This is a genomic window from Shewanella sp. CAL98-MNA-CIBAN-0140 (genome assembly GCF_040309905.1).
GTDB classification, from domain to species: Bacteria; Pseudomonadota; Gammaproteobacteria; order Enterobacterales; family Shewanellaceae; genus Shewanella; species Shewanella psychromarinicola.
This window is the reverse complement of record NZ_JBEOPI010000004.1, coordinates 1-57,671: the sequence shown is the minus strand read 5'-3', so window position 1 is coordinate 57,671 and position 57,671 is coordinate 1. Positions and strand designations below refer to the sequence as shown.

General features: G+C 41.9%; 47 protein-coding genes and 1 pseudogene (1 of these 48 running past the window's edge). 30 read left to right on the top strand and 18 right to left on the bottom strand.

Annotated elements, in window-relative coordinates:
- The 6 genes from AAEY93_RS03330 to AAEY93_RS03305 all read left to right on the top strand — a co-directional run.
- On the top strand, positions 1 to 145 hold the final stretch of the coding sequence (locus tag AAEY93_RS03330; protein ID WP_351074955.1) for an Rrf2 family transcriptional regulator. Its footprint begins 299 nt before the window's first position; only the last 145 of its 444 coding nucleotides appear in the window; its start codon lies off the left edge, out of view; the stop codon is at positions 143 to 145.
- Positions 146 to 147: 2 nt separating this feature from the next.
- Positions 148 to 1,110, top strand: coding sequence for a sensor domain-containing diguanylate cyclase (locus tag AAEY93_RS03325; protein WP_351074953.1), 963 nt, complete (start codon positions 148 to 150; stop codon positions 1,108 to 1,110).
- Positions 1,111 to 1,597: 487 nt separating this feature from the next.
- Entirely contained in the window at positions 1,598 to 2,191 is a 594-nt protein-coding gene (locus tag AAEY93_RS03320) for a DUF6448 family protein (protein WP_351074951.1), read from the top strand.
- A 117-nt stretch (positions 2,192 to 2,308) separates the two neighbouring features.
- Entirely contained in the window at positions 2,309 to 2,830 is a 522-nt protein-coding gene (locus AAEY93_RS03315) for an RNA polymerase sigma factor (protein ID WP_351074949.1), read from the top strand.
- A 4-nt stretch (positions 2,831 to 2,834) separates the two neighbouring features.
- Positions 2,835 to 3,359 carry a hypothetical protein gene (locus AAEY93_RS03310; RefSeq protein WP_351074947.1) on the top strand — a complete coding sequence of 175 codons (525 nt, stop codon included), beginning with the start codon at positions 2,835 to 2,837 and terminating at the stop codon, positions 3,357 to 3,359.
- A 241-nt stretch (positions 3,360 to 3,600) separates the two neighbouring features.
- Positions 3,601 to 5,178: an integrase catalytic domain-containing protein gene (locus tag AAEY93_RS03305; RefSeq protein ID WP_124011562.1), complete on the top strand. Its 1,578-nt coding sequence runs from the start codon at positions 3,601 to 3,603 to the stop codon at positions 5,176 to 5,178.
- A 701-nt stretch (positions 5,179 to 5,879) separates the two neighbouring features.
- On the opposite strand, the gene AAEY93_RS03300 is transcribed toward AAEY93_RS03305, so the two are convergent.
- The 7 genes from AAEY93_RS03300 to AAEY93_RS03270 all read right to left on the bottom strand — a co-directional run bounded on the left by AAEY93_RS03300 (position 5,880) and on the right by AAEY93_RS03270 (position 15,498).
- On the bottom strand, positions 5,880 to 6,197 hold the full coding sequence (locus AAEY93_RS03300; protein ID WP_101031308.1) for an HPF/RaiA family ribosome-associated protein: 318 nt from the start codon (positions 6,195 to 6,197) through the stop codon (positions 5,880 to 5,882).
- Between the two features lie 556 nt (positions 6,198 to 6,753).
- Positions 6,754 to 7,107 carry a YkgJ family cysteine cluster protein gene (locus AAEY93_RS03295; protein WP_101031310.1) on the bottom strand — a complete coding sequence of 118 codons (354 nt, stop codon included), beginning with the start codon at positions 7,105 to 7,107 and terminating at the stop codon, positions 6,754 to 6,756.
- Positions 7,108 to 7,258: 151 nt separating this feature from the next.
- A complete protein-coding gene (locus tag AAEY93_RS03290) occupies positions 7,259 to 9,499 on the bottom strand; it encodes a peptidase U32 family protein (protein WP_351074944.1) in 2,241 nt (746 codons plus the stop codon).
- A gap of 214 nt (positions 9,500 to 9,713) precedes the next feature.
- Positions 9,714 to 11,315: an ABC-F family ATPase gene (locus AAEY93_RS03285; protein WP_101031314.1), complete on the bottom strand. Its 1,602-nt coding sequence runs from the start codon at positions 11,313 to 11,315 to the stop codon at positions 9,714 to 9,716.
- A 352-nt stretch (positions 11,316 to 11,667) separates the two neighbouring features.
- Positions 11,668 to 13,071: an ethanolamine permease gene (eat, locus tag AAEY93_RS03280; RefSeq protein WP_351074942.1), complete on the bottom strand. Its 1,404-nt coding sequence runs from the start codon at positions 13,069 to 13,071 to the stop codon at positions 11,668 to 11,670.
- Between the two features lie 130 nt (positions 13,072 to 13,201).
- Positions 13,202 to 14,095, bottom strand: coding sequence for an ethanolamine ammonia-lyase subunit EutC (gene eutC / locus AAEY93_RS03275; RefSeq protein ID WP_351074940.1), 894 nt, complete (start codon positions 14,093 to 14,095; stop codon positions 13,202 to 13,204).
- The gene (locus AAEY93_RS03270; protein WP_351074938.1) at positions 14,095 to 15,498 is read right to left on the bottom strand and encodes an ethanolamine ammonia-lyase subunit EutB; all 1,404 of its coding nucleotides are present in this window, start codon (positions 15,496 to 15,498) and stop codon (positions 14,095 to 14,097) included. Before AAEY93_RS03270 ends, eutC begins: the two co-directional genes overlap by 1 nt.
- A gap of 222 nt (positions 15,499 to 15,720) precedes the next feature.
- On the opposite strand from AAEY93_RS03270, the gene AAEY93_RS03265 reads away from it, so the two are divergent.
- A complete protein-coding gene (locus AAEY93_RS03265; RefSeq protein WP_351074936.1) occupies positions 15,721 to 16,668 on the top strand; it encodes a helix-turn-helix domain-containing protein in 948 nt (315 codons plus the stop codon).
- Positions 16,669 to 16,772: 104 nt separating this feature from the next.
- The gene (locus AAEY93_RS03260) at positions 16,773 to 17,663 is read left to right on the top strand and encodes a dienelactone hydrolase family protein (protein ID WP_351074934.1); all 891 of its coding nucleotides are present in this window, start codon (positions 16,773 to 16,775) and stop codon (positions 17,661 to 17,663) included.
- A 145-nt stretch (positions 17,664 to 17,808) separates the two neighbouring features.
- Here AAEY93_RS03260 and AAEY93_RS03255 read toward each other — a convergent pair whose 3' ends face one another.
- Positions 17,809 to 18,723 carry a LysR family transcriptional regulator gene (locus AAEY93_RS03255; protein ID WP_101031324.1) on the bottom strand — a complete coding sequence of 305 codons (915 nt, stop codon included), beginning with the start codon at positions 18,721 to 18,723 and terminating at the stop codon, positions 17,809 to 17,811.
- A gap of 296 nt (positions 18,724 to 19,019) precedes the next feature.
- Here AAEY93_RS03255 and AAEY93_RS03250 point away from each other — a divergent pair, with 296 nt between their 5' ends.
- The 19 genes from AAEY93_RS03250 to AAEY93_RS03160 all read left to right on the top strand — a co-directional run bounded on the left by AAEY93_RS03250 (position 19,020) and on the right by AAEY93_RS03160 (position 40,803).
- The gene (locus AAEY93_RS03250) at positions 19,020 to 19,754 is read left to right on the top strand and encodes a histidine phosphatase family protein (RefSeq protein ID WP_351074931.1); all 735 of its coding nucleotides are present in this window, start codon (positions 19,020 to 19,022) and stop codon (positions 19,752 to 19,754) included.
- Positions 19,755 to 19,854: 100 nt separating this feature from the next.
- Positions 19,855 to 20,625, top strand: a complete 771-nt coding sequence (locus AAEY93_RS03245; RefSeq protein ID WP_101031328.1) for an SDR family oxidoreductase — start codon at positions 19,855 to 19,857, stop codon at positions 20,623 to 20,625.
- Positions 20,626 to 20,752: 127 nt separating this feature from the next.
- Positions 20,753 to 21,877, top strand: coding sequence for an NADH:flavin oxidoreductase (locus AAEY93_RS03240; protein WP_351074929.1), 1,125 nt, complete (start codon positions 20,753 to 20,755; stop codon positions 21,875 to 21,877).
- A gap of 88 nt (positions 21,878 to 21,965) precedes the next feature.
- Complete coding sequence (locus AAEY93_RS03235; RefSeq protein WP_101031332.1) at positions 21,966 to 23,177, top strand: acyl-CoA dehydrogenase family protein; 1,212 nt, start codon at positions 21,966 to 21,968, stop codon at positions 23,175 to 23,177.
- A 124-nt stretch (positions 23,178 to 23,301) separates the two neighbouring features.
- Positions 23,302 to 24,342 carry a phosphotransferase family protein gene (locus AAEY93_RS03230; RefSeq protein WP_351074926.1) on the top strand — a complete coding sequence of 347 codons (1,041 nt, stop codon included), beginning with the start codon at positions 23,302 to 23,304 and terminating at the stop codon, positions 24,340 to 24,342.
- 72 nt (positions 24,343 to 24,414) lie between these two features.
- Positions 24,415 to 25,176, top strand: coding sequence for an SDR family NAD(P)-dependent oxidoreductase (locus AAEY93_RS03225; RefSeq protein ID WP_101031336.1), 762 nt, complete (start codon positions 24,415 to 24,417; stop codon positions 25,174 to 25,176).
- Positions 25,177 to 25,276: 100 nt separating this feature from the next.
- The gene (locus AAEY93_RS03220; protein ID WP_351074924.1) at positions 25,277 to 27,082 is read left to right on the top strand and encodes an acyl-CoA dehydrogenase; all 1,806 of its coding nucleotides are present in this window, start codon (positions 25,277 to 25,279) and stop codon (positions 27,080 to 27,082) included.
- Between the two features lie 309 nt (positions 27,083 to 27,391).
- Positions 27,392 to 27,853, top strand: coding sequence for a MaoC family dehydratase (locus AAEY93_RS03215; RefSeq protein ID WP_101031340.1), 462 nt, complete (start codon positions 27,392 to 27,394; stop codon positions 27,851 to 27,853).
- Between the two features lie 106 nt (positions 27,854 to 27,959).
- Positions 27,960 to 28,889 (top strand): SDR family NAD(P)-dependent oxidoreductase, encoded by a 930-nt coding sequence (locus AAEY93_RS03210; RefSeq protein WP_351074922.1) that lies wholly within the window; start codon positions 27,960 to 27,962, stop codon positions 28,887 to 28,889.
- Between the two features lie 111 nt (positions 28,890 to 29,000).
- On the top strand, positions 29,001 to 30,182 hold the full coding sequence (locus AAEY93_RS03205; protein WP_124013139.1) for an acetyl-CoA C-acyltransferase: 1,182 nt from the start codon (positions 29,001 to 29,003) through the stop codon (positions 30,180 to 30,182).
- Positions 30,183 to 30,327: 145 nt separating this feature from the next.
- Positions 30,328 to 31,992 (top strand): AMP-binding protein, encoded by a 1,665-nt coding sequence (locus tag AAEY93_RS03200; RefSeq protein ID WP_101031345.1) that lies wholly within the window; start codon positions 30,328 to 30,330, stop codon positions 31,990 to 31,992.
- A 211-nt stretch (positions 31,993 to 32,203) separates the two neighbouring features.
- Positions 32,204 to 33,268, top strand: coding sequence for a patatin-like phospholipase family protein (locus tag AAEY93_RS03195; RefSeq protein WP_124013141.1), 1,065 nt, complete (start codon positions 32,204 to 32,206; stop codon positions 33,266 to 33,268).
- A gap of 137 nt (positions 33,269 to 33,405) precedes the next feature.
- Complete coding sequence (locus tag AAEY93_RS03190; protein WP_351074919.1) at positions 33,406 to 34,404, top strand: NADP-dependent oxidoreductase; 999 nt, start codon at positions 33,406 to 33,408, stop codon at positions 34,402 to 34,404.
- 114 nt (positions 34,405 to 34,518) lie between these two features.
- Positions 34,519 to 36,207, top strand: coding sequence for a molybdopterin-dependent oxidoreductase (locus AAEY93_RS03185; protein WP_351074917.1), 1,689 nt, complete (start codon positions 34,519 to 34,521; stop codon positions 36,205 to 36,207).
- Positions 36,208 to 36,216: 9 nt separating this feature from the next.
- Positions 36,217 to 36,633, top strand: a complete 417-nt coding sequence (locus tag AAEY93_RS03180) for a molybdopterin dinucleotide binding domain-containing protein (RefSeq protein WP_351074915.1) — start codon at positions 36,217 to 36,219, stop codon at positions 36,631 to 36,633.
- A gap of 176 nt (positions 36,634 to 36,809) precedes the next feature.
- Complete coding sequence (locus tag AAEY93_RS03175; RefSeq protein ID WP_101031353.1) at positions 36,810 to 37,643, top strand: AAA family ATPase; 834 nt, start codon at positions 36,810 to 36,812, stop codon at positions 37,641 to 37,643.
- 6 nt (positions 37,644 to 37,649) lie between these two features.
- The gene (locus tag AAEY93_RS03170) at positions 37,650 to 38,822 is read left to right on the top strand and encodes a vWA domain-containing protein (RefSeq protein ID WP_101031355.1); all 1,173 of its coding nucleotides are present in this window, start codon (positions 37,650 to 37,652) and stop codon (positions 38,820 to 38,822) included.
- Positions 38,823 to 38,947: 125 nt separating this feature from the next.
- Positions 38,948 to 39,856: a haloalkane dehalogenase gene (locus tag AAEY93_RS03165; RefSeq protein ID WP_101031357.1), complete on the top strand. Its 909-nt coding sequence runs from the start codon at positions 38,948 to 38,950 to the stop codon at positions 39,854 to 39,856.
- A gap of 164 nt (positions 39,857 to 40,020) precedes the next feature.
- Positions 40,021 to 40,803 carry an SGNH/GDSL hydrolase family protein gene (locus AAEY93_RS03160; RefSeq protein ID WP_351074913.1) on the top strand — a complete coding sequence of 261 codons (783 nt, stop codon included), beginning with the start codon at positions 40,021 to 40,023 and terminating at the stop codon, positions 40,801 to 40,803.
- 370 nt (positions 40,804 to 41,173) lie between these two features.
- On the opposite strand, the gene AAEY93_RS03155 is transcribed toward AAEY93_RS03160, so the two are convergent.
- The 9 genes from AAEY93_RS03155 to AAEY93_RS03115 all read right to left on the bottom strand — a co-directional run bounded on the left by AAEY93_RS03155 (position 41,174) and on the right by AAEY93_RS03115 (position 51,748).
- A complete protein-coding gene (locus tag AAEY93_RS03155) occupies positions 41,174 to 42,277 on the bottom strand; it encodes a PQQ-dependent sugar dehydrogenase (protein WP_124013146.1) in 1,104 nt (367 codons plus the stop codon).
- Positions 42,278 to 42,743: 466 nt separating this feature from the next.
- The gene (locus AAEY93_RS03150) at positions 42,744 to 43,529 is read right to left on the bottom strand and encodes an alpha/beta fold hydrolase (RefSeq protein WP_124013147.1); all 786 of its coding nucleotides are present in this window, start codon (positions 43,527 to 43,529) and stop codon (positions 42,744 to 42,746) included.
- A 103-nt stretch (positions 43,530 to 43,632) separates the two neighbouring features.
- Positions 43,633 to 44,487, bottom strand: coding sequence for a crotonase/enoyl-CoA hydratase family protein (locus AAEY93_RS03145; RefSeq protein ID WP_124013148.1), 855 nt, complete (start codon positions 44,485 to 44,487; stop codon positions 43,633 to 43,635).
- 10 nt (positions 44,488 to 44,497) lie between these two features.
- The gene (locus AAEY93_RS03140) at positions 44,498 to 45,190 is read right to left on the bottom strand and encodes a crotonase/enoyl-CoA hydratase family protein (protein ID WP_124013149.1); all 693 of its coding nucleotides are present in this window, start codon (positions 45,188 to 45,190) and stop codon (positions 44,498 to 44,500) included.
- Between the two features lie 7 nt (positions 45,191 to 45,197).
- Positions 45,198 to 46,121 (bottom strand): bile acid:sodium symporter family protein, encoded by a 924-nt coding sequence (locus AAEY93_RS03135; protein ID WP_101031372.1) that lies wholly within the window; start codon positions 46,119 to 46,121, stop codon positions 45,198 to 45,200.
- Between the two features lie 118 nt (positions 46,122 to 46,239).
- Positions 46,240 to 47,370 (bottom strand): DUF2855 family protein, encoded by a 1,131-nt coding sequence (locus AAEY93_RS03130; RefSeq protein WP_124013150.1) that lies wholly within the window; start codon positions 47,368 to 47,370, stop codon positions 46,240 to 46,242.
- Positions 47,371 to 47,455: 85 nt separating this feature from the next.
- Complete coding sequence (locus AAEY93_RS03125) at positions 47,456 to 48,421, bottom strand: alpha/beta fold hydrolase (RefSeq protein WP_351074909.1); 966 nt, start codon at positions 48,419 to 48,421, stop codon at positions 47,456 to 47,458.
- Between the two features lie 35 nt (positions 48,422 to 48,456).
- Positions 48,457 to 49,119: a nitroreductase gene (locus AAEY93_RS03120; protein ID WP_124013152.1), complete on the bottom strand. Its 663-nt coding sequence runs from the start codon at positions 49,117 to 49,119 to the stop codon at positions 48,457 to 48,459.
- 178 nt (positions 49,120 to 49,297) lie between these two features.
- The gene (locus AAEY93_RS03115; protein ID WP_351074906.1) at positions 49,298 to 51,748 is read right to left on the bottom strand and encodes a TonB-dependent receptor; all 2,451 of its coding nucleotides are present in this window, start codon (positions 51,746 to 51,748) and stop codon (positions 49,298 to 49,300) included.
- A 595-nt stretch (positions 51,749 to 52,343) separates the two neighbouring features.
- On the opposite strand from AAEY93_RS03115, the gene AAEY93_RS03110 reads away from it, so the two are divergent.
- Positions 52,344 to 54,140 carry an acyl-CoA dehydrogenase C-terminal domain-containing protein gene (locus AAEY93_RS03110; RefSeq protein ID WP_351074904.1) on the top strand — a complete coding sequence of 599 codons (1,797 nt, stop codon included), beginning with the start codon at positions 52,344 to 52,346 and terminating at the stop codon, positions 54,138 to 54,140.
- A gap of 336 nt (positions 54,141 to 54,476) precedes the next feature.
- On the top strand, positions 54,477 to 56,213 hold the full coding sequence (locus tag AAEY93_RS03105) for a DUF885 domain-containing protein (protein ID WP_351074902.1): 1,737 nt from the start codon (positions 54,477 to 54,479) through the stop codon (positions 56,211 to 56,213).
- A 226-nt stretch (positions 56,214 to 56,439) separates the two neighbouring features.
- On the opposite strand, the pseudogene tnpA reads toward AAEY93_RS03105, so the two are convergent.
- Positions 56,440 to 56,751, bottom strand: a pseudogene (tnpA, locus tag AAEY93_RS03100) (IS200/IS605 family transposase); the annotation flags it as partial.
- Positions 56,752 to 56,872: 121 nt separating this feature from the next.
- On the opposite strand from tnpA, the gene AAEY93_RS03095 reads away from it, so the two are divergent.
- A partial coding sequence (locus AAEY93_RS03095; protein ID WP_351074900.1) for an RNA-guided endonuclease InsQ/TnpB family protein occupies positions 56,873 to 57,671 on the top strand: 799 nt, incomplete at its 3' end.

Sequence of the window (57,671 nt, the reverse complement as noted above, 5' to 3'; positions counted from 1 at the left end):
GCCTGCGTGCAAACTAAAGCTGGCGATTATCAAAGCGATGGATAATTTTATCTGCACGTTAAATGAATTTACCTTGGCAGATATGGTCGTCAATAAGCAGGAAATATCTTATCTGTTGCAGCTAAAAACAGCCAAAACAGAATAAACGTGGAAGCGAGTAAACTAACCTTAGTGTTAACTCGTTGGAACATTCCTAGGTGGAAAAGTGTGCCGTTAAACGAAAGTACCTATAAAACGATTGTAAAACAATCAACGGATGCAGTGATTATTGCTGACGCAAATGGCAATATCCTTTCTTGGAATGACTGCGCGGAGCAGATCTTTGGATACACAGAGCAAGAGGTCCTTGGTAAACATGTCCATGATATTTTACCGACTAAAAAACTGAAGATACGCGCCGATGCATCCTTTGATAAATTCAAAAAAAATAATGACTTTGGGCCTCTTATTGGCAAAGGTATCCATGTTCAAGGGTTAACCAAAGCTGGCAAAGAGGTGCACGTTCATTTTAGTCCTAATGTCACCAAGATTGATGGCGAAACGATTATTTTTGCTTTTATTAGAGATATCTCTGACATCATCTCACTGCAAGAGAAGCTGAGACTGCAGTCGACCACGGATGAACTCACCGGCATTCTTAATCGGCGTGCCTTTCTCGAGCAGTTTAAAACTGCCTTTGGTCTGGCGCAGCGTCATCAAGAACACTTTTCATTGTTGCTGTTCGATATTGACTACTTTAAAAAAATTAATGATCAATATGGTCACCACGTTGGTGATCGGGTGATACAAGGATTTGCGCATCACATTCAACAAACTATTCGTGATGAGGATATTTTTGGTCGGGTAGGAGGTGAGGAGTTTTACCTTGCACTCCCCAGGATCGCGCAATCAGACGCTGAGGTGGTGGCTGAGCGTATTCGAGAGAGTATTGAAGCTATGGTTATCATCACGGAACAATATAGCTTATCAGTGACTACCAGTATCGGTATTGCTAGCTTGCTGGCTGACGATAGCTGTGACTTGATCCAACAGCGCAGTGACGTGGCGCTTTATCGCGCCAAAAATAGTGGTCGTAATTGCGTGAGTGTCTTTGATCGAGAAAAGTCGTAACCAGAGTTTAGGGGTAAACCCTATCTAAAGGCCCGTTAAGCGTTCCCATTTCTGGTTCGTTATCTTGAAGGTTCACTTCACTCACCGTTTCGCAGAAGTATCTACACGTAAGAGTACCGTAGGTGATCAACAATGAAGCTATATGCTTCAAACAAACTATCCAAAACCAACTCAGCCAGGAGCTACATCAGAAAATGTAATCTGTCTTCATTCGAAGGTTAGCCTACTTTGGGGCAATAGTGAGTCTGAAATAGTTCGCTGACTCGATACTGGACATACCCTTGATAGTGTAAATAGGCTAATTTTTTGTTTGGATAATTGCTTATATAGCAAGTCAGCAAAGACTGCTACTGGTCGTTATGTTCAAGTTGCATGGTTTTAGATTAAACAGTGAATGTATTTAGAAAAATTTTGTCACATTTTGCTCTTCACATACGTTTTATTAGATATCAACTTACCACCACAGAGATTATCTAAGGAAAATGATATGCAAAACAAACTAAAAAAACTATTCACTCACTCAGCTATTGCTGTAGCAATGCTCACGTCATCTCAGGCCGCTTTCGCTCATTGTGACACCACGGAAGGACCAGTCGTTAAAACTGCTCAGATGGCTCTAGCGAAAGGTGATGTCACACCATTATTAAAGTGGGTAACACCAGCGGAAGAACAAGATATTGTAACGGCATTTGAAAAAACATTAGCAGTCAGAGGGCAATCCCCACAGGCAAAAGAGCTTGCGGATATGTACTTTTATGAAACCCTTGTTCGTATTCATCGGGCTGGCGAAGGAGCACCATACACGGGGTTGAAGCCGGGTATAGAAATTGATCCCGCGATTGCTCTTGCAGATAAGGCTCTGGATTCTGGTTCAGTAGATAAACTGGTTAATAGTTTAACTAAAGCAATGGAAAATGGTATTCGTGAGCGTTTTTCTCATGCATCTCATAACATGAAGAACCAAGATGACAGTATTGATGAAGGTCGTAAATTTGTTGCTAGTTATGTTGATTTTACTCACTACGTAGAAGGACTGCATGGTCTCATTAAAGGTGGCGTAGCTCATCACCATGAAGAATAAGTTTAGAAATAGATTGAAGTAAATATTTTAGGCTGGCACAACCCACCTTGTTGCCAGCTTTCTATTGTTAACACAGGAGTAAATTTCTATTGATAGTTTGTTTGGAGGACCTAGAGCGTGACAGACGAGCAGCTAATGCTAGCTTATGCAAGTGGTGATTTATCAGCATTTCAGGCTTTGTATCAAAGGCATAAAAGTCACATATTTGGCTTTGTCCTGAAAAAGTTAGGCAATCAGCAAGAAGCAGAGGAAGTGTTTCAAATTGTTTTCATTAAGTTACATACATCTCGGGAAAAGTATTACGAGGAAATTCCCTTTCTACCCTGGATATTTACTATTGCAAGAAATGCTGTGATAGACCATGTAAGAAAACACCAAACGTATAAAAAACATGTTGATTCTTATATTGAGGACTTTGAGTTTAGCAAGGACAATGAGATCTCTAATCATAGCCATTTCGATGTAGACCCGCTTTCTAGTTTAACCGGTAGCCAACGGGACGTGCTGTCGCTTCGCTTCAATGAAGGCTTAACATTCAAAGAAATTGCAGAGCAGACACAGACTTCAGTGGTAAATTCTCGACAAATATTAAGCAGAGCAATCAAGAAATTACGCTCCCTTATTAAAGCTAAAGGGTAATAATATGAGCGATGATGATAAAAATGCGTTCAGGGACTTTGTAAGGTTCCTCAATACAAAGCCTGTTGCTCCAAACCCACGAGTCGATGATGCGATTCTTCAAGTGGTAAAAAAGGATCTTTGTATTCCGGTCTGGCAAATCTATGCCAAAATGCTTCTCATCAGTGTTAGCTCTGGCATGATGTCACTTATGGTTTGTCCTCAATTTGGCATCGGCCAAGAAACTTTATTTTTTCACAGTCTTCACGCCACAAGCTCTGATATTGTACCGCATCTTCTTTGTGGTCTATTTTTTGTAACTATTGGGGCATCACTTAATGCTGCGCTCTTGAAAAGAAGTGAAATTCAAGCAATCAGTAAGCAAAAATACACCTTCTTCATAGGCTATAGCTTTATCTGTTTTACACTATTTATTACTTTCGGAAAGGATGCCTTTGTTGTTAGCTCACTATTCTGGGTATTAGGAGCCATTTTGGGTAATGTATTAGGCTTTCTTTCAATCAATACATTAAGGTTTGCATTGAAGTGATCTGATCCAGTTACTTAGACAATGAGCTACGCTATTTTTTAAATTAGTAACCAAATTTGAGATTAAACATGGCTAATTGTTATTAGAAATTGATGGCCAAAATAGATGAACAACTTATGAATGTTAGGCGTCAACTAGCTTGTCCTATCGCATTGACTCACTTAAATCCATACTACTAATATGTCGTTGCCTCATCTAAAATAACACTAGTTGTGATTCTTTTAAGATGAGGTAACTAGATATGATTAAGTCTATGAGTCTAAATGCGAGAAAGGAATTGTTAGCTAGCATTAAACAAAAATATCATGACGCTAACTGGATAGATAAAGGGAAAATACTTGATGGAATAGTTGCTGCTACCGGCTATGAACGAAAATATACTATCGAATTGTTGAATACCATCAATCAGAATATCTTTCCAAAAAATCGCAAGACACCCCATCGCTACGACGAACAGCTACGACAAGCTCTACTTGCTGTTTGGTATGCGGCTAATCAAATATGCTCTAAACGTCTAGTGCCATTTTTACCCTACCTAGTCGAAGCAATGGAGCGTCATGGTCATCTACGCTTACCTATTGATGTACGAGAAAAATTGCTACAAATTAGCCCTTCTACTGTTGATAGGATCCTCAAACCTGAACGAGAAAAAATCAAACAATCTGTAAGCACTACTCGTAAAGGGAATTTATTAAAGCACCAAATTCAAGTCAGAACATTTGCTGATTGGGATGACGTTATTCCTGGATTTCTGGAAGCTGACCTCGTCGCTCATTGTGGGGGCAATACCAATGGCTCTTTTTTAAATACGCTCACATTAGTTGATATTGCCACTGGTTGGTTAGAGTGCATGCCTTTGTTACGAAAAAGCGCCAGCGACGTGATTGATGGCTTACAAGTAGCTAGTGACTTACTTCCATTCCCTATGCAGGGAGTAGACACAGATTGTGGCAGTGAGTTTATAAATTATGAATTATTAGAATACTGCGAAGAAAATAATATCACCTTTACAAGAGCAAGAACTCACCGAAAAAATGACCAGGCGCATGTGGAAGAAAAAAACGGTTCTGTTGTACGTCGATTGGTTGGTTATGATCGCTACGAAGGTTGGAAAGCCTGGGAAGCTTTGGCAAGGCTGTATCGCATAGTCAGGATGTACGTTAATTTCTATCAACCATCGCTGAAGTTACTTGAAAAAGAACGTGTTGGGGCTAAGGTATCAAAGAAATATGATGATGCAAAAACACCTTATCAACGCGTTTTACTTTCTGACCATGTTAATCAGTCTACAAAAGAGTCACTTAGGTTAGAGTATGAAAGATTAGACCCGGTTTATTTGTTAGCTCAATTAGAATCACTACAAGATGAATTGTGGAAATACTCATGGGATAAAAGAGGTCATGCTCAAGATGATTATATCGTAACTGATGACGTTGTTAAAAAACAATTATCTAAAATACCGCCTGTTATCATTACAGATAGAGTGAATCGTCATTACCATAGAAATGATAAAGTTGACTTCAGAAAATCTCCTCGGACATGGCTAACTCGAAAAGATCCGTTCGAGGATGTTTGGGATGAAATACGATTAAGAATGGAGTTAGCACCTGAAAATAATGCTAGAAAAATAATTTTGTGGCTCATGGATAAATATCCTGATAAATTTTTAATAGGGCAAACCCGAACACTTCAACGAAGACTTGCTCTATGGCGTCAAAACCAAGCGAGTCAGGAAGAAAAACTACGTGATTTGATGATTAATGAATTAGTGCCCGTTTTAAATTTTAATATCCCAGAGGAAAGTGAAATCAATCAGTAGGAAACACTATACTGCTGAAGGAGCGCTAGCCTGTTATGTCATTTGATTCTTACTTACATATGCGGTAACAAATCTTTAAATGTAGTATGTTTTTTTAATGAGGCAATACGACCGGCCAAGTTAATTGTCGTCTAATATATGAATGAGCTTTTGCCCTAACATGATGTATGGGATCTACCCCTCGGCGGTTAAACTGAGAAGGCGTCGCCTAATTTAAGCATTCTATTATGTTAACTCAGTATTTTATCGCTATCGACTTAGCTAAAATGCACTCCAAGTTGCCACATTAGTATTGTCAGCGTCGGCCAAAGCACACCTGTTGTTAAATGCTATAACCGAGTTAAGTAATGCAAAGTCTGAAACAGCAGTTGAGAAACCGAGATTGTATTGACTGAGAAAGGGACGGATGACCGTTCACTCTTGAAGCAAAGAACCTGACGAGAACGTGTGGGTTCGGATATTTCATTACTGAGAGCTAATAAACCACACTCGGCAACCAGCTTCTGCGTTGCTCTACTTCATGAATCTGACCTCCATGAAAGGAGGAAATGTCTTATTTTGTATGGAACAAAATAGACCATTCGGTCGTGTACGGATTCATTAAGTCACAATATTGACCACATCAGCCACATGCGAGGTGGGCTGGAGGCTGGAGGTCTCCGGCACCTAGACCTAAGCATGGTTTTTCAACGGGATCGCTGTTACTTCTTGCCGCGTTTACCCAACTCAGTCTCTAGCAAATGAACCATTTGTTCGGTCGCGCTTGTAACCGCTTCCCCAATCGTTTCCGCATGCTGGCTGGTTGCAATTGGACGTTCTCCGGCAAGCCTAACCTCCAGTAAACAGCGCTTGTCCTTACTACCGGACTTGGCCGAGCTGTTCTCGTCGCTTAAATGGACTTCAATGCGCGTGATCTGATCACTAAAACGGTTTAGATCTGATCTTAAAATGTCTTCGACACTTTGAGCAAGTGCATGTTGTCCGGATATGTTGTTATCTGTATTGATCTGGATTTGCATGACAATGTTTTCCTGTAATGTGAATTTACGCTAGGCCTAACATCTGTATAGCGCGCATGTGCGGTTTTCAATCCGAAGATGTCAATTCGCACAATGCTAAACACTTGACATTATAGAACGTTTTTATGACACGCAAGTATAAACCCAGGTAATTTAACCCTTATTTACCAAAAATAAGCATAAAATGAGAAAAACGGCCTAGATTACAAATAGACAAGATTTACCAATGCACACTTTACCGCTGTTAAATACAATAGAAGGGGGGATGTCGGTCAGTGTCATCGAACGGAGGCAGAAGCCTTTAGCCATTGGTTTCGTTATAAAAAATTCAAAACGATGCGTTAGGGGTAACCCAAAATACCCATTTGCAAGGGGCATTAAATGAGTTAGCTCGTAGGCGTGAATTCAAGCCATATTGATATCAAGAGATAGGCTAGCGGGGGATACGATATTGCCTGCAGCAATCAGCCAGCTTTAAGCTGGGGCTGTGTGGCAGCGATGTTGTTAACAAGCTAAACCCATCTCTTAATCGGAGCCGAGGTGAGTAATGGATCTCTTACACTAACACTTGGCGCGTGTTGGCAATATAGTGATGGATCTGAGCCTCTGTTTTTGTGTCAATCATCACTTCTGGTCGACGGTGTTCTGGGCAAGGCATGCGTGGTGTGGTGCCAAATACTCGGCATATCAATGGTCGCTCCTCATACACCTCGCATCCATTAGGGCCCAAGTACACACAGTTCCACTCTTTTAATGCGGCTTCATGCTGGGCATTGGTTTTAAAGGGTAGGCGAGCCATTTCTTCTGAAGAGGTTGTGACTGGGCCGCAACAATCGTGACAACCAGGCTTGCATTCAAATGACGGAATGCGCTCGCGCAGCAGATCGACTATCTCTATGTTATTTTTCATTAATACCTAACTTTTGTGTATACATAGCATGGGGTTGAAATCATGAGCTGACACTCCTTTGCAGTAAGGTCAGCGCTCATCATTTGCTGTTATCAAAGATTAACGGACTGAGTATGTTAAGCCTCAGCTCGATTAACATCTGCCAAGCAGGTTACAAACCTTGCTGATACTGGGCGTTAGTCGAGATGGTCACCAGTTGATTAAGCTCAACTTTAGCATCTACGACGCCTTTAAGGACGTTTTCAAAGTGACTGACCAGTTGTACTTTATCGATTTCAGCTTTTGAACCTGATCCAATATTGGTGAGGTCGATAAAGAACTCATCAAATAAGTGCGATAAGTCTTCAACGGCTTCGATGTTTAAAAACTGTTCGTGGTTATAGATGCTCGGATAGCCGCCTTTTTGTTTGTCTACCGCAAATGAAATGCCTTTGACGTTAGTGATGGTGGTGGCTTTTTCACATTTAAGCATGCAGCCATCTTCAATGCTGGGCTTATTACAGCCTACGGTTTGTTGGAAAAAGCATTGTCTGCTGGTCATCATCAAAATGGGGTGATAAATGCTGTAAAGCAGTTTAAAGTTTTCTGGCCTGGCGATGTTTTTAATTTGGTTACGATTAATCTCGTTCGATATAAACGCGCCAGCACAATTAAGCTGTTCTTGTAGCGTTAGCAAGGCATAAGAGTTAGTGGTGTTTAAAAACGGCCCCGCAATCCATTCGATGTCCATTTCATAGGCTTTAAACGCGACGCCGGTGTTGTTTGTCACAATACGCTTAGGCTTTACTACTTCTAATACTCTAACTGCTTCAAGGTAATCTTTGCCAATAAGTACTGCTGGAAACCACGGAATAAGCCTTGGGTTACGCAAGAATATGTCGATATACTTGTTGTCGTTTTTCTTAAAGCTTTCTGGCAACTTGAAATAAATATCGGCGTCAGTGACATCGCACAAGTTAACGTCTTTTTCGTCACTGATCAGCAAAGACAGTGTCGGGATCTCGGTCACTTTTGGGTGTTTAGTCAACTTAGGTAAGGTTACTGCGCCAATGTATTCTCTTTGAGTTAGTTGCAATAACAGTTGGTTTTTAAGCTGAGTTAATTGGCTAAACGGCAGGTTTAAATCGGCGTCTAAGTCGTCAAAATTGAACGTTTGTAACAAATAGCCGCTGCTTTTAAGGCTTTTAAAGCGTTTTTCGATAGCCGCTTCATCAATGCGAGACTCTGTTGCTTTAGTTAACGAGATAGCTGAGTTAATTACAAAATGTTGTTCTGGGGTGCTAACGGTTATCGACAACGGTTGATCCACTTGGCCGGAAAATGCCAGTTCTAGCGTTGGTTTGGCAATGCTTAAGTGATTAATTTTTTCAGCGACCAGTTCAACAATGGCGTTTTTATCTGACGACAGTGTGTGTTGTGCGGCTTCAATTTGCACTACAGATATCGCGTTACTCTTATCGTTAGCATGCTTAAAGCTGTTATCGCGCGGGTTGTCGATAAACATGTCTTTGGTGAGATTACCCTTTAAAAATGAGTTGGTAAAATCACGGTTAAACACTTTATGTAAGTTCGAGTCATCGGCTAATAATTTACCGGTATCGATAAATTTATCAATCTGCTTGCGCCAGCTATCGACCACGGTATGCACATATTGAGCACCTTTAATGCGGCCTTCAATTTTAAGTGAGTCAACACCAGCATCGACTAATTCTGGTAAATCAAAGTAGGCTGAGTTGTCTTTTAAGTTAAGCGGGAACTTGTTGCCAGTGGCGGTAATTTCATATTCATCACGACACGCTTGGCTACAACGACCACGGTTACCTGAATTGCCGACACTGACTGAACTTGAATAACATTGGCCAGAAAAGGCAATACATAATGCGCCGTGAACAAAGACTTCAGTGAGAACATCATGATCGTGGGCCAAGGTGGTGAGACTTTTAATTTCGCCAAGGTTTAGCTCACGCGATAAGTTAACCCGAGTGGCGCCTATTTTAGCTAAAAAGCCAATTTGGCCTTCGTTATGGGTTGTTAGCTGAGTCGATGCATGAATTGCTAAGCTCGGGAAATGTTTGCTGAACAAATTAAACAAACCTAAGTCTTGTACAATAATGCCATCTATACCGGTATTAACCAGTTGATTGAGTAATTTAACCAATGTAGGAATTTCGTTTTCAAGAATAACGATATTCATGGTGAGAAACACTTCACACTGGTATTGGTGAGCAAGTGCGATAACACCAATTAAGTCATCGAAGGAGAGGTTGGCTGCACGGTTGCGGGCGTTAAAGGTATCTAAGCCACAATAAACGGCGTTTGCACCGGCAATAATCGCAGCTTTGATCGCATCGACATCTCCACCGGGTGCCAATAATTCGATTTTTCTATTCATGATATTTTCGCTATTTTAGGACGTTAATTATTAATTTAGACAGTAATTTTACGGGTATTTTATGCTGATTGCTATTTATTAGCTTATCCGATTATATCAGCCATCACCAAGGTGAACTAAACGTAAAAAGCCTTCATTTATGCTTAACTACGCCACAAATGAAGGCCTTATATTACTAATCTAGTACCCATTACCTAATGCGCAAATTTTGATATTAACTTCTTGCTTCTGCTTCAGCTTGACTTGTAAGGTACTCGTTAAAAGTGCCATGGAAGTTAATCAATTTTTTGTCTTTTACATCAATAATACGTGTTGCCAGTGATGACACGAATTCACGGTCATGGCTGACAAATATCAATGTACCTTCAAATAATTTCAACGCTTGGTTTAGCGCTTCAATTGCTTCCATATCCATGTGGTTGGTTGGCTCATCCATTACCAGTACGTTAATATCCATCATCATTAACTTACCGAATAATAAGCGATTTTTTTCACCACCAGAACAGTTGCGTACTTTTTTGTTGGCATCATCATCAGTAAATAATAACCGACCTAACATGCCTCGAACCATTAAATCATTGTGCTTTGGTGTGCGCCACAATGACATCCAATCAAATAAAGTCATGTCATTATCGAAGTCGGCAGTGCTGTCTTGTGGGCAATAACCAATCGCAGCATTTTCAGACCATTTAATCCGGCCATGATTATGATCTAATTCATTAACCAAACAGCGTAGCAGGGTGGTTTTACCCACGCCGTTTTCACCAATAATCGCCAGTTTTGAACCGGCATCTAAAATAAGGTCGCCGTGTTCAAATAATACTTCATCAAAACCGTGGGACAGTTCCTCAAGCACTAATGCTTGGCGATGCAGTTTTTTGCATTCGGGAAAACGGATTGATGGGGTAATACGACTAGATGATTTAACATCATCTAATTTAATTTTATCCATCTTTTTAGCACGAGAGCTGGCTTGTTTCGCTTTGGATGCGTTGGCACCAAAGCGGTTAACGAAGTCTTGCAGTTCGGCCACTTCAGCCGTTTTCTTGGCGTTACCGGCTAAAAGTTGCTCACGGATTAAACCTGATTGAGCAATGAAATATTCGTAGTTACCTGGATAAACTCGTAATTCGCCGTAATCGATATCTGCCATATGGGTACAAACAGAGTTTAAAAAATGTCTGTCATGGGAGATGATGATCATTGTGCATTTACGTTTGTTTAACTCGGTTGCTAACCAACTAATGGTATGAATATCCAAGTTGTTGGTGGGTTCGTCGAGTAACAAGATGTCTGGGTTAGCGAATAAAGCCTGCGCTAATAGCACGCGCAATTTCCAACCAGGGGCAACCTGTTGCATTAAACCAAAATGAAATGATTCATCGATGCCGGCTTCTAATAAGATTTCACCTGCACGACTTTCGGCGCTGTAACCATCCATTTCGGCGAACTGGCTTTCTAAATCACCGACGCGCATACCATCTTCATCGGTCATTTCAGCTTTAGCATAAATGTTGTCACGTTCTTGCTTAACTTTCCAAAGCCCTACATCGCCCATGATCACCGCATCAACTACGCTATATTGCTCAAATGCGAATTGATCTTGACTAAGGGTACCGACTTTAAAGCCTGGCGTAATCGACACATTTCCTGACGTTGGGGTAAGCTCGCCACTCAAGATTTTCATGAACGTGGACTTGCCACAGCCATTTGCGCCGATTAAACCGTAACGGTTACCGTGACCAAATTGAGCCGAGATGTTTTCAAATAATGGCTCAGGGCCAAACTGCATGGTGATATTAGCGGTAGAAATCAAAGCAATGTTCCAACTGTGTACTAACTGAATATTTATCAACAAAAGGCAAGTAAACAGCCGTGTGAGAATAAGACAGACGTGAGTATATTAAGTAAATAGGCCGCGGATTATACAGGTTAGGGTTAATTTGTCGATTTATAATCTGCTAATATTATCCACTATAGTGTTAGTTACTCCGATTACCTTAACCTAGCGTTAAAAAGTGATGACGAACATGACTCTTTTGACGATTGAGGGATAACACTTGACCGCGGTCTGGCGCGCGTTTATAGCATGGTGCTGTATATAAAAAGCGATGTTAATTAGAGATTAACATCGCTTTTTCATTTATCTACCAAGTAACCGTGGCTAATTAATTTGCTATTGATAAGTCTGATTCTGCCGCAGCCAACAGGGCAAATTCTTCATTAGCACTTTTAGCAACTAAGTGCTTGGCGCTATAGCCAAAGTAATAGGCTGCACCAATTGCAAATAACACCATAGTGAATAGAAACGCCCGTGGATCGAATGCGTATACGCCAGTGAGTGCAATTAACGACAACACTAAAGCAATGCCCGAAGTAAAAATACCGCCTGGGGTTTTGTATGGACGAGGCATATCGGGTTGCTTGATCCGCAGTAAAATGTGGCTAAGCGCCATTAATGCATACGATACAGTGGCACCGACAACGGCCATGGCAAGCATTAAATCACCTTCGCCACTCAGTGAGGCAATAAAACCAAATATTGCTGGGACGATTAATGCGCGCGCAGGTACCTTGCGTGAAGTCGTAATGGATAATGAACGAGGTAAATATCCGGCACGTGATAACGCAAATACTAAGCGGCTATAACCATAAATAATTGAGAAAAATGAAGCAACTAGACCTGCCAAACCTAAAATATTTACTATGGTAGCCAAGCTGTGATTACCAGTAGCATTCAGTGCATCAACTAATGGTACCGCACTGGCACCCATGGCTGCAGCACCGCCAGCACCAGGGACTAGTACCACAACCAAGAGTGCAGTAAAGAGTAAAAATATCATTGCCCCAATAATGCCTTTTGGCACATCTTTGGCTGGATCTTTCGCTTCTTCTGCTGCTAATGGTACACCTTCAACGGCTAAAAATAACCACATTGCAAACGGCAATGCAGCCCAAACGCCGTACCATCCTAGAGGTAAAAACTCACTTGCCCCTGCCGCTTCTGTCACTGCAACATCATATAAGCGTGATGCATCAAAGTTACCGATCAGCACGACTGCAGTCGCAATGATAGCCAATACTGCTAACCCGCTGATCACCATCATTACTTTAAGTGCTTCACCGACACCGGCTAGATGAATACCCACAAAAACGATATAGAATAATGCATAGACCCAAGGACCATTAAACACCAATAATTCTTGCACTGCAGAGCCAATAAAAATCACAATGGCAGCAGGCGCCAGCGCATATTCAATTAACACCGCAAGTCCGGTTAAATAACCGCCGGCTGGGCCCATGGCTTGACGAGCAAAACTATAACCGCCGCCTGCAGCAGGTATTGCCGCTGACATTTCAGCTAAAGACAGTACTAAGGCTAAATACATGATGGCCATTAAGACAGCTGCAATGGCAAATCCACCCCAGCCAGCTTCGGCTATACCAAAGTTCCACCCGGCGAAGTCTCCAGATATAACGTACGACACTCCTAAACCGGCGAGTAAAACCCACCCTGCAGTGCCGCTTTTTAATTGCCTTTTGGCAAGATACTCTTTGTTGTTCTCAGACATGATTGTTTTCTCCGTTGGTAGTTAACCTCAGCACGGGTAGTAAACGGTTATCGAACAGGTAAAATATTCTGATTAGGTTTACTTATCCCATCTCTTAAACCGAGTTGAGGTTATTTAGTTTTAATATTTGTTATTCCGCGATTAAAAAGTTTTTGGTTTGTTGATGGTGTTCAATCACATCGTCTTGAGTGCGATCCTTTAAATTTACTCCCGTTAGCTTGATTTTTTGGGCTTGTGTTAATAGATAAACCGCACGTTTGGCTGCTTCGCTATAAAGCAAACCAGCAGGGCGGATGTTCGAAATACAATTTCGACTCGCATCGTTGAGTCCTGTTTTAGGTGCCCAAGTAAGATATAACCCAAGGCTGTCAGGTGAACTTAGCCCCGGCCGCTCGCCTATTAGCACCATCACAATTTGGGCATTTAGCAGCTGACCAATATCATCGCCTATGGCGACACGTCCTTGTTCAACCAAGGTTATTGGGGCTATTTTCCATGGTGTGTCTTGCTGGTTAAGCAGCGTTAATAACTCGGTTATAAATGGTTGGGCATTATTCTGTACCGCCAGTGATGACAAACCATCCACCACCACAATGGCGAGATCGTATTGGCTGTGGGTCGCTTGACCTTGGTTATCCATGTGGGTTAACAACGTTTTGCGACCACTGTCGGCGAGTTTTCTGCCAAGATCTGGGCGTTGTAAATAGGTAATGCGGTCTTTTGCCTGACTGCTGACCTTTATGGGCGTGGCAAGGTTAATCAGTGCTGGGATACTGGCTAGTTGCTCAACCAGTGCATCAATGTCGAGCGGAAAGTTTACCGCGTCGCGTGCTTGCGCATGAGACAATTGAAACGCTAACAACTCAGATGTGGGTAGACTAATGCCCGCTCTGCCAAGGCCTATGCGGGCATCGGTAAAACGGCGAAGATCGCGCCATGGATTGGACACCACAGTGCCATTAGCGAGATGTGATAGGGCTGTACCGACGGCATTATTGGTCTGTTTTACACAAGGTGTGCTCATTAGCGGCCTCCTTGCAGTGCATACAATGGCTTAGAAAATGCGCTCGGTAGCGTGCTTGATAACACACAGTCGGTGCTATTTTTCATGATGTTCATTTTTGTTAGCCACTGCTCAAACTCGGGAGCCGGGCGGGAACCCAATACTCGGCGGACATATAAAGCATCATGAAATGATGTGGTTTGATAATTAAGCATGATGTCATCTGAGCCGGGGATCCCCATTACAAACGAACATCCTGCAACGCCTAAGAAGGTGAGTAGATTGTCCATGTCGTTTTGGTCGGCTTCGGCATGGTTGGTGTAGCAAACATCACAGCCCATTGGCACACCGAGTAACTTGGCGCAGAAATGATCTTCAAGTCCTGCCCGGGTAATTTCTTTACCATCAAATAAATATTCAGGACCAATAAAGCCAACAACTGTGTTGACCAGTAATGGATTAAACTTGCGTGCGACGGCATAGGCTCTGGCTTCACAGGTTTGTTGATCTAATCCATGATGTGCATTGGCCGACAACGAGCTGCCTTGGCCCGTTTCAAAATACATCACGTTATTGCCAACGGAGCCTCTATTTAGGCTTAATGCCGCATCTTGGGCCTCTGCTAAGGTATTTAAATTAAAACCGAAACTGCTATTGGTGGCTTCTGTTCCACCAATAGATTGAAACACCAAATCGACCGGTGCACCTGCTTCAATACATTCAATGGTGTTGGTCACATGAGTTAGCACGCAGCTTTGGGTTGGTATTTGATATTTTTGGATCACGTCATCCATTAATTTCATCAGTTTAATGGCTTGTGCAACGTTGTCTGTAGCAGGGTTGATTCCAATAACGGCGTCGCCATTGCCATACAACAAACCGTCAAGTATCGAAGCTGCGATACCGTTAACATCGTCGGTAGGGTGGTTAGGTTGTAATCGGGTCGATAAGTGGCCGGGTAAGCCAATGGTATTTCTGAACGCGGTGGTAACATGGCATTTTTTAGCCACAAGAATAAGATCTTGATTGCGCATTATTTTACTGACAGCGGCAGCCATTTCTGGGGTTATGCCCATTTTTACTGCGGCTAATACCTGTGGTGTTGCGTAGTCACTTAACAGCCAATTACGAAAATCCCCTACGGTTAAATGGCTAATATAAGCAAATGCCTGAGTATCATGTTCGTCGAAAATTAACCGAGTCACTTCATCTGTTTCATAGGGAATAAGCGCTTCATTGAGGAAGGTTTTCAATGGCACATCAGCAAGTGTCATTTGAGCTACGGCCCGCTCGCGCGCTGATTGTGCAATGACTCCCGCTAAGCGATCGCCCGAACGTTGTGGTGTCGCTTTCGCCATTAACTCGGCCAGACTTTTAAATTGGTATGTTTGGCTACCTAAAATGTAGCGATACGATTGACTCATGAATTGACCTCATACATCACCGAAGTAAAAACCTTGGTACAGGTTTTGCTGTTTGCTAAGTGATAAATTAATTTCATATATCGTTAACAAAGCTTAATTTGTACCAAGTGACTATCAAGTTTTGGCAAAGTCATTTTTTACTAACTATATCAGCAAGGTAAAATATTTTTTATTGCAGATCTTGTGTGGGAATAGCGAATTCATTGCGAAAAGGGGCGACCGATGAAGCACCATATTAATCAGCGCGCACCACAAAAGAGCGTTGTGTACACTAATGACATCGATGAGCAAGCGCATAATTTACCCCAATGGCAGCAAGTATATGATCAGGTCAGTAATGGCAGTTTTTACGGTTGTATTGAGGGCCTTGATTATCCAGACGCGCATTTATTCAAAGAATTTACTCAGCGGGCATTAAGGCAGCAGTGTCATATAGCCCCCAATTCTATTTGGTTGGGCATTCCGCGTAGTTCAGCACAAAGTAAAATAAATGGCTTACAAGTAGAGACTCATCAGTTGATGTGTCGAAATAGTGATTGTGATTTTGAGCTCATCACCCCAGAGCAGTTTACGATTTATGGCGTGGTGATTAATCAACACACCTTATACACCATGGCGGATATACAAGGGCTGTCGTTGAAAAACATGTCGACGCGTGGGGCAGAACGAATTGCTTGTAACCCAATATTACTTAATCAAACTCGTTTGATGATTGAAAAAATTATGAATTACAGCGAACTAGGTTTACCCATTGAGTTACAGCAAGACATGTTAAGCACATTAACTCTTAACTTATTAAGCCAACAATCGTCAACACAAACCGTGGCGCCGAGTTATCAACATCGTCTGGCCGTGGTTGAAAAAGTCAAAGCCTTTATTGATGACCATCCGCAACAAGCGGTGACCATAACCCAGCTCTGTGAGCTCACTTTTGTCAGCCGCCGCACCTTACAGTACAGTTTTGAGAGTATTTTAGGCATTAATCCATTGCGTTTTTTACGCTTAACCCGTTTAAATAATGTGCGCCGAGAGCTGAAACAACCAGGGCAAGAGACTCCCATTGCGGTGATTGCGGCTAATTGGGGCTTTTGGCACCCAGGGCAATTCACCAAAGATTACACCCAACTATTTGGTGAAAATCCGTCGCATACCCTTAAACGTTGCATATGAACCTAATCGGTTAGTGAGGCGTATAGCGCTTACTAAGGTGATGAATGGATCATCATCGACTAAGATACATTATTGACAAAACATTAACCGAAGAGGGAACTCACATGCAGCAAAAATTAAACAATGCCATTCCACAACAAGCCTTTGATTGGTATGACTCATATGCTCATGGCGGAATGGATCGTCGCACGTTTATCACTAAGTTGGGGTCACTTGTCGCACTGGGTTATTCGATGACGGTGCTGACATCTGCTTTACTGCCCAATTACGCTCAAGCTGAACAAATTTCATTTAACGATGCCGACATTAAAGCCACTTACGCCCAATTTGACTCACCATTAGGGCATGGCAAAGGCCAAGGGTATTTAGTCGAACCAACACATAAAAGCGGTTTATTGCCGGTTGTGTTAGTGATCCATGAAAACCGCGGCTTAAACCCATACATTAAAGATGTTGCCAGACGTTTAGCAAAAGCGGGCTTTATCGCTTTTGCGCCCGATGCTTTGTTTTCACTGGGTGGATACCCTGGTAACGATGATGAAGGGCGTCAGATGCAAAGCTCGTTAGACAGAAGTAAGATCGAGCAAGACTTTGTTGCCGCGGGACAATTTTTAAAGGCGCATAAACAAAGTAATGGCAAGCTCGGTGCGGTTGGGTTTTGCTTTGGCGGTTATATCGTAAATTTTTTAGCAGCGGTTGACGCTAACTTGATCCAAGCTGGGGTTCCTTTTTACGGCACGCCAGCGGCGAAAGCATTAAGACACAATATTAAGGCACCCTTGTTAATTCAACTTGCTGAGTTAGATGAAAGAGTCAACAATACTTGGCCTGAATATGAACAAGATTTAATAGCGTTTAATGTGCCGTATCAAATGCACATGTATAAAAATGCTAATCATGGATTTCATAATGATTCTACTGGCCGATATGATGAAGTTAACGCTGAGCTTGCGTGGCAACGGACGTTAGCTTTTTTTAATCAACACATCAGTTAATGCCTCATTGCAGATAAGGTCATAAAGGTCAAAAGACTATTATTGTTTTATTGACCTTTATGATAGATATTTCTTATCTGTATATAATAAATAACTTTTAATTATCAAGGCTTTAGTGATAAATTTGAACATTTATTATTGTCTATTATGTAATGGTAATTTTGGTATTTGATGCTGCAATAATCATTTTGTTTCTAAGCCATTTATTCGCGGGTTCTTTGTCGACATTAACATGCCAATATAAATGGACCCCAATATCGGGTAATGCCACCGGCATTGGGTGAATGGCAATATCGAGCATCTGACTGTACATTGCGGCGGCTGTTTTCGGCAACGTCAGTAACATATCGTTATTTAAGATCACTCTACACGCAGATAGGGCATGCTGACAGCGTAATGATATTTTACGGTGTAAGCCTATGCGAGAGAGCTCAAAGTCTTCCAATCCCGGGCCGATCGATCTAGACGATACTAATATATGTTCGAGGTGCAAGTACGTTTTTAAATCGAGTTTTTCAGCAATAGCGGGGTGGTTCTTACGTGAAATAACAACCAGTTGGTCTACTTCTAATTGCGTATGTAAAATATTATTGCTGACAGGGATCAAGGTATCAATGGCCAAATCAATGTCACCACTGGCTAATTTATTTTCCAGTTCCGTTCGTCTTACCCTTTTATTACTGCGTAAATTTATTGCCGGTGATTCTAGCGATAAGCTTTGTTGCAGTATCGGTAAATAGTAGGGTTCTAAAGAACCATGTAATGACAGTGAAAAGCTTTTTCGTGAGGTTAATGGTTCAAATTGTCTTGATTGTACTAAGCAAACTTGCAATTGATGTAATGCTTCTCGAACATCATCAATGACGTTTTTAGCCACAGGGGTTGGCCTCATTTCATTGCCTTGTCTGATGAACAATGCATCGTCAAAATGGGTACGCAATTTTCCTAATGAATGGCTCACCGCAGGTTGCGATAAATTTAATACCGAAGCCGCTTTAGTGATATTTCCTTCGCAATATATTGCATCGAAAACCACAAACAAATTCAAATCAATTTTCATGCTCACTCCTGTGATCTCATGATGAATGTTGAGACCACCTCAATCCATTCGCACTATTAAAATTATAAATAGTAGGGTATTAGAACTATTCATTTGTTCAATTTAGATGTTGGCATTAGCATAGTCAAGTAGATTCGACATAGGGCAAAATTATGTTGAGAAGAGAGTTATATGCATTCAATACATGTGCGGATGTGGCTACTTAGCTTGTAAGTGTTAAATTTAAAACTCATTTAAACAGTGAGTTATCTTTATTTAGAATTGAATCATCATTTTTATTACGTTAGAGGCGCCATATGGCAGCAATTTATTTGATTCGACACGGGCAAGCCTCTTTTGGTAGTACTGATTACGATCAATTATCAGACAAAGGTAGCCAACAAGCGACCTTACTAGGTGAATATTGGCGTTCAAGAGTGGCCCCCAGCAAGTTTTATTGTGGCGATTTATTGCGACACGGCCAAACATTAACCAACTTTGTCAATGGCTATCAAGGGCCAACAACACCAATGGTTATCCACTCGGGTTTCAACGAATTTGATCATGTCGACATTTTGCAGAAATACAATGTTCAGTGGCAAAACTTCGCCCAAATGAGTCAAGAAATTAATCAACAAAACCAGCCAAACAAAGCGCTGCAAAAAGAGTTTTATCAAGCACTCCATCGCTGGATATCGGGCGACAAAGATGATGAATATAAAGAAAGTTGGCCACAGTTTCAGGCGCGCTGTATCCGAGCACTGCAAAATATCATTGAACAAGAACTCGCCAGAAAACGTGAGTTTAGTGCCGTAGTAAGTGGCACTAAAAAATCAAAAGACATTTTAGTGTTTACTTCAGGCGGTACGATTTCAGTCATCATTCAACACATATTGAAATTAACCGATCAACAAACATTGGCGATTAATCAACAGACCAGAAATACCAGTGTGACTAAACTGCTGTTTTCAGAAAACATGTTGAGTGTGGATTATTTCAATAACTATAGTCATTTAGAGCAGGCGGGCGATGATTGGATAACCTTTAAGTAATGTTGAATACAGATTAGGGTCATATCCAGTTGCGGTCTGAAAATAAGCGACTTAACTAATTAACTAAGTACAACAATTAACCCAATAATAAGGAAATAACATGAACAATGGCAATCTATTTGATTTAACAGGGAAAGTCGCTTTAGTCACTGGGGCAAGTCGTGGTATTGGGGAAAGTGTTGCCAAAGTATTAGCTCAGTATGGTGCGCATGTGATTGTATCAAGTCGAAAAGTTGAAGCCTGCCAAGCTGTCGTTGATGAAATTGTAAAAGCAGGCGGCAGTGCACAGGCCATAGCGTGTCATATTGGCGAATTAGAACAAATTGATGCCATTTTTGATGCCATAACTGAACAACATGGCAAGCTGGATATTTTAGTTAATAACGCCGCCGCCAATCCGTATTTTGGTCATATCATTGATACCGATTTAATCGCCTTTCAAAAAACCGTCGACGTTAATATTCGTGGTTATTTCTTCATGTCGACCAGAGGCGCAAAATTAATGAAAGATAGTGGCGGCGGCTCAATCATTAATGTGGCTTCTGTTAATGGTGTTATCCCTGGCGATTTTCAAGGTATTTATTCCATCACTAAAGCTGCTGTGATTTCGATGACTCAAGCTTTTGCTAAAGAATGTGCCCAATTTAACATCCGTGTAAATGCATTATTGCCCGGTGGAACAGACACCAAGTTTGCATCAGCCTTAGTTGATAACCCGGCAATTCTTAAACAAATGATGTACCACGTGCCAATGAAACGTGTTGCACAACCTGATGAAATGGCCGGCACCGTATTATATTTAGCGTCAAATGCATCCAGCTATACCACGGGTACCGCCATTAATGTTGATGGTGGTTATTTGATTGGTTAATCGGTCAACGGATAAAGCTAATTAAAGCTAACTAAATCTAGTTAAATCAATAGTTAATCAACAGAATAAAATAATAGCTAATCTAATAACAACAACAAAATAATGAATCAAAAGCTAGGGAAGCATCATGAATAGCGATAAAAACACCAGTGTTAATAAATTATTTGAACCCTTTATCACTAAATCATTGTCATTAAAAAATAAAACCGTAATGGCACCGATGACGCGGGCATTTTCGCCAAATTATATCCCCAATGATGAGGTTGCGGCCTATTACCGCCGACGCGCTGAAGGTGATGTTGGATTAATTATCACTGAAGGGACCTTTATTTCCCATAAAGGTGCTAATGGTTACGAGAATGTGCCTGCTATTTATGGTGACCAAGCCTTAGCAGGTTGGAAACATGTTGTTGATGAAGTGCATGCTGCCGGTGGCAAAATTGCACCACAACTTTGGCATGTGGGTTCAGTGAGGAAAGTCGGCATCGGCCCAGACAAAGAAGCGCCAGCGTATAGCCCTTCAGGTTTGTACAAGCCTGGTGCTAAAAATGGTGTCGCGATGACGCAAGACGATATTAATGAGGTTGTCGCTTCATTTGCCCAAGCTGCACTTGATGCCAAAAATATAGGTTTTGACGCCATTGAAGTTCACGGCGCCCATGGTTATTTGGTCGATCAGTTTTTTTGGGAAGGGACAAATCAACGAGAAGATCACTATGGTGGCTCGTTAGAAAATCGTACCCGCTTTGGGGTTGAAATTGTCAAAGCAATCCGCGCAGCCGTGGGTGACGACTTTACCATTATCTTCCGTTTTTCACAGTGGAAACAACAAGATTACAGCGCCAAGCTTTGTCAAACACCTGCAGAGTTATGTACTTTCTTAGGCTTATTAAGTGATGCTGGCGTTGACATTTTTCACGCCAGCACGCGTCGTTTTTGGATAGCCGAATTTGAAGGTTCTGACCTTGGTCTTGCCGGTTGGACTAAAAAACTCACCAACAAGCCGGTGATCACTGTCGGTAATGTGGGCTTAGATGCTGATTTTATTGGAGAGGGTAATGCTGATTTATCAGGCACGTCGAATCCTACCGGTATTGACGAGTTATTAGTCCGTTTAAACAATGACGAATTTGATTTAGTGGGTATTGGCCGTGCGTTATTAGTTGATCCGCAGTGGGTTAATAAAATTAAGAACCATGCCATTAATGAGATCAAACCTTTTAATAAAAAGTCATTAATGTCTCTTAGTTAGAGTCAGTTGACTTAATGTCTTAAACACAAAGTGTCAGTCAAACTCCAGCACGAGTTAACGCCGTAATGACATCTTATAAGGATAGAAAATGAATTTTGAATACAGTGAAAAAGTTCAAGCGTTAATCAAACGAGTCAACGACTTTATGGATTTGCATGTATTTCCTGTAGAGGAAGAAATGCATAAACAAGTACAACTCGAGCCATGGTCAACGCCACCGTTAATGGAACAACTTAAAGCCAAAGCGAAAGCAGAAGGCTTATGGAATTTATTTTTACCGGTCGCGTACGGCAAATACAGTGCTGGTTTAACTAATTTAGAATATGCACCCCTTGCTGAAATTATGGGTAAAGTGATGTGGGCGCCAGAAGTGTTTAACTGCGCGGCACCTGATACGGGCAATATGGAAGTATTAGCTAAATACGGTAACGAGGCGCAGAAAAAGCAATGGTTAGAGCCGTTGCTTGACGGCAAAATACGTTCAGCGTTTGCAATGACCGAACCTGACGTCGCCTCAAGTGATGCCACTAATATCGAATTACGCATTGAACGTGATGGTGATGAATATGTCATTAATGGTCGCAAATTTTACATTAGTGGTGCGTGTCGCAAACAATGCGAAATCATGATTGTGATGGGCAAAACGGATCCTGGAAACAGCAACCGTTATATACAGCAATCACAAGTGCTTGTGCCGATGAACGCCCCTGGTGTGACCTTGGTTAGACCGATGAAAGTGTTCGGTTATGACGATTCTCCAGAAGGGCACGGCGATGTCATTTTTGACAATGTGCGGGTACCTGTTGAAAACATTATTGCGGGTGAAGGTAAAGGCTTTGAAATTGCTCAAGGTCGTCTTGGGCCTGGGCGTATACATCACTGCATGCGTTCAGTCGGAGTCGCGCAACGTGCGCTAGATTTAATGTGCCAACGGGTTAGCCAGCGCATTGTGTTTGGTCAGCCGATGATCAAACAACAATCGGTACGTGAAGATATTGCTAAGTCGGCTTGCCAAATTGAACAAGCGCGTTTAATGACATTAAAAGCGGCGCAAAAAATGGACACCGAAGGTAATAAAGCCGCCAAAGAGTTAATTGCGATGATTAAAATTGTCGCCCCAAGTATGTCACTTGATGTGATAGACCGCGCCATTCAATGCCATGGCGCAGTGGGCGTGAGTCAAGATACCTTCTTAGCGCATGCATGGGCTGGGCAGCGTACTTTGCGTTTAGCCGATGGTCCTGATCAAGTGCATATGATGCAACTTGGGCGTGATTTAGTTAAAAAAATAGCTAACTAGTATTAAGGCCTGTTGATCTTTCAGGATCAGTTTTGCAGCAGGTTGGAACTTATTTCAACCTGCTGTTTATAATGTTGATAGCTCATACTGGCCACTTAAATTACACAAAAAAGAGTATTGCTAAATGGCACAAGAATCTCCCGTTAATAATGAACAGCTTACTGCTTATCTAGAAGCCCATGTTGATGGCTTTAGAGGGCCAATCACCCTTGAGAAATTTGCCGGTGGTCAATCAAACCCAACGTTTAAAGTCACCTCAGCATCGGGTGTGTATGTGCTTCGCCGCCAACCGTCGGGGAAATTATTAAAGTCAGCTCATGCTGTAGATCGTGAATATCGTGTATTAAATGCCTTAAAAGACAGCGACGTGCCGGTTGCAAAAGTATTTCACCTGTGTGAAGACAGCAGCATTATCGGTTCAATGTTTTATCTGATGCAATTTTGTGATGGCACAGTTTATTGGAGCGCATCATTAGCTGAGATTGACACCAATGAGCAACGCTCAGCCATGTATGACGCAATGAATAAAGTACTGGTTGCTTTGCACAGTGTTGATGTAGATGCGGTTGGATTATCAGATTACGGCAAAGCAGGTAACTACTTTGAGCGTCAACTCACGCGCTGGACATCACAATACCGTGTGACAGAACTGAAAAAAATTGCCGCGATGGATGAACTGAGCCAATGGCTTGAACAACATGTACCGGAAGATGATGGCCGTGTTTGTTTAGTCCATGGCGATTTTCGCTTAGACAATATGATGTTTGCTAAAGATAGCCCCGATATTATCGCCTTACTTGACTGGGAACTATCGACACTAGGTCATCCATTTGCTGATTTAGCGTATCAATGTATGCAACTGCGCATGCCAGCAGGTATGGGCAGTATTGACGGTTTACAAGATATTGACCGCGCCAGCTTAGGCATCCCAACAGAAGCGGAATATGTCGCTCTGTATTGCCAACGAATGGGAATAGGGCACATTGAAAACTGGGTGTTTTATTTGGCTTTTAGTTTCTTCCGTTTAGCGGCCATCGCCCAAGGAGTCGCTAAACGTGCCACCGAAGGCAACGCGTCTAATGAACATGCCAATAAAGTGGGCTCGTTTGTCGAACCACTGGCAAAAATGGCCTTAGAGGTCATTGCTAAAGAGATAAAGAGATAAAGAGAGTTAATCAATAAACTAACAAAACAAAACTCAACATAGAAAAGACCATCAATTACAGGAGTTACTCGCATGGATCCATTATTAGACTTTACCGGTAAGGTTGCCGTTATTACTGGCGCGGCTCAAGGTTTTGGTAAGTTACTGGCTGAAGAGTTAGCCAAACGTGGCGCTAAATTAGTGATTAGCGACATTAACGAAGCGGGTGTAAACAAGGTAGCGGACGATATTGCCTCTAGTGGTGCCGACGTGATCGCGATGAAATGTGATGTGTCTAAAGATGCGTCATGCAAAGCCATGGTTGAGACTGCGATTAAACATTTTGGTCGAGTTGATATTGGGGTTAACAATGCCGGTATTGCCCATGAGTTTAAGCCGTTTCATGAGATTGATGAATCTATTATGGACAGCCAGTTTGCTGTCAATGTGAAAGGTGTCCAATTTGGCATGCGTCATCAAATACAGCAAATGCTCAAACAAGGCCAGGGAGCCATTCTCAATGTTAGTTCGATGGCGGGTCTAGGTGGCGCAGCTCGAGGCAGCGCTTATTCTATGGCTAAACACGCTGTGATTGGCTTAACCAAAACCGGCGCTGTGGAGTACGGTCGCGACAATATTCGTATTAATGCAATTTGCCCATTTTTTACTCTTACCCCTATGGTCACCAATTTTGCTGACGAAGAAAAACAAAAGAAAATGGCCCGTGGAGCTCCAATGAACCGCCTAGGTGAACCTAAAGAAATCGTTGCTGTGATGCTGATGATGTTGTCACCTGCAAATACCTATATGACGGGCCAATGTATTGCGGTAGATGGTGGCGTGTCAGCGTTTTAAACTTGCCTGCGGGCATCATACTGCCATCAAAGTAACCAGCTCAGTGATTTGCTCAGTTACTCAGTTACTTAGTTATAAAACAAGATAAGAAGAGAATATTATGCCTGCAACGTTAATGAACCAACGTGATCTTGAATTTATGCTTTACGAACTGTTTGATAGTGAAGCATTAACCAGCAGAGAGCGTTATCAAGATCATGACCGCCAAACCTTTAATGAAGTGGTTAATACCGCCAAAACGATTGCAGAAAAATATTTTCTTCCGATCCGTCGCAAATTGGATATTGAACAACCCACTTTTGATGGCAAAAAAGTGCATATCATCCCTGAGCTTAAAACAGCCATCGACGCGGTAAACGAGTCTGGGATTGGTGCTGCAACTGCAGATTATGATTTAGGAGGCATGCAACTGCCACCAATTATTGCCAGTGCCGCGGGTTCGTATCTTAGCGTCGCCGGTGGCGTAGGCATGGGCTATAACATGTTGACCACGGCTAATGCCAATTTACTCCAAGCCCACGGCAGTGCTGAGCTGATTGAAACCTGGGTGAAACCGATGCGAGAAGGTCGGTTTATGGGCACCATGGCCATGACTGAACCTGGCAGCGGTTCCGCTTTAGGCGATTTAACCACAAAAGCGGTAAAAGCTGAGGATGGCACCTATCGCATTAGCGGCAGTAAAATCTATATTTCAGGCGGCGATCATGATTTAAGCGAGAACATTGTCCATTTAGTCCTTGCCAGAATTCAGGGTGCTCCCAAAGGTGTTAAAGGGATTTCGTTATTTGTTGTGCCTAAGTTTTTGCTTAATGATGATGGGTCGCTGGGCGATGACAATGAAGTGGCGCTGGCAGGCTTGTTTCATAAAATGGGTGGCCGAGCACAAACATCTACAGCACTGAGTTTTGGTGAGAAAAAGGGATCAATTGGCTATTTAGTCGGTGAAGAACACTGTGGTTTAAAATACATGTTCCACATGATGAACGAAGCCCGCATTATGGTCGGCACCAGTGGCGCAGTGCTCGCGGTTGCCGGATATCAATATTCAGTGGACTACGCTAAAAACCGTCCTCAAGGTCGATTACCATCGTGTAAAGATCCACAATCTCCTATGGTGAATATCATTGAACATGCGGATGTAAAACGTATGCTATTAGCCCAAAAATCCTATGCAGAAGGGGCAATGGCTCTAGTGCTGTACGGTACTCAATTAAGTGATGATTCACATACCTCAGCCACAGCCGAGCAACGCCAATATGCACATACATTGTTGGACTTTTTAACGCCCATCATTAAAACATGGCCATCAGAATATGGCCCCAAAGCGAACTCCCTTGCGATTCAAGTCATGGGCGGCCATGGTTATATAAACGAGCATCCGGTTGAAATGTTCTATCGTGATAATCGCTTAAACCCTATTCATGAAGGCACTACCGGGATCCAATCATTAGATTTGATCACTCGTAAAGTGCCGATGAATAACATGCAAGGCTATAAGGCTACGTTAGCTGAAATGGTTAAAACGATTGAATACGCAAAACAATACCCAAGCTTAAACGAGTTTTCTTCACAATTAAGCCAAGCGCTTGATACGTTAAGTGTGACAACGCAAGCGGTGTTAAGCGCGATGTCGACTAAAAATATTGATTTAGCCTTAGCAAATTCAGTCAAATACTTAGAGTTATTTGGTCACGTGATTATTGCTTGGTTATGGCTTAAGCAAAGTATTGTTGCGACTAAAGCGATAGCCGAACAACCGCACCAAGCCGATATGCATTTTTATCAAGGCAAATTGCAGGCTTGTCAGTATTTTTATCGATTTGAATTGCCTGAAATTAGCGTATGGTCAAATTTACTGATCAATACTGACAGCACCAGCTTTGATATGCAGCCTGACTGGTTTTAATTTAGGTTTTAATTTGATGTCTAATTAATGCGATACGACTGCAGATTTATGCCATTAATGCGCAGTGGCGTTTTATAAAATCGAGTTTACAAAAAACATTACCGCGCCATGGGTAATGTTTTTTTGTTTGTGACTTGCTCATTTTATTTTGTCACGTTTGCATCCTCTACATCACCAAGCTATTCATCCTGTGAATAGCTTGGTATTAAAACTATTCATTTGTTTAATTTACCTACCCCAACTAGCATGAGATATCGCTTAAATTTTATTCATGGATTGTACCGCGAAAGTACAAAAGGAAAGGGAATAATGCCGACAGTAATTAATCGAAATGACATTGCCAACTATATTGGCTATCAAGCTGAGCCAACAGGTTGGCACCAAATTACCCAAGAGCAAATTAATCAATTTGCTGACTGCACTCTGGATCATCAATTTATTCACGTAGATGTTGAGAAAGCCAAAGCAACCCCTTTTGGTTCAACCATCGCCCACGGTTTTTTATCGTTATCTATGCTGTCGCATTTTGCTGAAAATTTTAGCGTCATTATCGATGGCTTCTATATGGGGCTAAATGCCGGTTTCGATAAAGTACGATTTTTGCAACCTGTTACCGTCAATAGCCGCATTAGAGCGCATGCTAAAACCCTTTCAATAGCAGAAAAAAAACCAGGGCAATTTAGACTATCGACCGAAGTGACCATTGAAATAGAAGGCTGCGATACACCGGCATTGGTTGCCGAGTGGATATCGGTGCAAATGGTTAAATAGTGATGCTTTAGAAGTGATGCTTTAAAAATGATGCTTCTAAAATGATGGTTAAGTAAAAGTCTGACGCATAAAATAAACAATAATAATAAACAGTTAAGGTAAAAAAATGACAATTAGTTTTGCAGGAAAAGTGGCTATTGTAACGGGTGCCGGTAACGGTTTAGGCCGCTCACATGCATTGGAATTGGCCAGACGCGGTGCCAAAGTAGTGGTTAACGACTTAGGCGGTGCTCGTGATGGCAGCGGCGCATCTTCAGCGGCGTCACAAGAAGTGGTGCAGTTAATTGAAGAGATGGGCGGCGAAGCGATTAGCCATGGTGCTAACGTAGCCAATTTTGACGAAGTACAAGACATGGTGCAACAAACCATGGATAAATGGGGTCGAGTCGACATTCTGATTAACAACGCCGGTATTTTGCGGGATAAGTCTTTTTCAAAAATGACTTTAGATGACTTTAAATTGGTCATGGACGTGCATGTTATGGGGTCTGTTAACTGCACCAAAGCGGTGTGGGAAATCATGAAACAACAAAACTACGGCCGTATCGTGATGACAACGTCATCGAGTGGCATGTACGGTAACTTTGGTCAGGCAAATTACGGAGCCGCTAAAATGGCCGTCATTGGGCTCATGAATACCTTAGTGCTTGAAGGTGCAAAAAATAATATCAACATCAATGCACTTGCGCCAACGGCTGGTACACGGATGACTGAAGATTTAATGCCAGAAGAAATAGTTAAGGCGTTTTCCCCCGAAGCGGTAACGGCAGGCATGCTGACCTTGTGCGATGAAGACGCGCCAAATCGGTTTATTTTATGTGCCGGAGCCGGTGGCTATTCAAGTGCCTCTATCTTTGAAACAGAAGGCTGTTTTATTCCTAAAACATCGCAAAACCCAGAAACCGTGCGTCAAAACTGGGCGTTACTCACGGCTCAAGAGAATCAACAATCGTTACTGTCGGGTGCCAAGCAAGGTGAGAAGTTTGTAATGAAGGCAATGGCGTTCATGAAGTCTCAACAGCAGTCTCAACAGTAATAGCCTAGTGCGGCAATCATTACGCGAGTCATGACTTGAATAATCATGGCTAATAACAGCACCAAGTCCGATCGAACGATAAACAACAACTATAAAAAGACAGGAATTATCATGAGAGAAGCCGTCATTGTATCAGCCGCCCGAACACCTATAGGTAAAGCCTATCGCGGTGCATTTAACGATTTATCCGCCCCGACGTTAGCGGCCGTTGCGGTAAACGCCGCAATAGAGAGAGCGGGTATTGACCCTCATGACATTGAAGATTGTATTTTTGGTGCTGCGTTAACTCAAGGCAACCAAGGAATGAACTTTGGTCGTCAAGTGGCCATGGCGGCACAATTACCGGTATCTGTGCCGGGCATGACTGTCGATCGTCAATGTTCTTCAGGATTAATGTCTATTGCTATCGCTGCCAACCATATCGTTGTTGATGGTGCCCAAATTGTTGTCGCCGGGGGTTGTGACTCAATCAGCTTAGTACAAAACGATAAAATGAATATGCATCGTGCGGTTGATCCCAGCATAAAAGCTTACCAACCAGCCATTTATATGCCGATGCTTGATACTGCCGAAGTGGTTGCTGAACGATATGGTATTTCTCGTGAAGCACAAGATGCCTACGCTTTAACATCTCAACTACGCACCGCAGCGGCGCAAACTGAAGGCCGATTTGATGATGAAATTGTGCCTGTTACTTGCACTAAGCTGGTAATGGACAAAGCCAGCGGTGAAATGAGTAAGCAACAAGTCACCTTAACCAAGGATGAAGGTAATCGCCCGTCTACCGATCTACAAGGTTTGGCAAGCTTAAAAGCGGTCAAAGAATCCGGCTCGATTACCGGCGGTAATGCGTCGCAACTCTCTGATGGTGCTGCGGCTGTGGTAGTCATGGAGCGTGAATTAGCAGAGCAACGTGGGTTGAGTCCTTTAGGGGCGTATCGGGGCATGGTAGTTGTGGGCTGTGAACCTGATGAAATGGGCATAGGCCCAATTTATGCGATTCCAAAATTACTTGAGCGCCATGGTCTCACAATTGACGATATTGGTTTATGGGAAATCAATGAAGCGTTTGCTGTTCAAGTGATTTATTGTGCTGAAAAGCTCGGTATTCCAGCCGATCGTTTAAATGTTGATGGCGGCGCAATCTCCATTGGCCATCCTTATGGCATGAGCGGCACTCGCATGGTAATGCATGCGCTAATTGAAGGTAAACGTCGTGGGGTTAAATACGTGGTGATCAGTATGTGTATTGGCGGTGGTCAGGGAGCCGCGGGCTTATTTGAAGTGTTATAAGTCTGGCTCAATGTTAGGTTGATAAAAAGTTAATGAAACGTTAATGTCTGGTTAAGTTAATTTTTGCATCATACAAAATAATAATAAACATAGCAGCTAGAGTATTTGCTAGCCGCTAATAACGTAACATTTGGGGAAAAATATTATGGAAAAGATTTGGCTTGAGAAGAGTTATCCGCCAGGGGTTGAGTTTGAAATAGATCCTGATAAATATAATTCTTTGGCAGATTTATTCTTAATTTATACCAAGTTGTATGCCAATAATACTGCGTTCATTAATATGGATGTCAGCATTACTTATCAGCAACTTGAACAACAAGCGACGGATTTTGCTGCTTACTTACAGCAAGATTTAGGCTTAGTTAAGGGTGATAAATTTGCCATCATGATCCCCAATACACTGCAATATCCCATTGCACTATTTGGCGCACTGATTGCGGGTCTGACGGTGGTTAACGTTAATCCACTGTATACCGCCCGCGAGTTAGAACATCAATTAAAAGACTCTGGCACTAAAGGGATCCTTATTCTTGAAAACTTTGCTCATGTATTACAGTCTGTTATTAATAAAACCGATGTAAAGCATGTGATCCTCACAGGCGTAGGTGACAGGTTAGGTATGATTAAAGGCGCACTCGTCAACGGCGCAATTAAGCATGTAAAAAAACTAGTCCCAGCGTTTGATTTGCCCAATGCCATTAAATTTAATGACGCAATGGCCAAAGGCAGTAAACTTAATTTGACGCCAGTTGAGGTTGTGGGTGCTGATTTGGCCTTTTTACAATATACCGGTGGTACCACAGGCCCATCAAAAGGCGCCATGCTGACTCATCGCAACATGGTGGCCAACATAGAACAGTCCAATGCGGTTACAAAAAATGTCTTCGAAATAAACAAAGAAATTATGATAACCGCTTTGCCGCTTTATCATATCTATGCGTTAACTTCTAATTGTTTGGCCTTTTTACCATTTGGCGGCACTAATCTATTAATCACCAATCCAAGAGATATGGCAGGTTTTGTTAAAGAGCTGGCTAAATATCGCTTTACCGTTATTACTGGGGTAAATACCTTATTTAATGGGCTACTAAATACCCCTGGATTCGACAAACTTGATTTTAGTGCCTTAAAAATGGGGCTTGGTGGTGGAATGGCTGTGCAACGTCCGGTTGCAGAGCTTTGGGAAAAAGTCACTAACAGTCGACTTTTAGAAGGATATGGATTAACCGAATGTGCGCCCTTAGTGACATTAAGTCCTTATAACCAAAAAAGTTTCAATGGCTCTATTGGTTTGCCTGCATCATCAACGGATATTCGTTTAGTCGGGGCTGATGGTGAAGACGTGGCATTAGGCGAGCCGGGCGAAATGTGGGTTAAAGGTCCACAAGTGATGAAAGGCTATTACAATCGCCAAAAAGCCACCGATGAAGTCTTAATCGATGGTTGGTTAGCGACAGGTGATATCGCCACCATGGATGAAAATGGTTTTTTCAAAATTGTTGATCGAAAGAAAGATATGATCAATGTTTCAGGTTTTAATGTATTTCCAAACGAAATCGAAGAAGTACTGGTGATGCATGAAGGGGTACTTGAAGCTGCCGCTGTGGGGGTGTCGTGCGATATCACTGGTGAGCGAGTCAAAGTGTACATTGTTCGAAAAGACCCAACGCTTACCGAGCAAGATATACTCGATCATTGTAATAAAATGCTCACCAATTATAAGCGACCTAAAGTAGTTGAATTTATGAATGAATTGCCCAAAAGTAATGTGGGTAAAGTGTTACGCAAAGATCTTCGTAATAAGGCGTAAGCTTCATCGATGCTACTTTTTAGAGACTAATGTTTTAATAACAACTGTCTAATCATTAACCTAGATGCTTTAGTGTCGAAGTTTAGTATTGAAGTTTTAGTCTCGAAACTTTAGTCTCGAAACTTTAGTCTCGAAGCTTTAAGTCCCGAAGCTTTAGTCTCGAAACTTAACTGTCGGCATTTATTGCCGACAGTTTAACAATAAGAGCCATATGTTAGAAATATATGCTGGTGAAACGGCCTTAAAAAAGATCCAGCAAGATGGATTTTCCCCTGAGTTATTTAGCGCTTTCCTTGGTGCAAGCGGTGGGCCCAAATGGTTTACCTTACTGGGATTAGATAAATATATCTTTGGGGAGTTTTTCAAAGGCAGACAACAGCCGTTAAATCTCATTGGCTCAAGTGCCGGTGCGTTTCGCGCCGCGTGCTTTGCGCAAAAAGACCCCGTAGCGGCAATAGAGCGTTTAGCTAAACACTACAGTGAAACCGTGTACTCGGATAATACTAAACCCAAAGCGGCAGAAATTACCGCTAAAGCCATTGAATTGCTTGATGCGCTCTTTGGTGACAACGGCGCAGCTGAAATTATTAATAATAACGTCTTTAAAGCCCATTTTATTGTGGCTAAATGCAATGGTTTCGTAGCATCAGAAAACAAGTTCACACTAGGGGCTGGGTTGGTTAACAGCGTAATTAGAAATACCTTGAGTCGCTCGTTACTAAATAGTCAATATGAACGATATATATTTCAGCATAATCAAAGCGATTTAGTTCTCCACGATCCTGATAACATCCCAACTACCGCGGTGGCTTTTAGTCAACACAATATCAAAGCTGCGCTACTGGCGTCAGGTTCTATTCCTATGGTGATGCAAGGCATAAAAGATATTGTTGATTGTCCACCCGGCATGTATCGAGATGGCGGCATTATCGATTATCATTTTGATTTCAATATTCAAAATCAAGGCTTAATCCTTTACCCTCATTTTAGCTCGACATTAAAAGCGGGCTGGTTCGATAAAAAGCTGTCCCGCAACGTCAGGCTAGAACACTACGATAAAACCGTATTGCTTTGTCCTTCTGCTGAATTTGTTGAATCTTTGCCCTATAAAAAAATTCCTGACCGTAGTGATTTTATCGACATGAAACCCGCTCAGCGCATCCAGTATTGGCAACAGGTTTTCGTTGAAAGTGAAAAGCTTGCCCAGCACTTTAAACACTTTTATCAAACCCAAAATATCAGCAGCATAAAAAGTATTAAGCAACTCATTAGGTAATAACAGCAAAATGACACAAGTATCTCACCAGGATGACGATATCCATTAACCACGGTCTCAATAAACCACGGCCTCAATAAACCAAAGTATCGCGCAGTCACATGCAGCATTAATATACCAACAAAGAGAGCAAAAATATGAGCACATATAAAGCCATTAACTTAATCGCCCGTCCTCAAGGTGGCCCCATCGGCCCTGAATTATTTGAAGTGGTTGAAAAACCAATGCCTAAAGTGGCTGACGGACAATTTTTGGTCAAACAAAACTGCATGTCACTTGATCCTGCGATGTTTGGTTGGATGAGCGCTGATACCGAAAGTTACATTCCGCCAGTTGCGTTAGATGAGGTGATGCGCAGTTCTGGCATTGGTGAAATTGTAGAAAGTAATCATCCTGGCTTTAAGGTCGGTGACCGAGTGATGGGCATGATGGGTTGGCAACAATATTTTTTAAGTAACGGCGCGGGGTTAAATAAAGTGACTGCGCCATTACCAGATGAAGCTATTTTATCGGTTTTTGCTTTGCCGGGGTTAACGGCGACGCAAGGACTCTTTAACGTAGGTAAACCACAAAAAGGCGAAACCATCGTAGTTTCTGGCGCAGCAGGATCGGTTGGTTCTATTGTGGGACAGTTGGCTAAAGCGGATGGCCTCAGGGTTATCGGTGTTGTCGGTAGTGATGAAAAAGCCGATTGGATTGTTAACGAATTAGGTTTTGATGGTGCAATTAATTACAAGACCGATGATTTAGCCGCAAAATTGGCCGAATTAACCCCCGACGGCGTTGATGTGTATTTTGAAAATACCGGCGGCCCGATCCAGCACCATGTGTTTGCCAAAATGAATGCCCATGGCCGCATTGTGGTGTGTGGCATGATTGCCGATTACCCGAAAGCCGTGCCAGATTTAGCACCAAGCTGGATCCAAGTGATTAAAAAACGCCTCATTATACAAGGCTTCACTATGCCTGATCATTTTGGTGACGTGCCAGCGCTATTAGAAAAACTGACACCTTACGTCATGAAAGGACAAATTAAACATCGCGCCCATGTGTTAAATGGTCTTGAGTCGGCAATCACCGGCTTAAACTTGTTTTTTACCGGTGATAATAAAGGCAAGTTAATCGTTAAATTATAATTTTTATAACAATATTGTTTATCAATAATTTATAACGGCCACAACCCAATTAATCAATGTTGTTAATTGGGTTGTGTTTATGACAGGTTTACTATTCCAAGTCAGGCGATAAATATGAGCGAAATTAACACCCATTATCGAAATTGCAATATTTGTGAAGCCATGTGTGGCTTGGAAATTACCTATCAAGATAACCAAATCTTATCAATTAAAGGCGATCAACTAGACCCCTTTAGTCAAGGTTATAACTGCCCAAAAGCCTTAGCCTTAGAAGATTTTTATACTGACAAAGATCGCTTAAAAACGCCTATTAGGCGAACCGCAACAGGTTGGGAAGATATTAGCTGGGATGAAGCCTTTAGCGAAATAACTGAAAAGTTTAAAAGCATTCAACAGCAGCATGGCAACAATGCGTTGGCGGTTTATTTGGGTAATCCCAATGCCCATAGTCTTGGTAATGCGCTGTTCCTTAAACCATTTATGAAGTCACTTGGCACCATAAACCGTTTCAGCTCTGCCTCTGCCGATCAATTACCTCATCATGTTGCTGCAAACTTTATGTTTGGCGCGGGCATGTTAATTCCGGTGCCCGATATTGATAGAACTGATTTTATGCTGATCATTGGTGGTAATCCTGTGGTATCAAACGGTAGCATGATGACGGCACCTAACGTTATAGGTCGGATGAAAGCCATCCAAAAACGTGGTGGAAAAATTGTCGTTGTTGACCCCCGCAGAACCCGCACAGCCAAAATTACTGATCAACATCTGTTTATTCGCCCAGAAAAAGATGCGTTATTACTGCTGGCGTTGATCCACTGCGTTTTTGATTCAAATATGGTTAATTTACGTCATTTAGAAACCCAAGTTGATGGGCTAGATGATGTTGAAAGCCTAGCAAAACACTATTCGCCCGAGCTTGTGGCTGAATTTGTCGGCATTAATGCGACGAGTATTCGCACCTTAGCCGCAGACATGCTCGCAGCAGATTCTGCTGTTTGTTATAGCCGCATGGGGGCGTCGACGCAAACATTTGGTGGCTTATGTCTATGGCTAACCAATGTACTCAATATTATTACCGGCAACTTTGACCGTGCCGGTGGCGCTATGTTTCCACAGCCTGCTTTTGATTTACTGCGCAATCATCAACCCGGTCATAAAAGTTCATTTGGGCAACATCAAACGCGAGTACGTAAGCTGCCATTTTTCAATGGTGAATTTCCGGTTGCGACCTTGGCGGAAGAAATACAGACGCCAGGAGAAGGGCAAATAAGAAGCGTGATCACGGTTGCTGGCAATCCGGTACTTTCAGCCCCCAATGGGCATAAATTAGCCCAAGCTTTTGCAGGCTTAGATTACATGATCTCGGTTGACATTTATTTAAATGAAACCACCCAATACGCCAACATTATTTTGCCGGGGACTACGGGCGTTGAAAATTCTCATTTCGATATTTTCTTTAATTCATTTTCCGTTAGAAACACAGTTAAATACTCACCGCCATTATTTGATCAACAACCGGATCAACGCAGTGACTGGCAAATACTTAAACAGATTTCTGCCCGGATGCTCAATATTGCGACTGACGACCCGATGCAAAAAATCACTCCAGAAATGCTGTTAGATATGGAACTGAAAAAAGGGCCCTATGGCGAAGAGGGTATGAGCTTACAAAAGCTGATTGATAATCCCCATGGTATTGATATTGGCCCGTTAATGCCGTGTCTTGCTGAGCGGATAAAAACCGCAGACGGCAAGGTCAATTTATTTCCGCAAATCTATCGAGATGATTTACCTCGTTAGGATGCCGTTATGGCACAACCCGCGCGTGATCAAGCTTATCCGTTTGAGTTAATTGGTCGACGATTAGTTAAAAGTCACAATACCTGGACACAAAATTCACAACGACTCATTAAAGGAAAAAATTTATGTACCTTAGAAGTGCATTCACAAGATGCACAAGCGCTTGGGATCAAACAAGGGCAGCTAGTTAATGTCAGTTCAGCGGTAGGTGAAATCGTCATTGAAGTGGCAATTACTGATGATATCCAACAAGGTGTGGTCAGTATGCCTCAAGGCTGGGGACACAATCAAAAAGGTACTAACATGTCGGTTGCAGCAACTCAGCCAGGGGTGAGCATTAATGATTTAACAGATGCCAATCGAGTTGATATGCTGACAGGTAATGCGGCATTTAATGGTACGCCTGTTGCCATCAAAGCAGCCTAAAAGGAAGTTGCCTAAATAAAGTTGTTTAATAATAGTGCTTATGTTGATTAAATGGGGTAGTCCATTTTTAGTTTGAATCTATTCATTTTCAATTACCGACGATTAACACAAACAAATAGCTTTGAGGCTGGTGCTAATTAATAGCGACAAAGCGACATGAATAAAAAGGTAAGACCATGTTTAAAAGTACACAAAATTATATTGCATCAAACGAACTTAGCTTGGCGGTAAATGCGGCGATCTCATTAGAAAAACCGTTATTAATTAAGGGCGAGCCCGGTACCGGTAAAACCCAGTTAGCCGAAGAACTAGCCAGTTCACTCAATTGTAAATTGTATCAATGGCATATTAAATCGACCACTAAAGCGCAACAAGGCCTCTATGAATATGATGCAGTATCTCGGTTACGCGACAGTCAGTTAGGTGATGCACGGGTTCATGATATTGGCAACTATATCGTTAAAGGCAAGTTATGGCAGGCGTTTGAAGAAGAGCAAAGACCCATATTGTTGATTGATGAAATCGATAAAGCAGACATCGAATTTCCGAATGATTTGTTGCAAGAGCTTGATAAAATGGAGTTTTATGTTTATGAAACCCAACAAGTGATTAAAGCAAAACAGCGACCAATTATCATCATCACCTCAAATAATGAAAAAGAATTACCCGATGCTTTCTTAAGGCGCTGTTTTTTCCATTACATCAAGTTTCCGACTAAAGCTGAAATGGAAAAAATTATCGATGTGCATCATCCTGATGTTAAACAAGCATTGTTAAAACAAGCATTAGAGGTGTTTTTTGATTTACGCGAAGTCAGTGGCATCAAGAAAAAACCGTCAACATCAGAGTTAATTGATTGGTTAAAACTATTGATATCCGATGACATATCGCAAGATACATTACTCGATAAAAAGTCAGATATCATTCCTTTGTTTGGCGCACTGTTAAAAAATGAACAAGACGTTTCATTGATTGAAAAATTGGCCTTTATGAGCCGCAGAAACAGGTGATTCACAGTGTTTATTGATTTTTTTCTCACCCTAAAAAAGCATAAAGTCCCTTGTAGCTTACGAGAGCTATTAGATCTTATCGCGGTATTAAAAAAAGGGGTGATTTTTGCCAATGTAGAAGACTTTTATAACCTTGCCAAAATTGTCATGGTTAAAGATGAAATTCACTATGACAAATACGACAACGCATTTGCTGAGTACTTTAAAGGGATAGAAAATATTGATGTGTTCGATCACATTGTGCCGGAAGATTGGCTTAGAAAAGAATTCGAAAAACACCTCTCTCAAGAAGAAAAAGACCAACTAACGTCATTAGGCGGACTTGATCAATTGATGAAAGCGTTAAAAGAGCGTTTAGAAGAACAGAAGAAACGACATGCCGGCGGCAATAAATGGGTCGGTACTGGCGGCACATCACCGTTTGGTGCCTATGGCTATAATCCTGAAGGGATCCGAGTCGGCCAAGACAAAAACCGTAATAACAGTGCGGTGAAAGTGTGGGATAAGCGAGAATTTAAAAATTTCGACCAAGACCGTGAGTTAGGCACTCGCAATATCAAATTAGCCCTTAAAAAACTCAGAAAATTTGCCCGTACCGGTGCCAGTGAACAGCTTGATATTAATACCACTATTAACTCAACCGCCAAGAATGGTGGCATGTTAGATGTGCATATGGAGCCAGAACGTCATAACGCCGTTAAAGTACTGATGTTTTTCGATATTGGCGGCTCAATGGATGATTATATTCATACCTGTGAAGAGTTATTCTCCGCTGCACATAGTGAGTTTAAGCATTTAAAGTTTTTCTATTTTCATAATTGTGTATACGACCAGGTTTGGCAGGATAATAGCAGACGGTTTGATAAAACCATTGCTCTTGAAGAGATCATCAGGACCTTTTCTGCCGATTATAAAGTCATTTTTGTTGGCGATGCGACCATGGGGCCGTACGAAATTATCGCCAAAGGCGGCTGTGTTGAGCATTGGAATGAAAAACCCGGTGTCGAGTATATGAATCAGTTGTTAAGTCATTTTAGTAAGGTTGCTTGGTTAAATCCGCAACCTGAAAACCACTGGCCAATTCATCATTCAATCTCCATTATTCAACAGCTAGTTGACCATAAAATGTACCCATTAACGGTTGATGGTATCGGGCGTGCGATTAAAGATATTAGTTAGCCTCAGCTCGGGATAATAACGAGGTCAAATATTCTAATTTTGGCTTATTGATCTCACCGCTCAACCCGAGTTGGTTAATTAAGTCGATGAGTGGTTATTTATAGACGAACTGGAAGGGAATCAATATGGAATGTTTACGCACCGATGATGGTTGTTTTGCCAATCTACCGGACTACAACTTTGCCGCTCATTACTTAATGGTTGACGATAGTGAAGGCGGCCAATTACGGGTTCATTATCTGGATGAAGGCCCCAGAGATGCAGAACCGATATTATTACTACACGGTGAGCCAACATGGAGCTTTTTGTACCGTAAGATGATCCCCATTCTTGTGCAAGCCGGTCATCGCGTTATTGCGCCCGATCTGGTTGGCTTCGGACGTTCAGATAAACCCAGCAAACGAAGCGACTATACTTATCAACGCCATGTTGATTGGATGACGTCATTGGTGTTACAACTCAAACTAACCAACATAATGCTGGTGTGCCAAGACTGGGGTGGGTTAATTGGTTTACGTTTAGCCGCAGAAGATACCCAGCGTTATAGAGGCATTGTTGCAGCCAATACCATGTTACCAACAGGTGACCATGAGCCAGGTGAAGCTTTTAAACAATGGCAAACGTTCTCACAAGATGTTGAACTTTTTCCAACTGGCAACTTGATTAATAGTGCTTGTGTGTCGACCTTGTCAGCTGATGTCATTGCCGCTTACGATGCACCATTTCCACAAGAAAAATATAAAGAGGGCGCGCGTCAGTTTCCGTTGTTAGTGCCAACCACACCGGATGATCCTGCCGCCGAAAAAAATCGTTCAGCATGGAAGGTCTTGTCGCAATGGCAAAAGCCCTTTTTGACTGCGTTCAGTGATTCAGATCCGATCACTGCAGGCGGAGACAAACTAATGCAAAAACTGATACCAGGCACAAAAGGGCAAAAACACACCACTATTGTCAGTGCCGGTCACTTTTTACAAGAAGACAAAGGCGAAGCGCTAGCTGAAGTCGTGGTTCAATTTATTGCAGATAATCGTTAAGTTTCCGCGGTTTCAGTTGCTCCATACTAAAACTAAAAATATCATTATTAATGGGTATTGGTTTGCTTTATGGCTTTGGTATTAACTTTTTTAGGTTAACTAGGCTATTAGTCGCGGACCCAGAGTCACAGGGAGTTCACATGCTACATCAGGGAATATCTATCATGCTGGCCCCCGTTTTACTGCTGCAAGGGCTAAACGTTCGTCGCACCACCCCAAAACTTGCTGAGCCTGAGGGCGAACGCTTAGGGCAAACAGGCACCAATCCTGAGTTGAGTGTGCTTATATTAGGAGATTCAGCCGCAGCAGGTGTGGGGGTCGCTAATCAGGATCAGGCGTTGCTGGGGCAGGTGGTCCATTATTTACGTCCACATGGTCATCTAAAATACGGTCTTTTTGCCAAAACTGGCGCGACCACTTCGACTACGCTTGAGTCGTTAAATGATCACATCAATTGTTCACATCCCATACTAGGTCAAGGGCATTTTGATATCATCATTACCTCACTTGGGGTCAACGATATCACTTCATCCCTGAGCTGCGATAAGTGGCTGCAGCAACAAGCCCAGTTATTGACACTTATCACTGAGCGATATACCCCAAAACTCATCTTGGTGACTGCCATACCGCCACTCGGGTCATTTCCGGCTTTGCCAAATCCACTGCGCTGGAGCCTAGGCCAACGAGCCAAGCACTTTAATCATAAATTGCAGCAACTGTTGCTTATGCTTGATCAACAAGCACTTGATCAGCAACAAATCGATAAGCAATCCAAAGCACAAACTCGTTTTACATTGATTAATTTACCATTAGAAAACCCACAGCAAGACAGCAGTATGGTCGATTTTATGCGTCAAGTGATGGCCACAGATGGTTTCCACCCAGGCCCACAGATTTATACTGCATGGGCCAAGCTTATTGCTGAGCAAATTCAGTTAAGAAAGTAGTACCGTTAAGCGGGGAAGTTATAAAGCATACAGCAGGATTGATGTGAGGCCCTGTCGTTCTCTATAAATCGTTTCAAGCCTCATCGCCATTTACTCATTGACACGCAGTAAACTCGTCCATGAGGGCTCGAGCATCACTCTAATATATATAAGAATTCACTCATTCAGTGGCGGTAAAGACAGTGATGTATCATACATGATAATGACATTTCCCAAAGCCCTATGGGTCAGACACCAGCAAGCGGCCATGGACGGTATTCTCTCAAATATTCATGACTTGACTATTAATTCATCTGCTAAGTTAGATTTAATTAAAGCCTAACCCATATCAGACTGGCTTACTTTATGGATTAAACTTTAAATTAAAATTTTACGGTTTTGTGTAACTGATACGATATATAGCGTTAGCAAAATCGTCAGAGACCAGTAGTGAGCCATCGGCTAATGTCATGACATCTACTGGACGTCCCCAGCTTTGTTCGCCATCAAGCCACCCTGTTGCAAAAGGCTTATAGCCGATAACCGTGTTATCTTGAAGTTCAACTTGCATGATACGGTAACCCACTTTACTGCTTCGATTCCAAGACCCATGCTGGGCAATTAAGATGGAATGGTGAAACGCTGCTGGAAATTGATTCCCTTGATAGAACTCCATCCCTAGTGCGGCAACATGAGCGCCAAGGGTTAATACTGGAGGGGTATTGAGTTTAGCTATTTGTGGATCAGTAAAATCAGGGTCTGCAATCTTGCTATTGTGTATATAAGGAAAACCAAAGTGTTGGCCCGTTTGGCTCACACGATTAAGCTCATCATCAGGTAAGTCATCACCCATCATGTCGCGGCCATTATCGGTAAACCACAATTCACCGGTTTGCGGATGAAAATCAAATCCAACGCTATTACGTACGCCTTTAGCAACTATGGTGGTTTGTTTAGTGTCTAGGTCTAATTTGAGAATGCTGGCAAAAGGCAGTTCACTTTCACAGACATTGCAAGGGGCTCCTACTGGGATATACAGTTTTCCATCAGGCCCAAAGGTGATGAATTTCCAACCATGATGGGCTTTATTGGGAAGCTTGTTGTACACCAATTCTGGTTTAGGGATAGTAGGCAAAGACTTTTCAATATTAGGGTAACGCCAGATTTTATCAACATCAGCGACATATAAACTGCCTTGATGGTATGCCAGTCCTGATGGCATAAATAGATCGGTCGCAACAATGATTTTTTTGTCCGCTTTAAAATCATTATTGCTGTCAATAAGGGCATAAACATTACCCGCTTTACGACTGCCGACAAATACAGTTCCATTGTCACCAAGGGCCATCTGGCGGGCATTCTCAATGTTTTCGGCATATACATCAATAGTAAAACCTTGCGGTAATTCAATTTTATCTAAAGGTAATGCCATTGACGGATAAGAGACACCGAACCCCAAGGTTAGGAGAGATAACAAAGCAATTGGCTTAATCATGAATAGGGCCTCTTTTGATTAGCATTGTTTACGTAGTAGCGTATATATTAGTACTTTTTATCATAGTCTCAACAACCATCGCCATGTATACCCAAACGCTCTTGACATGCAGGATCTAACATGTCGAGAAGTGACAAAGTGCAAGGCCCTAAGAATCGGGCGCTTATGGCTGCTAGGGACAGCTTCAGAAACGATAACAAGCGAACGCTGCGCTCACGGATAGAGCTGTCTAGGGTCGCTTCGCTGCTAGGGCGGACTCTGTCTTGCTAGGGTCTAGTAATAGAGCGCCTGCGGCTACTGGGACGACCTGCGGTCTTCGAGGACGCTACGCTTCTAGATCCTAGGACTAAAACCTAGATCCTAAAACCTAGATCCTAAAACCTTGCACCTAGAAGGATCGAAGCTTCGCCCTCTGGCGAACTTGCGAGTTCCTAGCATCTAGTCGCGCAGCGTCCTAAATGTAAGCTTACCAATCTTTAATTAGCTCCTTCACCATAGCAGCGGTATTTTCTGGCTGTTCTAGTGGGAACATGTGGCCGCCTTTTGGCATCATCATTATGTCGATGTCGTTTAATTTGGCAAAGCGGATAAAATGTTTAATGGGGAAAATGTTAGTATTTTGACCATAAATCAGTTTAGCGGGCACCTTAAGCTTGTTTTTATATTGAGCTAAATTGGTAGGTAAGTGCCTAAAAATATCGGCTTCAACCGTAGGAGAGAAGGTTAACTCGACACGTTGGTTGCGATGAATAAACCCAGAGTGAGCATAATCTTGCAAGCAGCGCGGATCGAAATTTTTGAACAAAGTCTTCTGTGAAAAATAATCAACCAAGTTGGTTTTTTCTGGCCATTGTTGCTGGCGAGTTTTGGCTTTACCCGCGGGTGATAGTTTATCTATGTAGGGTGTGCGTTTAATAAAACTGAGTAAATGTGAGAACGCACCTGTGACCACTGGCGGGTCTAGCATCACTAAGCCCCGAAAGAGTTCTGGATGTTGGCAAGCAGCAATAAATGAAATGACCCCCCCAAAAGAATGGCCAACACATATTACTTTATCATCTTGTTTCTTAATGAATTCTACTAACTCAGTAACTAAGTGCTGCCAGTTACTGTGTATCGGGTACATGTCATTATGACCGAACTGATCAAGTGCGATAGTGTTGTAGTTTGGATCAAATTCAGCTAAAAATGTCCGATAGCTTCCGGCGGGGAAGCCGTTGGCATGGACGAGGTTAATCAAAGGTTTTGTCATAATGTCTCTAAATGGTTTTAGGGCTACTTGTTAACAGAAGTTGATTCAAATAAATTCAATCAAATAAGCATTAATAACAAATAACCCTATAAATCCAGAATGATTAGAATATTTTTGTAGTATCTATTTGGGTTAATTCTTCAAATTCAGGTGCACGATTTTGCGCTTTAGCTTTGAATATTTCCATCATATCGTTTTGTGGCTGGAACATGCCGCTTTGCCAGACTGACATATAATTTAAGCTATCAGATACGCTATGATCGCGTGCATAGTTGATCATCTCTTTACAGCCAGTAACGGCTAATGGTGAGCGCGCAGCAATTTCTGCCGCAATGGCTAATACTGCGGTGATCATAGATTGTTGATCGTCATACACATGATTAACTAAACCCGCTTGTTTAGCTTCTGCAGCGGGCATTCTTCGGCCTGTGTAGGCTAACTCTTTGACTAACCCCATAGAAATTAATTTTGGTAAACGCTGTAACGTACCCACGTCTGCAGTCATGCCGAGTTTGGTTTCTTCAATACTAAAAAAAGCATCGCTAGTGCAATATCGACAATCGGCAGCGCTGACCATATCCACCGCGCCACCAATACAGCCACCTTGAATCGCCATTAAAACTGGCATTCGAGCGGTTTCTAGTACGGTAAAACAGTCTTGTAACTTCAATACTAAGCGACGTAGTTGGTCTTGTTTACGGCCTAACTCAATATTCGTATCAGACTTATTTTCACTGAACACGGCTAAGTCCATCCCCGAGCAAAAATGTTTACCCTTTGATGAGATAACAATGGCACGCGCAGCCGATTGATTATTAATATCGTGAATTACACTTGGAAACTCATGCCAAAAATCGACATTCATTGAATTCAATGCATCGGGTCGGTTAAAAATAATATGGGCTACTTTATTGGTAATCTCGACGGTAAATGTTTTATAGCTTTTTTGCGATGTCATGGTTATATCCTTATAAATTCAGCGTAATTTGTGTATCACGTTTTATGGCGGCATCGAGTAATGCGAGTATTGAATCGCGCTCTTTTAGCTTGGTGCCATGATGAGCTTTCATATTGAGAGTTTGCATGTGTTCAGCCACGGCTTGTGCTGTACTCATCAGTTGTTCTGGTTCAACGACCTGATCAAGAAAACCGCCAAGGACTGCTGATTCAGGGCTGAATAGTTCGGCATTAATTACTGCCCGTGTTAAGTAATGTTGCGGGATACGATTACGGGCAATCTCAATCCCAGCTTGGTGCATTGTCATGCCAATAGCGACTTCATTTAAGCCGATTTTAAAGTCACCTGCACAACCAATACGATAATCACAACTCAGTAATAAAAACGCGCCTTTTGCAATGGCATGGCCTGTACATGCGCCAATAATGGGCGTTGGGAATGCCAGCATTCTGCGGGCTAATGTTGAGCCTGCGGTAACAAGTGCAATAGCCGCTTCAGAGCTTTGCTTCATGGTTTTTAGATCAAAACCACCAGAGAATATTCCAGCTTGACCGGTTAATATCACCACAGCGCCTTGTTGCTCAGCGAGGTCTAGGGCGGTATTGATTTGCACAATGACCTCAGGTGATATCGCGTTTACCTTGCCATTATTTAAGCTAATAACATGGATGTTATTTTCAATTTCTACCTTGATTAATTGCATTTTCCACCTAAGAATTCGTTATTGTTTCGTTGTTATTATTCGCTTTTGAGCGTCTCGTTTTTACATATTTTGAGTTCAACATAGCAACTAAAATACCTGCGGTAAACAACATGGTTAAGGTGTAAATAGCCGGCGTAAAAGACATCTTATAATTAGCGAGTAGCGTTAATGCCATAAACATCGATAAGGTACTATTTTGCAGCCCTACCTCAATGGTAATCGATGTTCTTTGAGCGAAGTTTAATCCAAACCATTTACTTGAGTAATAGCCAAGTAACATGGTCGAAATATTTAATATTACTGAAACTGGCCCAGCGGCAATAAGGGCGGGAATAACAATATCTTGTTGAATATAAGTCAAAAATATTATTAATAAGGTTAGAAATAATATCCCAAATCGTGACACATGAACTTGGGTGCTTTTCGCTATTTTAGGCGCAAATCGTCTAATTAACATACCAATAGCGATAGGCACTATGGTTAACTTCATTAGGCTTATCATGGTTGGAATTATCGGTAACTGAAATTCACTGCCTTGTCCCATAAAGTGAACCAAGGAGTAATTAAGCACAATCGGTATGCTAAATACTGTGATTAAACTGGCCACAGCGGTCATGGTGACCGAAAGCGCAACATCCGCTTTTGCCAAATGAGAAAACATGTTGGACGTCGTGCCGCCAGGGCACAGTACCAACAACATCACCCCGACAGCATATTCAGGTTCTAATGGCATTATATTGGCCAATACAAACCCAATAATGGGCAATAGCAATAATTGATTGGTTAAGCCAATCGCAACGGCTTTTGGGTATTTTACAATGCGCTTAAAATCATCAACGACTAGCGATAACCCCATGCCCATCATAATTAAAAAGATGCACACCGGGATGACTTGTGTATTTACAAATGTCACTAATTCAATATTATCCATAATAACCTCATGTAGAGAAGACCGTTTATTGGGTCAATAAAGTCCATTTTTAGTCCATTGCGGATCAAGGGGCTGTTTATCTTTTGGAGGAAAATTCATCTCCAAGGGTCAGTAGAGCCTACTTGTTCAACGAGATGATTTGGCCCACTGACGCGTCAGCAGTCCCCGCCAATACATCTTGGTAAATCTCGTTAAGGTGGTCAATATCATGGGTATGGGCAATAGTGATGCTTGAACGACAAAACTCGATATAGTGGAGTAATGACACGCTCATTTGCTTCATTGTTTCGCCTGCGCCCCAATCTAGACTGCGTTTTTTCAATTGTGTCGGGGCAAAAAAGAACGTCGGGGTTGCACCGGGTAAGTGGTTGATACTCATGGTGTCATTAACATCAATATCGCCATGTTGCGTCGCGCCAATTCGGCAGGAGTAACACAGTTGCTTGGCAAAATGATGATGAATACTTGATAAGGTTGTTTTACCTCCAGCCATATCAACCAAAATCGAACTAACATTGGGGTCTAGGGTGGTTATTTCCTCGTAACTAATCACCTTGGTATAACAGCCTAAGGACTCGACGAAGTGTCGGTTAGCGGTTGACGTTATACCAATGGCAGGACGCTCACCTCGTTGCTTAATCGTAAAGGCGAGGGCGATACTGGTTTTACTTGAGGCGCTGGTGATCAGGTATTGCTGAGCCCCAAAGTATTGATTATCAAACATGAAGTCGTCAACCAGCCAAGAGGTAGTAAATAACCCTCGCAACAAGATGTCATAGTCTTCATTTTTTTGTTGGTAAAAGGGATTTTCACTAACGCGATCAAATCTGCAATAAACAGGTGATAAACCTTCACGGCAAGGACTGACATCTGAAAATCCCGCTTTAGAGATGTTACCGGCCGTTATTTTTAGGTGGGTAGCCATAGGCATAAAGCCCCACACTCTTTCTCCTACTTTTATATGCTCGTTATTTGACGATACTACATCTGCATATCCCATAACCGGGAGTCGTCCCCATTGATGTGGATCATTGTCAGAAGGGAAGAATAGCCAATAGCCAAGTGACTCTCCGGTAATGCCATAGCTGATATTATTTGCCGTTAGGGCAAACTTATCGACGCGAAGTAATACTTCATTTTCTGCCAGTGGCTGCTCTATGTTGAGTGCCACAAACCGAGTTTTGTGTAAATTATTTTTAGCGACTTCAAATACAAGTGCTTGGTTGAGCGGAGCCTGAGATGTCGTCATAAAGAACCTTTTTAGTTATTGTTTTTGATTGATTACTGATTAATGTTTCTTTATTGGATACTGAACATTGGTTATTGGTTATTGGTTATTGGTTACTGAGCAGTGGTTGATTAATAAATGCGTCGATGGCGCTATTCACTTCATCGGGTCGTTCATGTTGTAGCCAGTGGCTAGTGTTTGGGAAACGGATCAGGCTGCAATTGGGCACGTAATGGGTAATGTTATCGAGGTTCTCATTGACGAACGCTAGGTCTTGTTCTCCCCATAACACCAGTGTGGGGTGATTAATTCGAATGTTGGGTATTTTTATGTCGGAGGTATTCTTTACCTGATTCGATTTGACTAAGTATTTATCATCGAACGCTTGTGGGCTGCCATTGTCTGAATGACTAGACGCTAATTGCGGCATGGCACGATAGTATTGCAACATGCCATTTATGGCACCTTGTTGACGCCACACTTGACGATATTGTGCTCGTCGTTCATCGGTAAATACATCGGCTTTTGAACTGACCATGATCTTCTCAATCAGGTAGCGATAGTCATTGTTTGATAACAGTGATTCTCCAGAAACACTAATTAACTGATGAATATAAGCACTTTTTTGACGTTGAATAGGGTTATTAATCATCTCCCGAGTAAAGGTACTTGGATGCGCCGCATTGAGAATAATCAGTTTGCTGATTAACTGCGGATGAAAAGCCGCTAATGGCCAAGCGATAGCGCCGCCCCAATCATGGGCAACGAGGATGACGGATTGGCAAGGGCTAATAGCAGCAATAAATTTAGCCATAAACGCAATCAAATTGGGCACAGCATAAAAGCTAATCTCAGTCGGTTTATCACTTAAGTTATATCCGGGTAAGTCAGGCGCAACAACACGATAATGGGTTGAGAAATAGTCTAATTGCTTATGCCATGCGCCCCAATACTCAGGGAAACCATGTAGAAAAACGATGGTCGATAGTGATTTTTCATCTGATTTATAAGCAGATTCAACATAATGAATTTTGACGTCATCCACTAAGGTATATTTATGCGCTAGTGCCATATTCAATCTTATTATTTTATGTTTCTAGTGATCGATTAATCAAAAAATGCTACGGCATTATCTATCGGTTCACGATCGGTTTTGGTGCTATTTACTGCCTCGTTTTCATCGGCATAACCAAACGACATACCAAATAAAATTCCGCGACCATCTGGCAGGTTTAATATTTGTCTTACTGGATCGGGGAATTGCCCAAGTGCGCCTTGCATGCAATTTGAAAGTCCATGTTCTGCCATGAGTAGTGACAGTGTTTGGGCATAAATGCCTAAATCGACTGCGCCCATAATGTCTAGGTATTTATCCATAGTGAAAAATACCGCATGTGGCGCATCAAAAAATTGCCAGTTACGTATCATCGCCATTTGTCGGGCTTTTTTGTCTTCTCGTGCCACGCCTATTGCGCTGTATAACGCATTAGCTGAGCCAAATTGGCGCTCACGATGAACGCCTTGATATTGAGGTAACCAATTGAAATCTGGATTTGGTGATGCGCCACTCATGAGGGTTTCCATGAACTGTAGTTTCAATTTATCTTTGGTTGCCCCAGACACCACACAAGTTTGCCAAGGTTGTACATTGCAATTTGAAGGGGAGAGTTGTGCACTGGAGAAAATGTGCTTTAAGGTTTCGTTTGGTACGGGTTTATCAAGAAATGCTCGCACTGAAGCACGGTTTTGTAATATTGATTCTATAGTCATATTGAAAACTCTTATTATGTGAATTCGGCTCTGAGATTAAATTTATATCTTCAATCGCAATATAAATCAGTTATTGGTTGTAAACGCTGCTGAAAATAAAGTTTATAGCGACAACCTTTAGCGACAGTCTGTAGTGAAAATAAGGGTTAGTTACCGTCACTACAAACTCTTTAGTTAGTTAAAACTGGTACGAAATGTTTGCACCAAATGTACGCGGTTGGTTCGGATAACCATTGAAACTACCTGCTTGGATCGGTGGTGGGAAAGCCGACAGTAGGTACTCATCATTGGTTAAGTTACGTACCCAAAGTTGTAGATTGACGCCATTATCAAATGCTAATCCTGCACTCGCATTGAAGCTATTCACTTCACGCGTTAATGACTCTGGGGTGTTTTCGGCTAATTTGACATGACTTTCGTAAATATAATCGGTACGAACATAGCCATCTGCGCCGTTAAATACTTCAAAGTTATAAACAATACCGGCGGTGATGCTGACTTCATGAATACCGGCCGGTTTCTCGCCCGATAAATCGACAGGACCATCAAGGCCAGATGCCCCTTCAAATGAATCATAAACAGGATCAAGGAAGGTACCGGCTAAGGTAAACGACCAATCTTGAGTTAAATTGTAGATAGAGTCGAACTCAAGACCTTGGGTACTTTGTTGACCGGCATTGGCCAGTACATAACCGGTGCCAATGAAGATAGATGATTGAAACCCTTCAATAGTTTGATCAAACAAGGTGGCGCTAAATGATCCATTTTCAAATTGGGTTTTAATACCAATTTCATACACCATCGCTTCTTCGGGTGATGCATAGCGTCCACCATAAACCTGATTTGGCAATGCTAAGCCCGCACTTTCTAATGCCTCTTTATCCGAGGCAAAAGGGCTTGAATAACGCGATAAATTCCAAGATGTTGCTTTAAACCCCGTTGCTGCTGTGGCAAATACATTGATATTGTCATTAATTTCGTAGGCTAAGCGCAGTGACCAGGTTGTTTTGCTATCATCTGATTCATGGTTCTCTACCGCATTAGGCAACCCCAGCATTGGCGGTAAAAACTGCAAGCTCTTGATAACAGGTACTGCGGGGGCAAGCTGTGGAATGCTACCAATAGGCACGCCAAATAATGTGGGTACCGTATCTAAATCAAGGGCAGAAAGCACATCGGTATGGTTTTGTGAAATGGTGACGTCTTTCTTATCGTTAGTATAACTGACACCAAAAATCGCAGTGAAGTCGTCAGTAATATGATAATCAAAGCTAGCAAAAAGCGAGTAAGCATCATTTTGTTGATCAAATTCTGAGCTTACTGCTGAATCATTGGAGAAAAAGGTACCGGGTTCAAGACCATAAACACCTTCTACACCTCCTAATAACCCGGGGGCGCCGCCCGCGGCCATAAGGACATCGAAGTAATTTCTAATATCATTTCCATAATATAAAGTATCACCCGTGATGACTTCTTCATTGAAAACATAGGCGCCAAACATCCATTCTAAATCACGCTCACCGGTAGACGTTAAGCGAAACTCTTGGGTTATGGTTTTAATATCTGTATAACCACCTTCATTTAAAATATCTAAAGAGGTGTAATCTACGTCATTGATAAAATCAGAATCATTTTTACGCAGCGCACTGATAGAAGTGAATGAGTATCCATCAAAATCAATGTCTATTTGCAAGGATACGCCGCCATCTTTAACATTATTATCTGGATCAGAGTTGAGTGCCGATTGATAAGAAAATGAATCATTTTCATCAATAACAATCCCACCTAAGGCACGAACCGCGGCAGTTGTAGGCCCGTTTATGGCGTCTTCTACAGAACAACACGCTTCTTGAATTTTGCTATAGTCGGCAATAAAGCGAAATTTAATGTCTTCTGTTGGTTGATACAGTGCTTGGCCTCGAACATTCCAACGGTCACGATCATTGACGTCATTTAATCCAACCACACTTTCGGTATAGCCATCTCGGGTGTTAACTCCGCCAGAAAAACTGAACGCTAAATTATCGGTTATGCCATTGGTGTAATAACCTTTTATCTCTTGTTGATTATAATTTCCAACACCGACTTCAATCTTACCTTCTTGCTCATATGAAGGCTCTCTGGTCGTGACACTGATAACCCCTGCGGAAGCATTTTTACCGAACAAGGTACTTTGTGGACCACTTAATACTTCAATTTGTTGCAGTCTTGGTAAATCACCTATCTGAGATGCCGCGCGGGAGCGATAAACTCCGTCGATAAATACGCCAACGGAAGGTTCAATACCGGTATTGTTGGTGCCATTACCAAAACCACGGATAGCAAAGTTAGTGTTAGTAGAACGTTGTAGCGGTGTCACACGTAAAGTAGGTACAAGAGTTTGTAAATCAGTGATATCCATTACTTTGGCTTGTTCTATCGCTTTACTACTCACCACAGTAATGGCCACAGGAGATTCCTGTAATCCTTTTGCGCGTTTAGACGCGGTTACAACGATTCTTTCAATACTGCCATCATATGTTTCGTTAGTTGATTTTTCTTCTTCAGCGTAAGCAGTTGAACCCAGCACGCCCATAACGGCAAATGCGAGTAAAGAATGTTTAAATATTTTTGAGTTATTATTATTCATTTATTTCCCCAGATAAATACTAATTGTTATCAAATAATCTAGCCAATACATTGATTTACATTAAATATGTATGATGCTTAAGCATTGTTATTGTTAACCTGTAAATTGACAGTTTTGTAAAATCAGCGTGATTCAATAACAGCAAGGGGGATCATCAGTATTTAATTTTCAATCTTGAAAATCTTTCCTGAAAATAAAAACGACCACTTATAGTGAACAATTAACCGCCAAATCATGCTAGGGGGTGTTTTAAAATTAAACCAATCAATTGTTTTAATAAGCAACTATTCATATAAAGAATAATGCAGTGATAATTACTGTTTTAGCGTCATAACCACATTCCCTTATTTATCTTTTTCGCATTAGGCTTGGCTAATGTAAAAGGTAAGCATCGACATCGGGTTAATAATGCTTTATAAATAACCATTCAAACGAGTGTATGATTCAAACGAATGTATACATATAATTATTATGCATTTGGATAATACTTTCAGTTCACATAACATTGTAGCTAGTAAATATTGTGTGTTTGAACAAATACAACAAATAGACTGTTAACCTTTTTTACTCTTAGAAATTTTTTTGGAGAGCCACAATGCCTGATTACAAAGCCCCTATTCGTGATGTTAAATTTGTTATGCAAGAGCTACTAGAATGTGAGACCCACTATCAACATTTGGGTTACCAAGATGCCAGCCTTGATATGGTTGATGCGATAATCGCTGAAGCTGCAAAATTGACAGAACAGGTCGTTGCTCCTTTAAATCAAATCGGCGATCAACAAGGGTGTACGTGGAATGATGGTGTAGTGACGACACCCGACGGATTTAAAGAAGCGTACGCTAAGTATGTTGAAGGTGGCTGGCCGACGTTATCTCAGTCTGAAGAATTTGGTGGTCAAGGCTTACCTCATTCATTAAATATTAGTATTGCTGAGCTATTTTCCAGTGCCAACCATAGTTTTGCCATGTATCCAGGATTAAGTCATGGCGCATTAGCGACAATTGAAGCTCACGGCACAGAATCGCAAAAACAACAATTTATGCCAAAGCTTGTTGAAGGCAAATGGACTGGAACAATGTGCTTAACTGAACCACATTGTGGTACAGATTTAGGCATGTTACGCACAAAAGCAGAACCCAATGACGATGGCAGCTATTCGTTAACGGGGACTAAAATCTTTATTTCAGCCGGTGAGCATGATCTGTCTGATAATATCGTTCATATCGTAATTGCCCGTGTACCAGGTGCGCCTGAAGGCAATAAAGGCATATCGTTATTTATCGTACCTAAATTCAATGTCAATGATGACGGCACTATTTTAGATAGAAATGGGGTAAGTTGTGGTTCAATTGAACACAAAATGGGTATCAATGGTAATGCCACCTGTGTGATTAATTTTGATGGCGCTAAAGGACATTTGATTGGTGAACCCAATCGTGGCCTTAAATGCATGTTCACCTTTATGAATGCCGCTCGGATCGGTGTTGCCAGTGAAGGCGTTGCCGCTGCTGAAGCATCATTTCAAGGTGCATTAGCTTACGCAAAAGACCGCCTACAGATGCGTTCTATCAGTGGCGTTAAAAACCCTAATGGTCCTGCTGATCCGATTATTGTTCACCCAGATGTGCGCAGAATGTTATTAACTCAGAAGTCTATCGCTGAAGGTGGACGTGCGTTAATTTCATATTTGGCCCAGCTGGTTGATATCGGTCATGCTGAAAAAGATGAAGCAGTAAAAGCCGATGCCGAAACAAAGCTCGCGTTATTAACACCGATTGCAAAAGCTTTTCTTTCAGAATTAGGCTTTGAGTGTACCAGCCACGGAGTGCAGATCCTTGGTGGCCATGGCTTTATCAAAGAGTGGGGCATGGAACAGTTAATGCGCGATACCAAAATTAGCTGTTTATATGAAGGCACAACCGGTATTCAAGCATTAGATTTACTGGCGCGTAAAATTATTGGTACCCAGGGCGAAGTGTTAAAGCCATTCTCTAAAGATGTCACTGTATTCTGCCAACAAAATATGGATAACCCTGCGATGGCAGAGTTTATTCAACCTATTATGGCTTATGCAAAAGAGTGGCATGAACTTACCGTCACCATTGGTGCTAAAGCGATGAAGAACCCTGATGAAATCGGTGGCGCTTCAGTTGATTATTTAATGTATGCGGGCTACGTTACGTTAGCGTTTTTCTGGGCCAAAATGGCAAAGGTTGCTCAAGATAAGCTTGCCGCCGGCACAACAGAAACGGCGTTTTATGAAGCGAAAATAAAAACTGCCCAGTTTTATATCCAACGTATGTTACCAAGAGCAAAAGGCCACGCAGCCTGTATTCAAAACGGTGTCGATTCAATGATGGCATTAAGCAGCGAAGATTTTGCTTTTTAAATTAGTGCTAGATTTTAGGATTGAGTCTACATTAGCTTAGCCGTTGATGGCTTGCAAAAGTGACTAAGTCTTTTAAGTCGATGGCCTATAATCAGAGTCTAAAAGCCGTAACCTTATGCGTTGCGGCTTTTTTATTTGTAACGAGACAATAATACGATACACATTGATGTGACAATTGGCGCTGCAAGCTGCTGTTTAATATAAATTTATATCCTAACGCTTGGTTAGCAAACTGCTTAATTTAGGGCGTGTCGCTTGGCCGTAAAATTCGGGTATACTGATTACTTCATCGTCATTTTATAGCCATTCTATAAAAATAAAAAAAGGATTAAGCCGATGCCAGGCAAAATATTCACGTCAGTGATTCCACTACTTGTTTTACTTCCGTTCACTTCATCAGCAAGTTCGTGGGTTGATATCAGTAATCAATACACTAATAAACAAATAAAAATTGTCAGTCAGTTTCAACCTGAATTAGCGAGCTCAATTGGAATAACTGCAGTCGATAGTCAATGCAGCAATATTACCAAGGCACAAAACGATAAGTTTATTCTTACCCTTGAAAGCAGCAAAAAAAGCTTGCAACAGGCACTTGAAACTGAAAAATTATTGCCAGTTCGTCAAGACCTTAACATTATTATCGGCAATATCGATCAGACCATAGCGACGGGTAAGTTAGACGACAAATACATGTTACCTTGGGTTGATGTCCCCTTGATTATATTTCGTGGCGTATCGGCATTATTAGATGAGCAAATGCCTGATGCCCGTAAACAGGCCGCCATGTCGCGCCTTGCTTGTTATGTCGGTAAAACCGGACAACCGGCACTCACAGAACAAGCCAAAACGTTATTTGAAACAGCCTTAACCAATAAAAGCTTAATGGGCCCCACTAAAGTGGAGGTTAACCAAGCGCTCGCAAGATTCGATACCTTAATAACAGGTTTACAGCAGTTATTTGATAAAAATAACTTCACCACAGCCAATGACAATATGGTGCTGTTAACACAACAAATTGAAGATTATCGTCAATGGGCTGAACAAACCGTTATTCCACATTCACGGGACGACTTTCGATTACCCGCTGAAATTTATGCTTTAAAACTCAAAACCGTGGGCATAGACATCGAACCGCAGTTATTAATTGAGCAAGCAAAAACAAGTTACATGATAACCAAAGCCAATATGCAGGCTCTTGCACCTTTGGTGGCTAAAAAGTTCGATTTGCCATCAGATGATTATCGCGATGTTATTAAAGCACTTAAAAACCAGTCTTTGGCCAACGATAAAATTGAAGATTATTATCGTGACATTAATCAAAAACTTGAGCAGATAATCACTGAACATCATGTGGTTGATTTACCTAAACGCGATATGCTTATGCGACTTGCCACCGAAGCAGAAGCCGCGGGTAGTCCAGCTCCTCATATGGTTCCACCACCATTCATTGGCAATACCGGTGAACAGGGCCAATTTATTCTTACCACGGGTAACCCTGCATTAAGCGGTGATGCGGCTTATGATGATTTTAATTTTAACGCGGTTGCTTATACATTAAGTGCCCATGAAGGCCGACCTGGTCATGAATTACAATTCTCGGTCATGTTAGAACAAGGCGTTTCACTAGCAAGAGTCTATTATGCATTTAACAGCGTTAATGTAGAGGGGTGGGCTCTTTATGCTGAAGCAGAAATGTTGCCGTATCTTCCCATTGAAGCACAGCTGATTGCACTTCAGCACCGATTACTACGTAACGCTCGCGCTATGTTAGATCCAATGCTGAACTTAGGCCTGACGACAAAAGAGCACGCCTATACACTATTGCGTAATGACGTTGTTTTTTCAGAAGCGGCGGTGAAACAAGAAGTTGATCGATACACCATGAGAATGCCTGGTCAGGCGGGTAGCTATTTTTATGGTTTATCAAGACTACTAGAGATTAGGGCCGGAGTAGAAATTGCCTTAGGAGATAAATTTGATCGTTTAGCGTTTAATAATTTCGTATTAAAACAAGGTTTGATCCCACCACAATTAATGGCAGAAGCCGTTAACAAACACTTTTTGGCGCAGTAAAAATTAACACTACAGCCTAACGGATCCCATTTAAATCTTCACAGGTTTGAATGGGATTGTTAATTTACCCTAGCATTCAGATAATATTCACGTTGTCCTGTCCTGTCCTGTCCTGTATGTCATTGGGGCCTAGGAATAGCCTTTGACCCAGACATATATTTATCTAATCTGTCGAGAAAACCCCGTGATCCGAGCGTAGCGAAAGTCGCGGGGATGAATCGATAAACTAAGCTTGCTCTTGAATATATTTTCGAATTGTATCAGCGAAGGCATTGCCGACTGAGCAAGCAAAATATCCATCAGACCAAAAAGTATTCTCCAACCAAAATTGCTTTTTAAGGTTCGGATATCTACTCCAAATTAATCTGTTGGTTTGCTGCTTAATTCTTCTAACATGCTGCCCAACAGCATATCTTGGCGAAATCCTCAAAAGAATGTGTATGTGATCCCTATCTATTTCGATCTCTTCAACTGAAAAGTCAGACTTCTGCGAAATATCTAGAACAGCTCTCTTCATAAACTCGCCAACTTCACCATGTAGTAGTTGCTTTCAATATTTAACAACCAGTATTAAGTGCAGCACAATGAGATACTTACAGTGTGAATTAGTTTGGTATTCCACTTGACAATCTCAAGCTATACAGTAGTCTATACAGTATATGAAAAAAACGCTCAGATATAACTTTCGGCTCAAACCGACAGCAGAACAGGAAGCCAAACTAATTGAGTTTGGCTCATATGCTCGTGGGTTGTGGAACTTGTTGTTGTCAGAAAATCTGCGTCGTTATAGGTACGACAAAACGTTTTTGTTCTATCCAGAAATGTCAAAATTAATTAAAGAGTTAAAGGTATTCGAAGAGTTCTCTTGGTTAAAATCCTTTGATTCTGCGGCTGCACAGCAAGTGGCAAGGGATCTGGATACGGCTTTGAAAAACTCTTTTTCTAAGAGTCGGTTGCAAAAATTCCCGACGTTTAAAGTCAGCTTCAAACAGAAAAAACTGCACAATGACAGTTTTAGGTGTGTAAATAACTCGAACTGTATCCGCATCGAAAATGGTGCGGTCAGCATTCCGAAAATTGGCAACGTACCGATTGTTTTACACCGTAAATTAGTCAGTGAAATCAAGACTGTTACTGTCCAACTATCACATGGTAAATGGAATGTATCGCTCACCCAAGAGGTTGAATGCAAGACCGCGAAGCGGGTCTTGCATTCAATTGTAGGCTACGACATTAACAGTCAGCATACGGTTGTAGGTTCGAACGGTTGGTACGTTAAAAACCCAAAATCTCTTAAACGTTCATCAACAAAGCTAAAGCAAATTCAAGTCCAGTTGAGCCGAAGGGAAAAGGGCTCTAGTCGCTGGCATAAAACCAAATCCCGCTTAAATACACTTCACGGAAAAATCTCACGCCAACGCCTAGCGTTCGCTCACGAAGTATCATGTTCGATAGCCA

What these genes read in the sequence shown, in the direction of transcription:
- AAEY93_RS03320 (WP_351074951.1), top strand. Translation starts at nt 1,598, where the DNA reads ATGCAAAACAAACTAAAAAAACTATTCACTCACTCAGCTATTGCTGTA.
- AAEY93_RS03310 (WP_351074947.1), top strand. Translation starts at nt 2,835, where the DNA reads ATGAGCGATGATGATAAAAATGCGTTCAGGGACTTTGTAAGGTTCCTC.
- AAEY93_RS03305 (WP_124011562.1), top strand. Translation starts at nt 3,601, where the DNA reads ATGATTAAGTCTATGAGTCTAAATGCGAGAAAGGAATTGTTAGCTAGC.
- AAEY93_RS03300 (WP_101031308.1), bottom strand. Translation starts at nt 6,197, where the DNA reads ATGCAAATCCAGATCAATACAGATAACAACATATCCGGACAACATGCA.
- AAEY93_RS03295 (WP_101031310.1), bottom strand. Translation starts at nt 7,107, where the DNA reads ATGAAAAATAACATAGAGATAGTCGATCTGCTGCGCGAGCGCATTCCG.
- AAEY93_RS03290 (WP_351074944.1), bottom strand. Translation starts at nt 9,499, where the DNA reads ATGAATAGAAAAATCGAATTATTGGCACCCGGTGGAGATGTCGATGCG.
- eat (WP_351074942.1), bottom strand. Translation starts at nt 13,071, where the DNA reads ATGTCTGAGAACAACAAAGAGTATCTTGCCAAAAGGCAATTAAAAAGC.
- eutC (WP_351074940.1), bottom strand. Translation starts at nt 14,095, where the DNA reads ATGAGCACACCTTGTGTAAAACAGACCAATAATGCCGTCGGTACAGCC.
- AAEY93_RS03270 (WP_351074938.1), bottom strand. Translation starts at nt 15,498, where the DNA reads ATGAGTCAATCGTATCGCTACATTTTAGGTAGCCAAACATACCAATTT.
- AAEY93_RS03265 (WP_351074936.1), top strand. Translation starts at nt 15,721, where the DNA reads ATGAAGCACCATATTAATCAGCGCGCACCACAAAAGAGCGTTGTGTAC.
- AAEY93_RS03260 (WP_351074934.1), top strand. Translation starts at nt 16,773, where the DNA reads ATGCAGCAAAAATTAAACAATGCCATTCCACAACAAGCCTTTGATTGG.
- AAEY93_RS03255 (WP_101031324.1), bottom strand. Translation starts at nt 18,723, where the DNA reads ATGAAAATTGATTTGAATTTGTTTGTGGTTTTCGATGCAATATATTGC.
- AAEY93_RS03250 (WP_351074931.1), top strand. Translation starts at nt 19,020, where the DNA reads ATGGCAGCAATTTATTTGATTCGACACGGGCAAGCCTCTTTTGGTAGT.
- AAEY93_RS03245 (WP_101031328.1), top strand. Translation starts at nt 19,855, where the DNA reads ATGAACAATGGCAATCTATTTGATTTAACAGGGAAAGTCGCTTTAGTC.
- AAEY93_RS03240 (WP_351074929.1), top strand. Translation starts at nt 20,753, where the DNA reads ATGAATAGCGATAAAAACACCAGTGTTAATAAATTATTTGAACCCTTT.
- AAEY93_RS03235 (WP_101031332.1), top strand. Translation starts at nt 21,966, where the DNA reads ATGAATTTTGAATACAGTGAAAAAGTTCAAGCGTTAATCAAACGAGTC.
- AAEY93_RS03230 (WP_351074926.1), top strand. Translation starts at nt 23,302, where the DNA reads ATGGCACAAGAATCTCCCGTTAATAATGAACAGCTTACTGCTTATCTA.
- AAEY93_RS03225 (WP_101031336.1), top strand. Translation starts at nt 24,415, where the DNA reads ATGGATCCATTATTAGACTTTACCGGTAAGGTTGCCGTTATTACTGGC.
- AAEY93_RS03220 (WP_351074924.1), top strand. Translation starts at nt 25,277, where the DNA reads ATGCCTGCAACGTTAATGAACCAACGTGATCTTGAATTTATGCTTTAC.
- AAEY93_RS03215 (WP_101031340.1), top strand. Translation starts at nt 27,392, where the DNA reads ATGCCGACAGTAATTAATCGAAATGACATTGCCAACTATATTGGCTAT.
- AAEY93_RS03210 (WP_351074922.1), top strand. Translation starts at nt 27,960, where the DNA reads ATGACAATTAGTTTTGCAGGAAAAGTGGCTATTGTAACGGGTGCCGGT.
- AAEY93_RS03205 (WP_124013139.1), top strand. Translation starts at nt 29,001, where the DNA reads ATGAGAGAAGCCGTCATTGTATCAGCCGCCCGAACACCTATAGGTAAA.
- AAEY93_RS03200 (WP_101031345.1), top strand. Translation starts at nt 30,328, where the DNA reads ATGGAAAAGATTTGGCTTGAGAAGAGTTATCCGCCAGGGGTTGAGTTT.
- AAEY93_RS03195 (WP_124013141.1), top strand. Translation starts at nt 32,204, where the DNA reads ATGTTAGAAATATATGCTGGTGAAACGGCCTTAAAAAAGATCCAGCAA.
- AAEY93_RS03190 (WP_351074919.1), top strand. Translation starts at nt 33,406, where the DNA reads ATGAGCACATATAAAGCCATTAACTTAATCGCCCGTCCTCAAGGTGGC.
- AAEY93_RS03185 (WP_351074917.1), top strand. Translation starts at nt 34,519, where the DNA reads ATGAGCGAAATTAACACCCATTATCGAAATTGCAATATTTGTGAAGCC.
- AAEY93_RS03180 (WP_351074915.1), top strand. Translation starts at nt 36,217, where the DNA reads ATGGCACAACCCGCGCGTGATCAAGCTTATCCGTTTGAGTTAATTGGT.
- AAEY93_RS03175 (WP_101031353.1), top strand. Translation starts at nt 36,810, where the DNA reads ATGTTTAAAAGTACACAAAATTATATTGCATCAAACGAACTTAGCTTG.
- AAEY93_RS03165 (WP_101031357.1), top strand. Translation starts at nt 38,948, where the DNA reads ATGGAATGTTTACGCACCGATGATGGTTGTTTTGCCAATCTACCGGAC.
- AAEY93_RS03160 (WP_351074913.1), top strand. Translation starts at nt 40,021, where the DNA reads ATGCTGGCCCCCGTTTTACTGCTGCAAGGGCTAAACGTTCGTCGCACC.
- AAEY93_RS03155 (WP_124013146.1), bottom strand. Translation starts at nt 42,277, where the DNA reads ATGATTAAGCCAATTGCTTTGTTATCTCTCCTAACCTTGGGGTTCGGT.
- AAEY93_RS03150 (WP_124013147.1), bottom strand. Translation starts at nt 43,529, where the DNA reads ATGACAAAACCTTTGATTAACCTCGTCCATGCCAACGGCTTCCCCGCC.
- AAEY93_RS03145 (WP_124013148.1), bottom strand. Translation starts at nt 44,487, where the DNA reads ATGACATCGCAAAAAAGCTATAAAACATTTACCGTCGAGATTACCAAT.
- AAEY93_RS03140 (WP_124013149.1), bottom strand. Translation starts at nt 45,190, where the DNA reads ATGCAATTAATCAAGGTAGAAATTGAAAATAACATCCATGTTATTAGC.
- AAEY93_RS03135 (WP_101031372.1), bottom strand. Translation starts at nt 46,121, where the DNA reads ATGGATAATATTGAATTAGTGACATTTGTAAATACACAAGTCATCCCG.
- AAEY93_RS03130 (WP_124013150.1), bottom strand. Translation starts at nt 47,370, where the DNA reads ATGACGACATCTCAGGCTCCGCTCAACCAAGCACTTGTATTTGAAGTC.
- AAEY93_RS03125 (WP_351074909.1), bottom strand. Translation starts at nt 48,421, where the DNA reads ATGGCACTAGCGCATAAATATACCTTAGTGGATGACGTCAAAATTCAT.
- AAEY93_RS03120 (WP_124013152.1), bottom strand. Translation starts at nt 49,119, where the DNA reads ATGACTATAGAATCAATATTACAAAACCGTGCTTCAGTGCGAGCATTT.
- AAEY93_RS03115 (WP_351074906.1), bottom strand. Translation starts at nt 51,748, where the DNA reads ATGAATAATAATAACTCAAAAATATTTAAACATTCTTTACTCGCATTT.
- AAEY93_RS03110 (WP_351074904.1), top strand. Translation starts at nt 52,344, where the DNA reads ATGCCTGATTACAAAGCCCCTATTCGTGATGTTAAATTTGTTATGCAA.
- AAEY93_RS03105 (WP_351074902.1), top strand. Translation starts at nt 54,477, where the DNA reads ATGCCAGGCAAAATATTCACGTCAGTGATTCCACTACTTGTTTTACTT.